At 67.3% G+C, this 55053-nt stretch carries 56 protein-coding genes (1 of these 56 only partly in view); 32 read left to right on the forward strand and 24 right to left on the reverse strand.

The window, feature by feature from the left end; all coding sequences use genetic code 11:
- A partial coding sequence (locus BN2503_RS08705) for a transposase (RefSeq protein WP_148639740.1) occupies positions 1-307 on the forward strand: 307 nt, incomplete at its 5' end.
- 29 nt (positions 308-336) lie between these two features.
- Here the strand turns inward: BN2503_RS08705 and BN2503_RS08710 are convergent.
- From BN2503_RS08710 to BN2503_RS08740, 7 genes are all read right to left on the reverse strand, one after another.
- Positions 337-606: a PepSY domain-containing protein gene (locus BN2503_RS08710; RefSeq protein ID WP_054256327.1), complete on the reverse strand. Its 270-nt coding sequence runs from the start codon at positions 604-606 to the stop codon at positions 337-339.
- A 95-nt stretch (positions 607-701) separates the two neighbouring features.
- Positions 702-1385: a Fe2+-dependent dioxygenase gene (locus BN2503_RS08715; RefSeq protein WP_054256266.1), complete on the reverse strand. Its 684-nt coding sequence runs from the start codon at positions 1383-1385 to the stop codon at positions 702-704.
- A gap of 16 nt (positions 1386-1401) precedes the next feature.
- Positions 1402-2511 (reverse strand): alpha-hydroxy acid oxidase, encoded by a 1110-nt coding sequence (locus tag BN2503_RS08720; protein WP_054256267.1) that lies wholly within the window; start codon positions 2509-2511, stop codon positions 1402-1404.
- A gap of 51 nt (positions 2512-2562) precedes the next feature.
- On the reverse strand, positions 2563-4878 hold the full coding sequence (locus tag BN2503_RS08725) for a TonB-dependent receptor (RefSeq protein ID WP_054256268.1): 2316 nt from the start codon (positions 4876-4878) through the stop codon (positions 2563-2565).
- A gap of 408 nt (positions 4879-5286) precedes the next feature.
- The gene (locus BN2503_RS08730) at positions 5287-6213 is read right to left on the reverse strand and encodes an MBL fold metallo-hydrolase (protein WP_054256269.1); all 927 of its coding nucleotides are present in this window, start codon (positions 6211-6213) and stop codon (positions 5287-5289) included.
- A gap of 103 nt (positions 6214-6316) precedes the next feature.
- The gene (locus BN2503_RS08735; protein WP_054256270.1) at positions 6317-7996 is read right to left on the reverse strand and encodes an AMP-binding protein; all 1680 of its coding nucleotides are present in this window, start codon (positions 7994-7996) and stop codon (positions 6317-6319) included.
- 63 nt (positions 7997-8059) lie between these two features.
- Entirely contained in the window at positions 8060-8794 is a 735-nt protein-coding gene (locus BN2503_RS08740; RefSeq protein WP_054256271.1) for an FFLEELY motif protein, read from the reverse strand.
- 107 nt (positions 8795-8901) lie between these two features.
- Between BN2503_RS08740 and BN2503_RS08745 the strand changes: the two genes are divergently transcribed.
- Positions 8902-9810, forward strand: a complete 909-nt coding sequence (locus BN2503_RS08745; protein ID WP_054256272.1) for an esterase/lipase family protein — start codon at positions 8902-8904, stop codon at positions 9808-9810.
- Positions 9811-9931: 121 nt separating this feature from the next.
- On the opposite strand, the gene phhA is transcribed toward BN2503_RS08745, so the two are convergent.
- The 4 genes from phhA to BN2503_RS08765 all read right to left on the reverse strand — a co-directional run bounded on the left by phhA (position 9932) and on the right by BN2503_RS08765 (position 13907).
- Entirely contained in the window at positions 9932-10756 is an 825-nt protein-coding gene (phhA, locus tag BN2503_RS08750; protein WP_054256273.1) for a phenylalanine 4-monooxygenase, read from the reverse strand.
- A 16-nt stretch (positions 10757-10772) separates the two neighbouring features.
- Positions 10773-11900, reverse strand: a complete 1128-nt coding sequence (gene hppD / locus BN2503_RS08755; protein WP_054256274.1) for a 4-hydroxyphenylpyruvate dioxygenase — start codon at positions 11898-11900, stop codon at positions 10773-10775.
- Between the two features lie 142 nt (positions 11901-12042).
- Positions 12043-12978 carry a lipase secretion chaperone gene (locus BN2503_RS08760; protein ID WP_233495035.1) on the reverse strand — a complete coding sequence of 312 codons (936 nt, stop codon included), beginning with the start codon at positions 12976-12978 and terminating at the stop codon, positions 12043-12045.
- On the reverse strand, positions 12975-13907 hold the full coding sequence (locus BN2503_RS08765) for an esterase/lipase family protein (RefSeq protein WP_054256275.1): 933 nt from the start codon (positions 13905-13907) through the stop codon (positions 12975-12977). The genes BN2503_RS08760 and BN2503_RS08765 overlap by 4 nt, the downstream gene beginning before the upstream one ends.
- A gap of 141 nt (positions 13908-14048) precedes the next feature.
- On the opposite strand from BN2503_RS08765, the gene BN2503_RS08770 reads away from it, so the two are divergent.
- From BN2503_RS08770 to BN2503_RS08855, 18 genes are all read left to right on the forward strand, one after another.
- Entirely contained in the window at positions 14049-14522 is a 474-nt protein-coding gene (locus BN2503_RS08770) for an Lrp/AsnC family transcriptional regulator (RefSeq protein WP_054256276.1), read from the forward strand.
- A gap of 147 nt (positions 14523-14669) precedes the next feature.
- On the forward strand, positions 14670-15404 hold the full coding sequence (locus tag BN2503_RS08775) for a GNAT family N-acetyltransferase (protein WP_054256329.1): 735 nt from the start codon (positions 14670-14672) through the stop codon (positions 15402-15404).
- 90 nt (positions 15405-15494) lie between these two features.
- The gene (locus tag BN2503_RS08780) at positions 15495-16379 is read left to right on the forward strand and encodes a CorC family transporter (protein ID WP_054256277.1); all 885 of its coding nucleotides are present in this window, start codon (positions 15495-15497) and stop codon (positions 16377-16379) included.
- Positions 16379-17926 (forward strand): apolipoprotein N-acyltransferase, encoded by a 1548-nt coding sequence (gene lnt, locus BN2503_RS08785; RefSeq protein ID WP_054256278.1) that lies wholly within the window; start codon positions 16379-16381, stop codon positions 17924-17926. The genes BN2503_RS08780 and lnt overlap by 1 nt, the downstream gene beginning before the upstream one ends.
- A 171-nt stretch (positions 17927-18097) precedes the next feature.
- Positions 18098-18622, forward strand: a complete 525-nt coding sequence (gene fabA, locus BN2503_RS08790; protein WP_054256279.1) for a bifunctional 3-hydroxydecanoyl-ACP dehydratase/trans-2-decenoyl-ACP isomerase — start codon at positions 18098-18100, stop codon at positions 18620-18622.
- Positions 18619-19842 (forward strand): beta-ketoacyl-ACP synthase I, encoded by a 1224-nt coding sequence (gene fabB / locus BN2503_RS08795; RefSeq protein ID WP_054256280.1) that lies wholly within the window; start codon positions 18619-18621, stop codon positions 19840-19842. Before fabA ends, fabB begins: the two co-directional genes overlap by 4 nt.
- A gap of 113 nt (positions 19843-19955) precedes the next feature.
- On the forward strand, positions 19956-20894 hold the full coding sequence (gene glyQ / locus BN2503_RS08800; protein WP_054256281.1) for a glycine--tRNA ligase subunit alpha: 939 nt from the start codon (positions 19956-19958) through the stop codon (positions 20892-20894).
- 17 nt (positions 20895-20911) lie between these two features.
- Positions 20912-23074, forward strand: a complete 2163-nt coding sequence (gene glyS, locus BN2503_RS08805; RefSeq protein ID WP_054256282.1) for a glycine--tRNA ligase subunit beta — start codon at positions 20912-20914, stop codon at positions 23072-23074.
- Positions 23075-23093: 19 nt separating this feature from the next.
- Positions 23094-23663, forward strand: coding sequence for a D-glycero-beta-D-manno-heptose 1,7-bisphosphate 7-phosphatase (gene gmhB, locus BN2503_RS08810; protein WP_054256283.1), 570 nt, complete (start codon positions 23094-23096; stop codon positions 23661-23663).
- Between the two features lie 67 nt (positions 23664-23730).
- Positions 23731-24483 carry a lysophospholipid acyltransferase family protein gene (locus BN2503_RS08815; RefSeq protein ID WP_054256330.1) on the forward strand — a complete coding sequence of 251 codons (753 nt, stop codon included), beginning with the start codon at positions 23731-23733 and terminating at the stop codon, positions 24481-24483.
- Between the two features lie 173 nt (positions 24484-24656).
- A complete protein-coding gene (locus BN2503_RS08820) occupies positions 24657-25520 on the forward strand; it encodes a M48 family metallopeptidase (RefSeq protein ID WP_074930118.1) in 864 nt (287 codons plus the stop codon).
- A gap of 61 nt (positions 25521-25581) precedes the next feature.
- Positions 25582-26013 carry a rhodanese-like domain-containing protein gene (locus tag BN2503_RS08825; protein ID WP_054256284.1) on the forward strand — a complete coding sequence of 144 codons (432 nt, stop codon included), beginning with the start codon at positions 25582-25584 and terminating at the stop codon, positions 26011-26013.
- A 544-nt stretch (positions 26014-26557) separates the two neighbouring features.
- On the forward strand, positions 26558-27280 hold the full coding sequence (locus tag BN2503_RS08830; protein WP_054256331.1) for an energy-coupling factor ABC transporter ATP-binding protein: 723 nt from the start codon (positions 26558-26560) through the stop codon (positions 27278-27280).
- Positions 27281-27283: 3 nt separating this feature from the next.
- The gene (locus BN2503_RS08835; RefSeq protein ID WP_054256285.1) at positions 27284-27874 is read left to right on the forward strand and encodes an energy-coupling factor transporter transmembrane component T; all 591 of its coding nucleotides are present in this window, start codon (positions 27284-27286) and stop codon (positions 27872-27874) included.
- Between the two features lie 38 nt (positions 27875-27912).
- Positions 27913-28494: a biotin transporter BioY gene (locus BN2503_RS08840; protein WP_054256286.1), complete on the forward strand. Its 582-nt coding sequence runs from the start codon at positions 27913-27915 to the stop codon at positions 28492-28494.
- Positions 28491-29912, forward strand: a complete 1422-nt coding sequence (locus BN2503_RS08845; RefSeq protein WP_054256287.1) for an AMP-binding protein — start codon at positions 28491-28493, stop codon at positions 29910-29912. Before BN2503_RS08840 ends, BN2503_RS08845 begins: the two co-directional genes overlap by 4 nt.
- Positions 29903-31081: a thiolase family protein gene (locus BN2503_RS08850; protein ID WP_054256288.1), complete on the forward strand. Its 1179-nt coding sequence runs from the start codon at positions 29903-29905 to the stop codon at positions 31079-31081. Before BN2503_RS08845 ends, BN2503_RS08850 begins: the two co-directional genes overlap by 10 nt.
- On the forward strand, positions 31074-31748 hold the full coding sequence (locus BN2503_RS08855; RefSeq protein ID WP_082366536.1) for a nitroreductase: 675 nt from the start codon (positions 31074-31076) through the stop codon (positions 31746-31748). Before BN2503_RS08850 ends, BN2503_RS08855 begins: the two co-directional genes overlap by 8 nt.
- Positions 31749-31774: 26 nt before the next feature.
- Here BN2503_RS08855 and BN2503_RS08860 read toward each other — a convergent pair whose 3' ends face one another.
- Positions 31775-32869: a class I SAM-dependent methyltransferase gene (locus BN2503_RS08860; protein WP_054256290.1), complete on the reverse strand. Its 1095-nt coding sequence runs from the start codon at positions 32867-32869 to the stop codon at positions 31775-31777.
- 33 nt (positions 32870-32902) lie between these two features.
- Between BN2503_RS08860 and BN2503_RS08865 the strand changes: the two genes are divergently transcribed.
- The 3 genes from BN2503_RS08865 to BN2503_RS08875 are packed head-to-tail and all read left to right on the forward strand — an operon-like array spanning position 32903 to position 35878.
- Entirely contained in the window at positions 32903-33691 is a 789-nt protein-coding gene (locus BN2503_RS08865; RefSeq protein ID WP_054256291.1) for an SDR family oxidoreductase, read from the forward strand.
- A 7-nt stretch (positions 33692-33698) separates the two neighbouring features.
- Positions 33699-34070, forward strand: a complete 372-nt coding sequence (locus BN2503_RS08870; RefSeq protein WP_054256292.1) for a dihydroneopterin aldolase — start codon at positions 33699-33701, stop codon at positions 34068-34070.
- On the forward strand, positions 34064-35878 hold the full coding sequence (locus tag BN2503_RS08875) for an LTA synthase family protein (protein WP_139235352.1): 1815 nt from the start codon (positions 34064-34066) through the stop codon (positions 35876-35878). The genes BN2503_RS08870 and BN2503_RS08875 overlap by 7 nt, the downstream gene beginning before the upstream one ends.
- Positions 35879-36052: 174 nt before the next feature.
- On the opposite strand, the gene BN2503_RS08880 is transcribed toward BN2503_RS08875, so the two are convergent.
- The 8 genes from BN2503_RS08880 to ruvA form a co-directional block, all read right to left on the reverse strand.
- Positions 36053-37225 (reverse strand): DSD1 family PLP-dependent enzyme, encoded by a 1173-nt coding sequence (locus tag BN2503_RS08880; protein ID WP_054256294.1) that lies wholly within the window; start codon positions 37223-37225, stop codon positions 36053-36055.
- Positions 37209-37850 (reverse strand): histidine phosphatase family protein, encoded by a 642-nt coding sequence (locus tag BN2503_RS08885; RefSeq protein ID WP_054256295.1) that lies wholly within the window; start codon positions 37848-37850, stop codon positions 37209-37211. The genes BN2503_RS08880 and BN2503_RS08885 overlap by 17 nt, the downstream gene beginning before the upstream one ends.
- A gap of 12 nt (positions 37851-37862) precedes the next feature.
- Positions 37863-38459, reverse strand: coding sequence for a DUF4136 domain-containing protein (locus BN2503_RS08890; protein WP_054256296.1), 597 nt, complete (start codon positions 38457-38459; stop codon positions 37863-37865).
- A gap of 72 nt (positions 38460-38531) precedes the next feature.
- Entirely contained in the window at positions 38532-39485 is a 954-nt protein-coding gene (gene ttcA, locus BN2503_RS08895) for a tRNA 2-thiocytidine(32) synthetase TtcA (protein WP_054256297.1), read from the reverse strand.
- 226 nt (positions 39486-39711) lie between these two features.
- Positions 39712-40761, reverse strand: coding sequence for a Holliday junction branch migration DNA helicase RuvB (ruvB, locus tag BN2503_RS08900; protein WP_054256298.1), 1050 nt, complete (start codon positions 40759-40761; stop codon positions 39712-39714).
- Complete coding sequence (locus BN2503_RS08905; protein WP_074930111.1) at positions 40758-41396, reverse strand: DUF4276 family protein; 639 nt, start codon at positions 41394-41396, stop codon at positions 40758-40760. The genes ruvB and BN2503_RS08905 overlap by 4 nt, the downstream gene beginning before the upstream one ends.
- Positions 41393-42616, reverse strand: coding sequence for an AAA family ATPase (locus BN2503_RS19325; protein WP_074930109.1), 1224 nt, complete (start codon positions 42614-42616; stop codon positions 41393-41395). The genes BN2503_RS08905 and BN2503_RS19325 overlap by 4 nt, the downstream gene beginning before the upstream one ends.
- 14 nt (positions 42617-42630) lie before the next feature.
- Positions 42631-43203 (reverse strand): Holliday junction branch migration protein RuvA, encoded by a 573-nt coding sequence (gene ruvA, locus BN2503_RS08915; protein WP_054256301.1) that lies wholly within the window; start codon positions 43201-43203, stop codon positions 42631-42633.
- Between the two features lie 49 nt (positions 43204-43252).
- On the opposite strand from ruvA, the gene BN2503_RS08920 reads away from it, so the two are divergent.
- The 3 genes from BN2503_RS08920 to BN2503_RS08930 all read left to right on the forward strand — a co-directional run bounded on the left by BN2503_RS08920 (position 43253) and on the right by BN2503_RS08930 (position 45538).
- Positions 43253-44203, forward strand: a complete 951-nt coding sequence (locus BN2503_RS08920; protein ID WP_054256302.1) for a PhoH family protein — start codon at positions 43253-43255, stop codon at positions 44201-44203.
- 55 nt (positions 44204-44258) lie between these two features.
- A complete protein-coding gene (gene ybeY / locus BN2503_RS08925) occupies positions 44259-44711 on the forward strand; it encodes an rRNA maturation RNase YbeY (RefSeq protein ID WP_054256303.1) in 453 nt (150 codons plus the stop codon).
- A 77-nt stretch (positions 44712-44788) separates the two neighbouring features.
- A complete protein-coding gene (locus BN2503_RS08930) occupies positions 44789-45538 on the forward strand; it encodes a sulfite exporter TauE/SafE family protein (RefSeq protein ID WP_054256304.1) in 750 nt (249 codons plus the stop codon).
- A 223-nt stretch (positions 45539-45761) separates the two neighbouring features.
- Here the strand turns inward: BN2503_RS08930 and lysM are convergent, their stop codons facing one another.
- Positions 45762-46250, reverse strand: coding sequence for a peptidoglycan-binding protein LysM (gene lysM, locus BN2503_RS08935; protein ID WP_054256305.1), 489 nt, complete (start codon positions 46248-46250; stop codon positions 45762-45764).
- Between the two features lie 145 nt (positions 46251-46395).
- Between lysM and BN2503_RS08940 the strand changes: the two genes are divergently transcribed.
- Positions 46396-47193: a type III pantothenate kinase gene (locus BN2503_RS08940; RefSeq protein ID WP_054256306.1), complete on the forward strand. Its 798-nt coding sequence runs from the start codon at positions 46396-46398 to the stop codon at positions 47191-47193.
- A gap of 24 nt (positions 47194-47217) precedes the next feature.
- On the opposite strand, the gene BN2503_RS08945 is transcribed toward BN2503_RS08940, so the two are convergent.
- From BN2503_RS08945 to BN2503_RS08955, 3 genes are all read right to left on the reverse strand, one after another.
- Positions 47218-47994, reverse strand: coding sequence for a tetratricopeptide repeat protein (locus BN2503_RS08945; protein WP_054256307.1), 777 nt, complete (start codon positions 47992-47994; stop codon positions 47218-47220).
- A gap of 36 nt (positions 47995-48030) precedes the next feature.
- Entirely contained in the window at positions 48031-48699 is a 669-nt protein-coding gene (locus tag BN2503_RS08950) for a TetR/AcrR family transcriptional regulator (protein ID WP_054256308.1), read from the reverse strand.
- A 163-nt stretch (positions 48700-48862) separates the two neighbouring features.
- Positions 48863-49543, reverse strand: coding sequence for a phasin family protein (locus BN2503_RS08955; protein WP_082366537.1), 681 nt, complete (start codon positions 49541-49543; stop codon positions 48863-48865).
- Positions 49544-49774: 231 nt separating this feature from the next.
- On the opposite strand from BN2503_RS08955, the gene BN2503_RS08960 reads away from it, so the two are divergent.
- The 5 genes from BN2503_RS08960 to rfbC form a co-directional block, all read left to right on the forward strand.
- Positions 49775-51763, forward strand: coding sequence for an SDR family oxidoreductase (locus BN2503_RS08960; RefSeq protein WP_054256309.1), 1989 nt, complete (start codon positions 49775-49777; stop codon positions 51761-51763).
- A 64-nt stretch (positions 51764-51827) separates the two neighbouring features.
- The gene (rfbB, locus tag BN2503_RS08965) at positions 51828-52889 is read left to right on the forward strand and encodes a dTDP-glucose 4,6-dehydratase (RefSeq protein ID WP_054256310.1); all 1062 of its coding nucleotides are present in this window, start codon (positions 51828-51830) and stop codon (positions 52887-52889) included.
- On the forward strand, positions 52886-53776 hold the full coding sequence (gene rfbD / locus BN2503_RS08970) for a dTDP-4-dehydrorhamnose reductase (RefSeq protein WP_054256311.1): 891 nt from the start codon (positions 52886-52888) through the stop codon (positions 53774-53776). Before rfbB ends, rfbD begins: the two co-directional genes overlap by 4 nt.
- A 12-nt stretch (positions 53777-53788) precedes the next feature.
- Positions 53789-54676, forward strand: coding sequence for a glucose-1-phosphate thymidylyltransferase RfbA (gene rfbA, locus BN2503_RS08975; protein ID WP_054256312.1), 888 nt, complete (start codon positions 53789-53791; stop codon positions 54674-54676).
- A protein-coding gene (rfbC, locus tag BN2503_RS08980) for a dTDP-4-dehydrorhamnose 3,5-epimerase (RefSeq protein WP_054256313.1) crosses the window boundary here: on the forward strand, positions 54676-55053 show its 5' portion. Its footprint extends 168 nt past the window's final position; only the first 378 of its 546 coding nucleotides appear in the window; the start codon lies at positions 54676-54678; its stop codon lies off the right edge, out of view. Before rfbA ends, rfbC begins: the two co-directional genes overlap by 1 nt.

Here is a 55053-nt window from a genome sequence, read left to right on the forward strand (position 1 = left end):
GGGCAGACTCAACCGCCGCGAGATCGCCGCCCTGGCGGGCGTGGCGCCCGTGGCCAATGACTCGGGTAACAGGAAGGGGCGACGCAGGGTGCAGGGTGGGCGCTTTGAGATACGGCGTGTGCTGTACATGGCCACGCTGACTGCAGCGCGCTACAACCCGGTCATCCGGGCGTTCTACGAGCGTTTGAGGGCTGCGGGCAAACTGCCCAAGGTCGCCTTGGTGGCATGCATGCGCAAGCTGCTGACCACGCTCAACGCAATGGTCAGAACCGGCAAACCTTGGGACCCGTCGCTTCATCGTGCTTGACTTTGAAGACGGTTACTCAGGGGGGTGTCTCATTCCTCCACGCGCTCAAAGGTCTTGGGGTCGAAGAAGGCCTCGACGCGCTTGCCGTCCGGGGTCTTGGCGTAGACCTCGTAGCAGGTGTCGGTGCGCTCCATGCGGCGCACCTTCCAGCCTTCCTCGGTGAGCTTCTTCTCCAGCTCGGTGTGCGGGCGCCATTCTGATTTGGGGTGGGGCTTGCACTCCACGTTGCCGTGGGCGAAAGCGGTGCCCGCGCTGGTGGCCAGGGCGAGGGCGGCGATGCGGAGGGTCCAGGGTGTCATGGGGGTGTTTTCTTTCTGTGATGCAGGGGAGCACGCACTGCGCGCAGTGCGTGAAACGGGCGCGCCCAGGCGCGGGCCGCTGCGCAGGGGGGCGTTCATGGCTTGGCCCAGCGGCGCAGGAGGTTGTGATACACGCCGGTGAGTTGCAGCAGCCGCATGTCGTCGGGTGCGACCAGCGGCGTCATTTGCTGGATCGACTGGTCCAGGTCGAACAGCAGCGTGCGCTCGCCTTCGTCCTGCACCAGGCTTTCGATCCAGAAGAACGAGGCCACGCGCGCCCCGCGCGTCACTGGCGTGACGCGGTGCAGGCTGGTTGAGGGGTACAGCACCATGTCGCCCGCGCCGAGCTTGACGGCCTGCACGCCGAACGGGCCTTCCACCTCCAGCTCGCCGCCGTCGTACTCCTCGGGCTCGGCCAGGAACAGCGTGGCCGAGAGGTCGGTGCGCATCTGCTGGCTGCTGCCGGGCAGGAACATGAGCGCGCTGTCCACGTGCGCGCCGTAGGTGCCGCCGTCGGCATAGCGGTTGAACTTCGGCGGGTAGATGGTGCGCGGCAGCGCGGCCGAGATGAACAGCGGTGTGGCCGCCAGGCGGCGCAGGATGTGCTGGCCCAGGCGCACGGCGAGCGCGCTGCCGTCGGCCACCTGCTGGTTGCGTTTGACGCTCTTGGCCAGCGTGCCGGCGGTGGCGGCGCCGTCGTTCCAGTCGCTGGCGTCCAGCTCCTGGCGGAATTGGCGGACTTCGTCCTTGGTCAGAACCTGGTCGATGGAGATCAGCATGGCGGTTTCTCGCAAGTCACTCTGGAGTCGTGGAAAGGGGGAGCAGTGCCTCGGGCGTGATGTCGGCCAGCCGCGCGCAGCCGGCCTGCGCCATGCAGGCGTGCAGCTCCTCGGTCAGCAGGGTCAGCATGTGGGCCACGCCGAGCGCCCCGGCTACGGCCAGTGCATAGACCTGCAGGCGGCCGATGAGCACGGCGTCGGCGCCCAGGGCCAGCGCCTTGAAGGCGTCCTGGCCGCTGCGCACGCCGCCATCGAGCAGCACGGGGTAGCCGGGGCCGACGGCGGCGCGCACAGCGGGCAGCCGCGCCAGGCTGGCGGGCGCGCCGTCCAGGCTGCGCCCACCGTGGTTGGAGACGATGACGCCGGCCACGCCTGCGGCGCGCAGTGCGGTGGCGTCGCCCGGGTGCAGCACGCCCTTGACCCAGACGGGCAGGCGGCTTTCCTGCAGCAGCCAGTGCAGGTCGTCCCAGGTGGGGGCGTGGCGCATGGCGCCCTGGAAAATGCGGCTCGCCCCGTCTGCCAGCGGCTGCGCGGGCAGCGGCGGGTAGCCGGTGAGGTTGGCGGCCACGCAGTCGGCGGGCATGCTGAACCCGGCCTGCAGCGCGCTGCGGCTGGCCAGCTGGATGCTGGCGTCCAGTGTCAGCACGATGGCGCGGTAGCCTGCCTGCTCGGCGCGGCGCAGCAGGTCGCGCGAATGGGCGCGCTCGGGCTGCAGGTAGAGCTGGAACCAGCGCGCCGGGCCGGCGGCGCAGGCGATGGCTTCGAGCGTGCACGACGACAGCGTGCTCGCCACCATGCAGGTGCCGGTGGCCTGGGCCGCGCGCGCGGTGGCGGCTTCGGCCCCGGCGTGGGCCAGGCGCTGGTAGGCCACGGGGGCCAGCAGAAAAGGGTGGGGCAGCGCGAGGCCGCCCAGGGTGAGTTGCGTGTGGCCTTGGCGCACGTCGCGCAGCAGGCGCGGCAGCGGCGCCCAGTGGCCGAAGGCGGCGCGGTTGGCGGCCACGGTGGTGTCCCAGCCGCAGCCACCCGCCACGTAGGCGTGGTGGCTCGCGTCCATGGCCTGGGGCGCCAGCAACTCGTAGTCGATGGCGTTGTGGATACCGGGGGGGATGCGGTCGGCTGGATTCATCAAAAATAATAGCTGCCAGCGCTTACCAGGTAAGCGCTGGAGGCCATTTTTTTACAGGTCAAGGTTCAGCGTCAGGCGCACGGCGCGGGCGTCACCCTTGTAGAGGAAGGCGCCTGAGCGGTACACGGCGGTGTAGTAGTCCTTGTTGGTCACGTTCAGCACGTTCAGGCGCAGGTCGGCCGTCTTGTTGATGCGGTAGGTGGCAAACAGGTCGTACACGCTGTAGCTGGGTACGGGCTGTGCGCAGTAGCCTTGGGCGTTGTAGCCCGCGCCGGTGTCGGGCTGGCCGCCGCACTTGCCGCTCTCGTAGCGGGCCACAGCGCCCAGGCCGAAGTCGCGCGTGAACTGGTACTTGCCCTGGATGGTGACGGCGCGGTCGGCGAAGTTGGACAGCGGGTTGCCGACGTTGGCTGCATTCACCGAATCCAGCACCTTGGACTTCATGAAGGCCACGCCTGCCTGCACTTGCAGCGCGCGTGTCACGTTGCCCGCCAGGCCGAATTCGATGCCCTGCACGCGGTTCTTGCCGGTGTTGAACATGCCGGCGGAGTCATAGCCGGTGCCGCTGGGCGCGGCTTCCATCACGTCCTTCTTGGTGGTGCGGAAGGCGGCGGCGGTGAACAGCAGCTTGTCGTCCAGCAGGTTCCATTTGGTGCCGATCTCGAAGTTCTGCGACAGCTCGGGCTTGGCGTTGGCGTTGCCCTTGGTGTCCACGACCAGGCCGCCGTAGCCGGCGCTGGTGCCCACGTCGGACTCGCCGCCGTTGATGTCCTGCGCGCTGCTGTAGCTGGCGTAGACCATGCCCATGGGGTTGATCTTGTAGCTCACGCCCAGGTGGCCGTTGAGCAGCGTGTCCTTGTAGCCGTAGTCGGCGGTCTGCGCGCCGGTGGCGGCGTTGTAGGTGGACAGGCTCAGGTCGGTGCGGTCGGCGCGCAGGCCGCCGAACACGGTCCATTTGTCGGTCAGGTCCACGGTGTCCATGATCGACAGCGCCAGCGCCTTCACATGCCAGTCGCGGCCCATGGCGTTGCGGTCGTAGGTGCGGCCCGACAGGCCGCCCAGGTTGGGCAGCGGCACGCCGTTGGCGTCGGTGATGCAGAAGCCGTTGTTGGCGGTGGCTGTGGCGTTGGTGATGCAGTTGGGCTTGCCGTTGGTGGTGACCTTGTAGTTGCCCGACTTGACGCGGTGGTCGGTGTACTCGAAGCCGAAGATGAACTCGTGCTTGAGGCCGCCGAGCTGCGCATCCCAGCGCAGGTTGTCCTGGTGGGCGAAGTACTTCACGTCCTGCCAGCCGGTGTGGCCGCCGTCGATGGCACCGCGCTGCGCGGTGGCGTTGAACGAGGCGCCGGTGGTGGCGTAGCCGTTGTCGGAGGTGCCGTAGCGCGTCAGGCTGGTGAACTTGAGGTTGGGCGCCAGGCGGTAGGCAATGCGCGCCGAGACCGTGTCCACGTCGGACTGCACGAAGTCGTTGTCCTGCGCGTACACGGGCACACCCTTGGCCGGGATACGGTTGGGCGGCGTGCCGACGAGGTAGGCGCCCAGGTCAGGGCGCGTGTCCTTGGCGCGCAGGCCGTAGTAGTCCAGCGTGACCGACAGGTCCTTGTTCACTTCCCACAGGCCCGACAGCGCCAGGCCCTTGCGGCTGCGCGCGGAGGGGCTGCGCTCGGGCACGTCCTCGCCCGCATGCAGCGCGTTGGCGCGCAGCGCGAAGCTCTCGCCGAAGCCCTTGTTCGCGTCCATGGTCACGCGGTGGTGGCCGTCGGTGCCAATGCCGGCGGAAACGCGCGTGAAGTCATAGTCCAGCGTGGCCTGCTTGGTGACGGCATTGATCGCGCCGCCCGCCGAGCCGCGGCCCGCGAAGCTGGAGCTGGGGCCCTTGGTGATTTCGATCTGCTCGATGGCGAAGCTCTCGCGCGTGGTCATGCCGGTGTCGCGCAGGCCGTCCACGAACACGTCGGAGCGCGCTTCCTGGCCACGGATGATGTAGCGGTCGCCGAAGGCATTGCCGTTTTCGCCCGTGCCCAGGGTGATGCCGGGCTGTGCCGCCAGGATCTGCTTCAGATCGGTCAGGCCCGAATCATCGATGGCCGCCTTGGTCACCACCGAGATGGTTTGCGGCGTTTCCGCCAGCGGGCGGGTATGGCGCGCGTCGGCCGAGGTTTTGGCCTTGTAGGGCGCGCCGACTTCGGCGTTCGGGTTCGGGTCGATGGCCTGCTCCTGCACCGTAACGGTGGGCAGGGTGGTGACGGGCGTGGCGCTCTGGGCCATGGCGCCCAGGGGCAGCAGGACGGCGGAGGACAGCCCGGCGGCGGCCATGCCGTTGACCAGGCGCAGGCTCTTGGGCTTCTTCGTGCAAGCAGGGTTCATGGTGTGAAGGTGCTGAAGGTTGGAGTGCAATGAAAACCAGGGATACAGGGCGGTGTATCTTAATACAAACGAAACTGGTTCTCATTAGCTATATTTTTCAAGGCGACATTTAGGGGGATGAAAGCAGGCCCGCTCAGTGCATGCCGCATCGAAGGGCGTTGCCTGGGCTTTGGTTGCTTCGCAGGGGCGCGTTGTCTCGGGCCGTTCACACGCCCCTGAGCCAGGCTGGGGTGGCGCCAGGCATGAGACCCTTGGGGCAGGAAATGACGGTCAATACGTTGACCGGGGAGGGCGCGTTGGCATGGGTATGCGACGCCATGGCACTGACGCACAAAAAGATGCAGCAGGCGCCATCAACGGCCTCGATGGTGTTTTGCGCGCGGTGGCGCGAAGCGAGGCCTGCGGAGGTCAGGCGTTGCGCAGCATGTCGCCTTCGCGGGTGGCGGCACCTGAGCGCACCAGATCCTGTGCCAGCGCGTCGAGCCAGTCGGTGAGCGCCTGGTCGCTGAAATGGCGGGCATGCAGGGTGCCGAAATAGGGCGTAGCCGTGGCCCAGGCGCGCAGGTCGGCACGGGCGATCTGCTGCCATTCGAGCAGCTTGTACTTGAGCAGCACCTTGGCGGCGTACAGCGCGTGCTTGGTGGGGTTGCGCACGAAGCCCTCCAGCCGCTGGCGCGCGCCGGCGAGCGCGCGCGGCGCGTCGTGGAACACCGGGCCGTGGCCGGGGATCACGGTGCGCGGCGCGAGCCGCTCGATCAGGTCGAGCGTGGCCGCCACGTCGGCGAAGGCTTGCTCGCCCTCCAGCTCGGGGAAGACCACGCCAAAGCCGTTCTCCCACAGCGCGTCGGCGGACAGCAGGATGCGCGCCTGCGGCTCGAACAGCACCACCGAGTGCGGGTCGTGCCCCGGCGCGGCGTGCACCTGCCAGGGCTTGTCGCCCAGCAGCACGCAGGAGCCCGGCTCCAGCAGCGCTTCGGCGCGGAATGGCGGGCAGTGCTGGCCAGTGGGGGTGTAGCTCAGCGCGTAGGCGTCCCAGGCACGCACGTGGGGTGCCTGGCCCGGCGGGATGGCGGTGTGCACGCCGGGCCACGCCGCCTGCAGCGCGGCGTTGCCGCCGCAGTGGTCGCTGTGCAGGTGGGTGTTGAGCACGCGGTCCAGCGGCCGCCCGCCCAGGCAGGCGGCCACCAGCGCCACGGTCTGTTCCGCATGGCTGTGGTAGCCGGTGTCTACCAGAGCGCTGTCGTGCCGGCCGATGAAGAGGATGTTGTTGGCGGACAGCCAGCCGCGCTCCAGTACGGTGATTTCAGGCGGTAGCCCATGCGGGGAGAGCGTCATCAGCTATCAAAAAAATAGTAATCGCGGTGGTTCGTGGCGCGGCGCGGCGCCCACGGCCCATGAAACCGGCGCGGCCCCGGCCCGCGGACGCCGCGCGGAAGGGTCAGCTGCGCAGCTCGCGCCGCAGGATTTTGCCGACGTTGGTCTTGGGTAGCTCCTCGCGGAATTCTATGTACTTGGGCCGCTTGTAGCCGGTCAGGTTGTCGTGGCAGTAGCGCACCAGTGCATCCTCGGTCAGCGAGGCGTCGCTCTTGATGACGAAGATCTTGATGGCCTCGCCCGACTTCTCGTCCGCCACGCCCACGGCCGCGCACTCCAGCACCCCGGGGCACAGCGAGATGACCTGCTCCAGCTCGTTCGGGAAGACGTTGAAGCCCGAAACGATGATCATGTCCTTCTTGCGGTCGATGATGCGCGTGTAGCCGGCCTCGTCCATGATGCCGATGTCGCCGGTGCGCATGAAGCCGTCGGCCGTGAAGGCTTTTTCCGTCTCTTCGGGCTGGTTGTAGTAGCCGCGCATGACATTGGGGCCCTTGATGCAGATCTCGCCGCTCTGGCCCGTGGGCAGGCTGGCACCCGCGTCGTCCTTGATGGCGATCTCGATGCCCGGCAGCGGCAGGCCGATGGTGCCCGTGAAGCTGGTGTTGCTCACCGGGTTGTTGGTGCCGATGGCGCAGGTCTCGCTCATGCCCCAGCCCTCGATCATGGTGCTGCCGGTGACCTGTTGCCATTGGCGCGCCGTGCCCTCGGAGGCGGCCATGCCGCCGGCCTGCGAGACGCACAGGTGCGAAAAATCGAGCTTGCGGAACTGCGCGTTCTGCAGCAGCGCGTTGAACAGCGTGTTCACTGCGGGCAGCATGTGGAAGGGGCGCTTTTTCAGCACGTCGACGAATTTCGGGATGTCGCGCGGGTTGGGAATCAGCGTCAGGCTCGATCCCTGGCGGATGGCCAGCAGGCACAGCGTGAGCGCGAAGATGTGGTACAGCGGCAGCGCCGCGATGCTGTTGGCCTTGCTCAGGTCGCCGATCTTGGCCAGCGCGGGGGTGAACCACGCCTCGGCCTGCAACGTGGCGGCGATGATGTTGCGGTGCGTCAGCACGGCCCCCTTGGACAGACCGGTGGTGCCGCCGGTGTACTGCAGGAAGGCAATGGAGTCGTGGGTGGCCTGGCTCGGCTGGAGCCTGCGCGCGCGGCCCAGCGCCAGGGCCTTCTTGAAGGGCGTGACCTGGCGGCCGCCGGTCAGCGGCAGGGCGTACGGCGGCACCATCTTCGCCAGGTGGCGCACGGCGAAGGTGATCCAGCGGCCATACCAGGCGCCCAGCATGTCGCCCAGGGAGGCGATGCAGACATGCTGGATGGGCGTGTGCTCGATGACTTCGGCCAGGGTGTGGGCGAAGTTCTCCAGGATCACGATGGCGGTGGCGCCCGAGTCCTTGAGCTGGTGCTCCAGCTCGCGCGCCGTGTACAGCGGGTTCACGTTCACGCAGGTGAAGCCCGCGCGCAGCACGCCGGCCATGGTCACGCCGAACTGCGGCACGTTGGGCAGCATGATGGCCACGCGCGCGTCCGGCGCCAGGCCCAGGCTCTGCAGCCACGCGCCCAGGGCGGCACTGTGGCGGTCTAGCTCCCCGTAGGTCATCCAGCGGTCCATGCAGACCGAGAAGGGGCTGGCGGCATGCTGGCGGAACGATTCCTCCAGCAGGTGCGGCACCGAGCGGTACTGGTCGGGGTCGATATCGTGCGGTACGCCGGGGGGGTAGCTTTTGAGCCAGGTTTTTTCCATGCAAGAACCTCGAAATGCGCCAGGGACGTTGGCAGGCATTGTGGGTGCGGCCCCAGGCCAGGGCTATCGGGCTTGTCCTAGGGTCTGGCGCAAGGCGGTCTCGCAGGTGACAGGCGTGGCGTCGAACAGCTGCGCCAGCAGGGCGCCCTCGCGCTGGGCGATGGTGTCGAGAAAGTGCGCCACCGCGCCGCGCGTGCGCGCCAGGGTGCCGAAGGTGTCGAAGCCAGCCTCCAGAAAGCGCTGCAACTCGCTCAGCCCGGCGGCCTGGGCCGGGCCGCGCATCATGCGCAGCATGGTGCGCAGGCCGGGCTTGGCGGTCAGCCGCGCCAGGTCCTGCCCCATGGCCAGCACGCTGGCGAGCTGCGCCTGGCGCGCCTGCGGCTGGCCGACCTGGCGCCAGGCGGCCACGTAGCGCGCAGCGGGGTCGCCGGGCAGGTCGTTCCAGGCGGCGCCCATGGCATGGTCGAGCTGCTCGGTCTGCGCATGCAACTGCGCCAGCGCCACGGCCATGTCTACCACCGGGCGGGGGAACAGCGTCTGCAGCGTCCCGGCGATGCGCCCGAACTGCGCGTCGCGCGCCTGGTAGTCGGCGCTGCCGTACAGCTCGGCCAGGAAGAAGCGCGCCGCCGGCGCGTACAGCGTGCAGGCCAGCAGGTCCGCATAGGTGCCGCGAAAGCGCGCCGATTGCAGCGCCTTGACGGCGTGTACCGCCGCGCCCCAGGCGGGCGTGTCGGTGCGCTGCTGGCGCAGGGCCGTTACCTCGGCGATGCAGTGGCGGATGGTTTGGGCAGCGTCCATGGTATTTTTGGCCGGATTGGCACGGTGCAGAGAAATATAAGACAAATTGCCTTCTATGGCCCATGCAGCAAGCGCGGGCAGCTATCAAAAAGAGAGTTCTCCCTACTATGAACGCCCGCTGGCAGCAAGCCCTCTCGCTCACGCTCCTGTGCGCCGCAGCCGCCTGGCTGGCCTGGCAGTGGCCCCACTCGCCCGCTGTGGCACTGGCGGGGCTGGCCGCGCTGGCGCTGTGGAGCCTGGCATGGCTGGGGCTGCAGTTCGCGCTGATGTGGCATATCAACCGCGGCGACCCCGCGCCGCGCGCGGGCCGCTGGCAGTGTTTGCGTGCCTGGTGGGCCGAGGCGGGCGTGGCGACGCTGTTGTTCGGTTGGCGCCAGCCGTTCCGCCACGCGGCCTGTCCGGACTGGCTACCGGCCCCGCCGGCTGGGGGCGCGCCGGGCCGGGGCGTGGTGCTGGTGCATGGCTTCATGTGCAACCGGGGGATCTGGAACCCCTGGATGCGCCGGCTGCGCGCGCGCGGCCATGCCCATGTGGCGGTGACGCTGGAGCCGGTGCTGGGCTCCATCGACGGGTATGCAGCGCAGATCGACGACGCCGTGCGCCGCGTCACGGCCGCCACGGGGCGCGCTCCGGTGCTGCTGTGCCACAGCATGGGGGGGCTGGCCGCGCGTGCCTGGCTACGCGCCGTGCCGGGTGCCGATGCGCGCGTGCACCGCGTCATCACCCTGGGAACACCCCATGGGGGCACCTGGGCGGCGCGCTGGAGCCAGGCCTGCAATGGCCAGCAAATGCGCCTGGACAGCGACTGGCTGCGCCAGCTTGCGCAGGCCGAGCCGGCGCAGCGGCGTGCGCTGTTCACCTGCTGGTACTCCAACTGCGACAACATCGTCTTTCCCGCCAGCACGGCGGCGCTGCCAGGGGCTGACAACCGCTTCATTGCGGGCGTGGCCCATTTGCAGATGGTTGAAGCGCCCGCAGTGGTGCAGGCCTGCCTGGCCGATATCGCACGCGACTGATACGGATTTGCCTTCAACCGTCTAACGTCGTTGGGTCGCCTTGCCGTGCTACAGCACTGTCTGCGGCTTCCCGCCTAGTTATACGGTTGAATGCAAACCCGTATGAGGCGCCTATGGCGCTTCAATGCGCATCGGCGGCGAATTCCGGCAGTTTGCGCAGGCAGGCGTAGAGCGGCGTGAAGTCGGGCGCGGTGAGCGCGAACAGCTGCTCGAAGCTCTCGGTCACGAAGTAGGTCTGTTGGTAGCTGTCGATCTTGTAGCGCGTGCGCATGGTGCGCTCGATTTGCAGCGGCAGGCGCTGCGGTTCGGGGCTGCGCACGGCGTAGGCCAATTCGCCCGCCGAGCTGAGGATGCCGGCGCCGTAGGCGCGCAGCGCGCCGTGCTCGCGGATCAGCCCGAACTCGATGGTGTACCAGTACAGGCGCGCGAGCATCTCGCAGGCGCCGAGCTGGTGCGCCTTGAGGCCGCCCTGGCCGTAGCGCTGCACATAGTCGGCGAACACCGGGTTGAACAGCAGCGGCACATGGCCGAACAGGTCGTGGAAGATGTCGGGCTCCACGATGTAGTCGAACTCCGCCGGCGTGCGGATCCAGTCCGTCACCGGGAACTTGCGGTTCGCCAGCAGGGTGAAGAACGGGGCTTCGGGGATCAGGCCGGGCACGGCCACGAGCTGCCAGCGCGTGGCGCGGTACAGGCGCTCGCTGACTTCCTCCAGGCGCGGGATGCGTTCTTTGGCACCGAGCAGCGGCAGCGCGTCGATGAAGTGCTGGCTGGCCAGACCGGGCAGCTGGGCCGACTGGCGTTCGTACAGCCGGTGGTAGAGGGCGTGGTCTTGTGCGGTGTAAGCGGCGTAATCCTGCGTGCAGGTGTAGTCGTCGGCCGCGCGGCCGTAGTCGCCGCGCGGCGGCCTTGTGCTGGCGCCATAGACGGCGGGGTTGACTGCCATGGCTGGGCTCCCAGGCTCAGAGCACGCCGCGGCGCATCTGGTCGAGCTCGATGCTCTCGAACAGGGCCTTGAAATTGCCGTTGCCGAAGCCGTCGTCGCCCTTGCGCTGGATGAACTCGAAGAAGATGGGCCCGAGCTGGTTCTCGCTGAAGATCTGCAGCAGGATGGCGCCCTGCTTGCCGTCGATCAGGATCTTGCGCTGGTGCAGCGCCTGCACGTCCTCGCCATGGCCGGGGATGCGCTTGTCGATCAGCTCGTAGTAGGTGTCGATGGTGTCGAGCAGGCGCACGCCGCTGGCCTTCAGGCCGTCCACCGTGGCGTAGAGGTCGTTCGAGCCCAGGGCGATGTGCTGGATGCCCTCGCCCTTGTACATGTCCAGGTACTCCTGGATTTGGCCGGGCTTGTCCTTGCCCTCCTCGTTGATGGGGATGCGGATCTTGCCGCAGGGGCTGGTCATGGCTTTGCTCTTGACGCCCGTGACCTGGCCTTCGATGTCGAAATAGCGGACCTCGCGGAAATTGAACAGGCGCTCGTAGAAGTCGGCCCACTCGGCCATGCGGCCGCGGTGCACGTTGTGCGTGAGGTGGTCGATATAGGTCAGTCCGTGGCCCCGGGGCGCGAGCATGTCCTCGGTGCCGATGCCCGGCAGCGGCACGAAGTCCACATCGAAGAAGCCAATGTTGCCGATGTCCCCAGGCTGTGCGCCGTTCTTGCCGCGCCAGCGGTCCACCAGGTAGATCAGGCTGTCGCCAATGCCCTTGATGGCGGGAATGTTCAGCTCGCCCGGGCCGGCCTGGCCGGCATAGCCCCAGGCGCCGAGGTTCAGTGCGCGCTCGTAGGCGGCCTTGGCGTCGTGTACGCGCAAGGCGATGGCGCACACGCTCGGCCCGTGCAGGCGCGCGAAGCGCTGGGCGAACGAGTCGGGCTCGGCATTGATGATGAAGTTGATCTCGCCCTGGCGGTACAGCAGCACGTTCTTGTGGCGGTGCCGCGCTACGGCCTTGAAGCCCATGCGCTCGAACGCCTGGCCCATGGCCTGGGGGTCGGGGGCCGCGTACTCGATGAACTCGAAGCCGTCGGTGCCCATGGGGTTGTCCCAGGCGGCGGTGGCGTGCGTGGCGGCGGCGGGCAGGGCGGCGTTCATGGTGTCTCCGTGTGGTTTGGGTTCTGCCGCCCACTGTAAGGATGACGGAGATCAGCATTTGCGCGAAATGTGCCGCAGATGCGCAATGTTTTGCAGGAATCTTGCGGAATGTCAGTGCGATTCGCTTTCCGTGGCGTGTGTTTTATCGCGCCGCCTGGCCCTGCTGCGCCCGCAGGGCCAGCGCCGCGTCGATGCGCAGCTGCTCTTGCGGGGTGAACAGCTTGCCGCGCAGCTGCTGCAGACCGCCGTCGTCCAGGCCCTGGGCTTGCGCCTGCCGGTATTGCTCCAGGCGTGCGTGCCAGTCGCGCTCCTCGTGGTCGAGCCGTGCCATACGTTCGGCGGCTTCGGTGCCATACAGGGCGCTGCGCTGCGCCAGGCGCGTGGCGTCGTCGATGCCCTGTGCATCGAAAGCGGCGGTTTGCCGCGCCGCATCCATGTGGGCAATGGCGGCAGCGCGGTCCGCGCGCGCCGTGGGCGGGAGCAGGGCCTCGGCCTCGGCCAGGGCCTGCTGCCGCTGCGCTGTCGATAGGTGGGGTTGACGCTCAATGTCCATGCGGGCCAGCGTGTACTGGTCCAGTTGCAGCTGTGCGCCGAACAGCGCGTCGTACTCCTCGGCGCTGAAGTGTTGCAACTGCAGCGTGCGCAACTGCGCCATGGCAGCGCGCAGGGCGTCGGGGTCCAGCGGGTCGGACGGGGGCTTGAGCTGGCCCAGCGCCACGCGGTAGTCCACGTAGCGGCGGGCCAGCGCCAGGGCGCTGTGCGCAAGCGCGGGTGGAAAGTGCTGGGCCACCAGTGCGGCCAGCGTTTCCTTGAGGGCTTGCGGGTCGCTGGTGGGGCCCGCGGCGTGCAGCAGCGCCTCCAGGGCGTCGCGCAGGCCAGGGGTTAGCAGGGCCTGCGGGCTGGACTCGCCCGCGCCAACTGTGGCGGCCACGGGCCCCGAGCCAGCCGCCCGGGGCAGCGTCGCAGGCATGGTGCCGGGCGGTGCCTGGACTGGGCTGCTGTCCGCCAGCCACCACCACAGGGCCCCGGCGCCGGCCAGCATGCCGACGCCGGCCCATGCCCAGGCCCGGTGTGTCACAGCCCCAGGCCTTTGAGGCGCGTGGCGTGCTCGCGGTACAGCGTTACCGGGTCGGTGGCAAACCAGTCACGCAGGCCCAGCAGCTGGTTGACCTCGTCCAGGTGGTTTTGCGAGTAGTCGCCCAGGCTCTTGCCCAAGCGCGAGGAGCAGGCCGAGACCAGCCCGTCGTTGGCCTCCCCGAACACCAGCCCCAGCAGTGCCAGCGGCGCGTCGCTCAGGTCGAGCAGGTTGGTGGCGGTGCGTGTGCCGGTCCACGAGTAGTAGCGCACGCCGTTCACCAGTTCCGCCCCGCTGCCGCAGCCGCTGCTGGGCACGCCGGCGCCAAAGCGCTGGTTGAAACGGGCCGCGCCTGCGGTGGTCAGGGAGTCGAGCGCCGCCGTGGGCATCTGCGGCAGGCTGGTGCCACCCGAAGCGACGTTGATGAGGCTGACCAGCGCCTTGGCGGCGGTGTTGGCCGCGGCCTCGCTCACGCTGCCTGCAGGGGCGACCCCGCGCATGATGTCGGCCACGCGCGAGCCCCGGTTGACGCCGCCCACCGAGGTTACCGAGGCCACGAGCTGGGGCGCCACGCCCGCGACGTAGCGGGCCGTAGGGCCGCCGTGCGAATGGCCGATCAGGTTCACCTTGGCCGCCCCGGACAACGCCAGGATGGTCTTCACTTGCGCCAGCAGTTGTTCGCCGCGCACTTCGGTACTGTTGGCGGCCGATACCTGGGCCACGTAGACCTTCGCGCCGTCGCGGCGCAGCGCATCGGGAATGCCGTAAAAGTAGTCGACACCCAGCGCCGAGTCGAAGCCGAACAGGCCGTGCACCAGCACGATGGGGTAGCGCGTCTGTGTTGCGGTGCCCGCGTGCGCGGCCTGCCAAAGAGCCAGCGCGGCGCAGGCAGCGATGAAGCCGCGCAGCGCGCGGCATAGCAAAGCGGTCATGAATGTCTCCTGGTGGTTATTTTTGAAAAACGAACGACCGTGCGTTTTTCGGGGAATCATTCTTGGGCCAACGACTGCGCCCCAGTCCTGGGATTTACCCGGTGCGCAACGGCGCCGTCTTGGTTGCGCTAGAGTCGGCCGATGACCGCACTGGACAAACTGGATCGCGCCATCCTGCGATGCCTGCAGGACAACGGACGCGAGACCTACGACGTCATCGGGGCGCAGGTGGGCCTCTCGCCCAGCGCCGTGCTGCGGCGGGTGCGGCGGCTCGAAGAGGACGGCGTCATCGCCCGCTATGTGGCCCTGGTGCCGCCTGAGGCCGTGGGGCTGGGGCTGACGGCCTACCTCAACGTGCGGCTGGAAAAACACACCGAGAGCCACAAGCGCAACCCCATGGACCTGTTCCGAGCCAGCGTGCAGACCTGGCCCGAAGTGGTTGAGTGCGCGGCCCTGACGGGCGAGATGGACTACCTGCTGCGCGTGGTCGTGGCGGACATGGCGCATTACAGCCGCTTCATCATGGACACGCTGCTCAAACACCCCAGCGTGCAGGATTGCAAGACCAGCTTCGTGCTCGACCGGGTCAAGACGACCACGGCCATCCCCGTGTAAACCCTCTGGTGGCGAGCCCTGGGCTGGGCAACGCTGCAGCTTCGCTCCACCACGGCGGTGCCGCACCGTGAATGGCCTTACGTTTTTTGTTGCGTTGCAACAATTAGCTGGATGACTCTAGGGGAAAACCCTATAGTCACGCCCATGATGATCGCTACCAAAGACTGGATCAAAGCCTCTTACGACGCAGGACGCCACTGGATGCAGCCGCTGACCAAAGACGGCCGCGCGCACCAGGAGCACGCTTCGTTCGTGCCCCTGATGGTGCCCATCCGTTCGCTGGGCGCACACCATCGCCAGCGCATCGAAGACCATCTGCTGGCGCTTGAGCCGTCTGACCGCTATCTGCGCTTCGGCTATGCCGCCAATGACGACCAGGTGCGCCGCTATGCGCAGCAGCTCGACTTCGAGCGCGACGAAATCTTCGGCATCTTCAACCGCCGCCTGGAACTGGTGGCCATGGCCCATGTCGCGTACGCCGACCAGCCGGGCCACCAGCATTGCGCGGAGTTCGGCGTCTCGGTGCTTAGCCGGGCGCGCGGGCGTGGTTACGGCGCGCGTTTGTTCGACCGTGCCGTTATGCATGCGCGCAACCAGGGGGTGAGCATGCTGTTCATCCATGCGCTGTCGGAAAACACCGCCATGCTGAAGATCGCGCGCAACGCCGGCGCCACGGTGGAGCGCGACGGCAGCGAATCCGAGGCCTACTTGCAGCTGCCGCCGCCCAACCTGGATTCGCGCATGGCGCAGATCGTTGAGCAGCAGTTCGCCGAGATGGACTACTCGCTCAAGAAGCAGGCCAAGCAGTTCTGGGACTTTCTGGCGCAGTTGCAGGAAATCCGCCAGGGCGTGCGTGAAGGCCGCCACAAGGCTGCTGAGTAACCCGCGGCGGCGGGCCGCCGCCGCGCTGTCATGGCAATCCGCTATCCTTGGCGGCTTGTTCCACTACAGCATGTCCTGCACGCCGAGACTGTGTCTGACCCCTCTCCTGCGCGAACGCCTGAAAAGGAAGACAAACGCTCGTTTTTCCAGAAGGTTGCCGAGTTCATCCATCCCGGTCCCGATTCACGCGCCGAGCTCATCGAGACCCTGGCCGAAGCCGAGAACAACGAAATCATCGGCGCTGACTCGCGCGTCATGCTGGAGCGCGTGATCCGCATGGCCGACATGACCGCCGGTGACGTGATGGTGGCGGCTCCGCGCATGGACATTGTCAACATCGACGCCCCGCTGGAGGAAATCCTGCACCTGGCGATCAGCACCGCGCACTCGCGCTTTCCGGTGTACCAGGGCGAGCGCGAGAACATCATTGGCACGCTGATGGCCAAGGATCTGCTCAAGCTGCAGCGCTCGCCCGATCTCAGTCTCCGCACGCTGCTGCGTCCCGCCGTGTTCGTGCCCGAGAGCAAGGGCCTGAACGACCTGCTGCGCGAGTTTCGCGGCACGCGCAACCACCAGGCCATTGTCATCGACGAGTTCGGCCGCGTCGCCGGGCTCATCACCATCGAGGACGTGATCGAGCAAATCGTGGGCGAGATTGAGGATGAATTCGATATCGCAGAGGACGAGGGCGACATCTTCGGCCTGGCCGACCACACCTACCGCGTGTCGGGCGATACGCCGGTGGAGCGCGTGGCCGAGGCGTTCGACGTCAGCATCCGCAGCAGCGACCCCGAAGAAGAATTCGACACCATCGGTGGCCTGATCGCCCACGAGATCGGCCATGTGCCCAAGCGCGGCGAGCAGACCGACCTGGCAGGGCTGCGCTTCGTCGTGCTGCACACCAAGGGCGGTGCGGTGCGTTGGTTCAAGGTGGCGCCCGTGCCCGCTGGCGAAGCCGCGGACCGCGCGCGCTGATGCGGCGCGGCGCGGCCAGTGGCGCCGCAGCCCCTGCGGTCGCCCTGGTCGTGGCGGGTGGCGCGCAGGCGCTGTCGCTGGCCTGGCCGGGATCGGGGCAGCCGCTGTGGTGGCTTCAGATCGTGTCGCTGGCGGGCTTTGCCTGGCTGCTGCGCCGTGCGCCAGGGGCGCTGGCGGCGGCGCTGCGCGGCTGGCTCTTTGCCACGGCCTGGCTGGTGGGCACGTTCTGGTGGCTGTTCATTTCCATGCACACCTACGGCGGACTGGCGGCGCCGCTGGCAGCGCTGGCGGTGCTGGGGCTGGCGGCGTTCCTTGGCGCGTACTACGCCATTGCTTCGTGGTGTTTTTGGGCTCTAAGGCCCAAGGGGCGAGCGCTGCAAGCTATTGTCTTTGCAGCACTTTGGCTGCTGGCCGAATTGGCGCGGGGCGTGCTGTGGACCGGCTTTCCCTGGGGCGCGGGGGGCTACGCACACACCGACGGGCCGCTGGCCGCGCTGGCGCGCTGGGTCGGCGTGTATGGCGTGGGTGCCTTGGCGGCGGCGCTGGCCATGGCGCTGGCCCAGGTGCGGCCAGCCGATGTGCTGCGCGCGCGCGCTTGGCTCAGTGTGGGCGCGCTGGCGCTGGTGCTCTGGGGGGCGGCGGACGTGCGGGAGCGCGCCCTGGCGCAGGAGCCCGCATCGCCCCCCCTGGGCGTGGCGCTGCTGCAGGGCAACATTCCGCAGGATGAGAAGTTTCAGCCCGGCTCGGGCGTGCCCCTGGCGCTGCGCTGGTATGGGCAGGAGCTGCGCGCCGCGCAGGCCCAGCTCGTGGTTGCACCCGAGACCGCCATTCCGCTGCTGCCGCAGCAGCTGGAGCCGGGCTACCTGGAACAGTTGCGCTCGCGCTACAGTGCCCTGGATGGCACCCAGGCCGCCCTGGTGGGCATTCCGCTGGGCAGTTTCACGCAGGGCTACACCAATTCTGTGCTGGGCTGGGTGCCCGGCGCCATTGAGCCCTACCGGTACGACAAGCACCACCTGGTGCCCTTCGGCGAGTTCATCCCGCCGCTGTTCAAGTGGTTCACCGAAATGATGGACATTCCCCTGGGCGACTTCCGCCGGGGCGGCCTCGGGCAGGCTCCCATGGCGTGGGCGGGGGAGCGCATCGCGCCCAACATCTGCTACGAGGATTTGTTCGGCGAGGAACTGGGGGCGCGTTTTGCCGATCCGCAGCAGGCGCCGACCATGTTCGTCAACCTGAGCAATATTGGCTGGTTTGGCGACAGCATCGCCATTGACCAGCATCTGGCCATCAGCCGCATGCGCGCGCTGGAATTCGAGCGCCCCATGGTGCGCGCCACCAACACCGGGGCCACGGCCCTCATTGACCACCGTGGCCAGGTCACGCAGCGGCTGCCTGCCCACACCCGGGGCGTGCTGCTGGGCGAGGTGCAGGGGCGCACGGGTCTGACGCCCTTCGCCGTCTGGGTGGCACGCGCTGGCCTGGCACCGTTGTGGGGGCTGGGATTGGCCGTGGTGGCGCTGGCTTGGCGACGCCGCCGCCGTTGATCCATCGCAGCGCCGAGCGCATTCGGGGGATTTTGTGGCGTGTGCGCCACGTCTTGCTTCGATAATAGGGACTTGCGTCCTGGCGCCGTGCCGCGGTTCCTGCGGCACACTATCCGGTTTTTGGTATTGGTATCGCGGCGGCGCGGCCGCCCCTTCGGAGCACAACTGACAATGGCTGAATCCTTTTCCTACGAACAACTGATCGCTTCGGGCGAGGGCCGGTTGTTCACCCCGGACAGCGGGCGCCTGCCGCTGCCCCCCATGCTGATGTTCGACCGCATCACGCACATCGACAGCGATGGCGGTGCGCATGGGCTCGGAAGGATCGTGGCCGAACTCGACGTCAAGCCCGATCTGTGGTTCTTCGCTTGCCATTTCCAGGGCGATCCGGTCATGCCGGGCTGCCTGGGGCTGGACGCCATGTGGCAGCTCATCGGCTTCTATCTCACCTGGCTGCGCCTGCCAGGCCGTGGCCGTGCTTTGGGTGCTGGTGAGGTCAAATTCACGGGCGAGGTGGGCCCGGACGTCAAGCTCGTGACCTACGAGATTGATATCAAGCGCGTCATCAAGCGCAAACTCAACATGGCCATCGGCGATGCGCGCCTGCTGGCCGATGGCAAGGAAATCTACGTCGCCAACGACTTGCGCGTGGGCCTGTTCCTGCGCGAGGGCGACCCGGCTAAGGAAGCGGCATGACCAAGAAGCGCGTAGTCATCACGGGTGCAGGCATCGTGTCCTGCATTGGCAACGATCTGGCGACCGTCGAGGCGGCGCTGCGCGAGAGCCGCAGCGGCATCAAGGCGGTGGAGAAATTCGCCGAGTTGGGGCTGCGCAGCCAGGTCGGTGGCGCGCCCGAGATCGACATTGAGGCGCGCATCGACCGCAAGCAGCTGCGCTTCATGGGCGACGCGGCGGCCTACGCACAGATTGCACTGGAGGACGCCATTGCCCAGGCTGGGCTGACGCCAGAGCAGGTCAGCAACCCGCGCACCGGCCTGATCATGGGTTCGGGCGGCGGCTCGCCAGCCAACCAGATCGAGGCGGCGGACACGCTGCGCGAAAAGGGCATCCGCCGCGTCGGGCCGTACCAGGTCACGCGCTGCATGAGTTCCACCGTGTCGGCCTGCCTGGCGACCAACTTCAAGGTCAAGGGCATCAACTATTCCATCACGTCCGCCTGCTCTACCTCGGCGCACTGCATTGGCGCGGCGGCGCAGCAGATCGCCTGGGGCATGCAGGACGTGATGTTCGCCGGCGGCGGCGAGGAGCTGTCCTGGGGCATGTCGCTGCTGTTCGACGGCATGGGCGCCATGTCGAGCAAGTACAACGCCACGCCCGAGAAAGCCTCGCGCGCCTACGACGCGAACCGCGATGGCTTCGTCATCGCCGGCGGTGGCGGGGCCGTGGTGCTGGAAAGTCTGGAGCACGCCCAGGCGCGCGGCGCCACCATCCTGGCCGAGGTCGTGGGCTTTGGTGCCACCAGTGACGGCGAGGACATGGTCGCGCCTTCGGGTGATGGCGCCATTGCTTGCATGAAGCAGGCCATGGAGGGCCTGGATGCGCCTATCGACTACATCAACACCCATGGCACCTCCACGCCCGTGGGCGACATGCAGGAAGTGCGCGCCATGCAGGCAGTGTTCGGCGACGCCGTGCCGCCGTTCTCCAGCACCAAGTCGCTGACCGGCCACTCGCTGGGCGCCACGGGCGTGCAGGAGGCGATTTACTGTCTCATCATGCTGAACAAGGGCTTCATTGCCGGTTCGGCCAACGTGGAGACGCCCGATCCCTTGCTCGGTGGCATGCCGCTGGTGACGCAGACGCGCGATGCGCAACTCACCCACGTACTGTCTAACAGCTTTGGCTTTGGTGGCACCAACGCCAGCCTGGTCCTGCGGCGCTGGCAGGGCGCCTGAGCGGCAGCCAGCCAACACAGCGGGGGCCTCTGGCCCCCGTTCGCTTTTCAATGGCGCCCTAAAATGCCGGATTCGCGCGCGCACCGCCGCCCGCCCCCCTCGAACCCTCTGCCATGCTCACATTTCAACAAATCATTCTTCGACTGCAGTCCTACTGGGCCGACCAGGGCTGTGCCCTGTTGCAGCCCTACGACATGGAGGTCGGGGCGGGCACCTCGCACACCGCCACCTTCCTGCGCGCCCTGGGGCCCGAGCCCTGGAAGGCTGCCTACGTGCAGCCCAGCCGCCGCCCCAAGGACGGCCGCTACGGCGAGAACCCCAACCGCCTGCAGCACTACTACCAGTACCAGGTGGTGCTCAAGCCCGCGCCGGCCAACATCCTGGAGCTGTACCTGGGTTCGCTCGAAGCCCTGGGGTTCGATCTGAAGAAGAACGATATCCGCTTCGTTGAGGACGACTGGGAGAACCCCACGCTGGGCGCCTGGGGCCTGGGCTGGGAGGTGTGGCTCAACGGCATGGAGGTGACGCAGTTCACCTACTTCCAGCAGGTCGGCGGTATCGACTGCAAGCCCGCCACGGGCGAAATCACCTACGGCCTGGAGCGCCTGGCCATGTACCTGCAGGGCGTGGACAACGTCTACAACCTGACCTGGACCGACGGTCTGACCTACGGCGACGTGTACCACCAGAACGAGGTCGAGCAGTCCACCTACAACTTCGAGCATTCCGACGCCGAGTTCCTTTTCACCGCCTTCGGCGCGCATGAGAAGCAGGCGCAGCACCTGATGGCCGAGCAGCTCGCGCTGCCTGCGTATGAACAGGTGCTCAAGGCTGCGCACACCTTCAACCTGCTTGATGCACGCGGCGCCATTTCGGTGACGGAGCGTGCGGCCTACATCGGCCGCATCCGCAACCTGGCGCGCGCTGTGGCCAAGGCCTACCTGGACAGCCGCGCGCGTCTGGGTTTCCCCATGGCGCCGAAGGCGCACGCCGACGAAGTGCTGGCCGAGCTGGCCAAAGCGGCGGAACAACAGAACAAGAAGGCTGCCTGAGCAGGAAAGAGAACACCATGACCGCACCATCCAACCTGCTCGTAGAACTGTTCGTCGAGGAGCTGCCCCCGAAGGCCTTGCAGAAGCTGGGCGACGCCTTTGCCCAGGTGCTGCTGGAGCAACTCACGGCCCAGGGGCTGGCGACTGGCGCTTCCCAGTGCACCGCCTATGCCTCGCCGCGCCGCCTGGCCGCGCACATCACGGCCGTGCTGCCCCAGGCGGCCGACAAAGCGGTATCGCAAAAGCTCATGCCCGTGTCCGTGGGCCTGGGCGCAGATGGCCAGCCCACGCCCGCGTTGCTGAAAAAGCTCACCGCCCTGGGGGCTGACGCCTCTGCCGCCGCCGCGCTCAAGCGCGTGCACGACGGCAAGGCCGAGGTGCTGTACTTCGAGAGCACGGCCAAGGGCGCGTTGCTGGCCGAGGGCCTGCAGAAAGCGCTGGACGAGGCCGTGGCCAAGCTGCCCATTCCCAAGGTCATGCGCTACCAGCTGCAGGACGGTTGGAGTAGTGTGAACTTCGTGCGCCCGGCCCATGGCCTGGTGGCGCTGCACGGCGCCAGCGTGGTGCCGGTGGCCGTGCTGGGTTTGCAGTCCGGCCGCGCCACGCAGGGCCACCGTTTTGAGGCCGCCGCGTCCCCCGTGGCGCTGCGCGATGCCGACAGCTACGCCGCGCAGCTGCGCGACGAGGGCGCCGTGATTGCCAGCTTCGCCGAGCGCCGTGCCGAGATCGTGCGCCAGCTCCAGGCGGCCGCTGACAAAGTCGGCGGTGGCGTGCGACCGATCGAGGACGCCGCGCTGCTCGATGAAGTGACGGCCCTGGTCGAGCGCCCCAACGTGCTGGTGTGCCAGTTCGAGCAGGAATTCCTCGCCGTGCCGCAGGAGTGCCTGATCCTCACCATGAAGGCCAACCAGAAGTACTTCCCGCTGCTCGACGCCGAAGGCAAGCTCACGCACCAGTTCCTGGTGGTGAGCAACATCAGCCCGCAGGACCCGAGCGCCGTCATCCAGGGCAACGAACGCGTGGTGCGCCCGCGCCTGGCCGACGCCAAGTTCTTCTTCGACCAGGACCGCAAGAAGACCCTGGTCAGCCGCGTGGAGCAGCTCGCCAAGGTCGTGTACCACAACCAGCTCGGCACCCAGGGCGAGCGCGTGGAGCGCGTGCGCGCCATCGCCAAGGCCATTGGCGCGCAGCTGTTCGAGGCGCTCGCCGCGCAGCACCGCATCGACGGCACGCAGGACGCCGAGGTGGTGCAGGACTACCTGATGACCTGCGTGGACAACGCCGCGCTGCTGGCCAAGACCGACCTGGTCACCGACATGGTGGGCGAGTTCCCCGAGCTGCAAGGCATCATGGGCGGCTACTACGCCGTCAACGACGGGCTGCCCGACGACGTGGCCCACGCCATCGAGGACCACTACAAGCCGCGCTTCGCGGGCGACGCTCTGCCGCGCAACAACGTCGGTCTGGTGGTGGCGCTGGCCGACAAGCTGGAAACGCTGGTGGGCATGTTCGGCATCGGCAACCTGCCCACGGGCGACCGCGACCCGTTTGCGCTGCGCCGCCATGCCCTGGGCGTGATCCGCATGCTGGCCGAGCGTGACCTGCCGCTGGACCTCTCGGCCCTGCTGGCCGCTGCCACGCCGGCTTTCGGCGGCAAGATCGAGGACGCCACGGCGCAGCTCGCCGACTTCATCTACGACCGCCTCGCCGGCAGCCTGCGCGAGCAGGGCTACAGCGCCCAGGAGGTTGATGCCGTGCTCGCCCTGCGCCCGCAGCGTCTGGCGCTGGTTCCCAAACAGCTGGCCGCGGTACGTGCCTTCGCCGCGCTGCCCGAGGCCCCGGCCCTGGCCGCCGCCAACAAGCGCGTGACCAACATCCTCAAGAAGGCGGGCGAAGTCGATGCGCACGTGAACCCGGAGCTGCTGCAGGAGCAGGCCGAGAAGGATTTGTACGTTGCGCTGCAGCGCTTCGTGCCCGAGGCCAACGCGCAGTTCCTGGCGGGCGACTACACCGGCAGCCTGCAAACCCTGGCCGTGCTGCGCGCGCCCGTGGATGCCTTCTTTGACGACGTGATGGTCAACGCCGAGCAGCTCGACCTGCGCCTGAACCGCCAGGGCCTGCTCAAGACACTGCACGACGCCATGAACCGCGTGGCCGACCTGTCCCGCCTTGCCGCGTGACACCCGCAGGGGCCCGGCCATGAAAATCATCATCCTGGACCGCGACGGCACCCTCAACCAGCTGGGCGAGGAATACATCACCACGCCCGCCGAGTGGCAGGCAGAGCGCGGTGCGCTGGAGGCCGTGGCGCGGCTCAACCGGGCCGGCTGGCACGTGGTGGTGGCCACCAACCAGCCCGGCCTGGGGCGCGGCCTGCTCGACGTGCTGGCGCTCAACGCCATCCACGCCAAGATGCTGCGCCAGCTCGCCGCCCAGGGCGGGCGCATCGACGCCGTGTTCTACTGCCCCCACGTGCCCGACGATGGCTGCCACTGTCGCAAGCCCGCACCGGGCCTGCTCACGCAGATCGCCGAGCGCTACGGCGTGGAGCCGCGCGACCTGCGCGTGGCCGGCAGCACCGCCGAGCACCTGCAGGCGGGCGCGGCCATCGGGGCGCAACTGCACCTGGTATGCACCGGCCAGTCGGCCAGCCACGTGCCCGGCCAGCCGCTGCCGCCCGGCGTGCCCGAGGGTACCCTGGCGCACGCCGACCTGCAGGCCTTCGCCGACCACCTGCTGGCGCCCGCACCGCCGGCCCCCGGGGCTTGATCGCTATTGAAATGAGAGCTTCTGGCGCTTGCTGGACAAGCGCTGGAGGCCAAAAACGCTCCAAACCATGTCCTTGATCCGCTCCCTCCTCCACCTGCTCTGGATGGCCATCACTGTCGTGCCCTACACGCTGGCCATCCTGCTGGCCTCGCTGCTGGGCTGGCGCGGCCCGAAGCTGTACCGCATCGCCCGTGCCTGGCTGGCACTGAGCGTGGACAGCGCGCGCGTCATCATGGGCATCCGCACGCGCGTCACCGGCATGGAGCACCTGCCCCGCGGCGAGCGTGACGGCGTGGTGCTGCTGGTCAAGCACCAGTCCACCTTCGAGACCTTCCTGATGCCGGCGATCATGCCGCACCCGCTGGCCTACGTGTTCAAGAAGGAGCTGCTGCACATCCCGTTTTTCGGCTGGTCCATCGGCCGGCTGGACATGATCCACATCGACCGTGCGCAGCGCGCGCGCGCCTTTGTGCGTGTGATTCAGCAGGGCAAGAAGCTGCTCTCCGAGGGCGTGTGGGTCATCATGTTCCCCGAGGGCACGCGCATGCCGCGCGGCGAAAAGGGCACCTACCAGAGCAGCGGCGTGCGCCTGGCGATCGAGGCGGGTGTGCCCGTGGTGCCGGTGGCCGTCACCTCGGCCAAATGCTGGCCGCGCAAGGCCCTCATCAAGACGCCGGGCGTGGTGGATGTGTCGATTGGCCGCCCCATCGACTGCACCGGGCGCAAGTCCGACGAAGTGATGCGCGAGGTGGAGGCCTGGATCGAGGCGGAAATGCGCCGCCTCGACCCGGAAGCCTATGGCAGCAGTACAACCCCCTGAGCCGCTGCGCGGCTTCCCCCTTCTCTCTACGCGCTGCGCGCTACGGGAAGGGGGACGCAGCCCTCGCTGCGGGGCGGCCCTTGCTCGGCTGCCCGCGCCTGGGCCGCTACCCGTGCCTGGGCTGCGCCGATTTCATGCGCTACGGGTGGCGCGCCGCGCCATGGATCGCTGACATGCCCGCCTGGCTGCAGCAGGTGTTCGACTGGCTGGACGCGCCCCAGCCCGCCGCGTCCGCCCCCACGCCTGCGCCGCGCAGCCGCCGCATTGCGCCCACGGCCCCCCCTGGCGCGGGCGTTTTCAGCCACCCCGAGGCCAGCCGCGAGGTGCTGCTGGGCGGCGTGCGCGTGGCCTACCGGCTGCAGCGTGCGCGGCGGCGCACCATCGGCTTCACCGTGGGGCCGGACGGCTTGGCGGTGCGCGCGCCTGGCTGGGTCACGCTCGCGGCGGTGGATGCCGCGCTGCAGGAGAAGGCCGCGTGGATTCTGCGCAAGCTCGGCGAGGCCAGCGCGCGCCAGCGCCGCCAGGCCGATGCGCGCATCGTCTGGGCCGACGGCGCCACGCTGCCGTACCTGGGCGAGGCCCTGACCCTGCGCCTGGACCCCTCGCAGCAGCGCCGGGGCATGCTGGCAGCGCCGGACGGCGGCCGCCCGGTCCTGTACCTGGGGCTGGCGCATGCCGCCCAGGGCGCACAGATCCGCGACGCCGCGCAGGCCTGGTTCAAGCACCAGGCGCGCGCGCACTTCACGGCGCGGCTTGCGCATTTCGCACCGTTGCTGGGCGTGCAATGGCGCAGTCTGCGCCTGTCGAGCGCGCAAACGCGCTGGGGCAGCGCGCGCGCCGACGGCTCCATCGCCCTCAACTGGCGCCTGCTGCACTACCGCCCGGCCATCATCGACTACGTGGTGGCGCACGAGCTCTCGCACCTGCGCGTGATGGACCACAGCCCGCGCTTCTGGGACACCGTGGCCGAGGTCGTGCCCGACTACGGCCGCCTGCGCCAGCAGTTGCGCGAGCAGCCCGCGCCGCCGTGGGAGTAGCGCGGGCGCGGCGCCGGATTCGGTCAGAATGCGGCGTTCGCCACCTCCACAACGCGTTGCCATGACCACCGATTCCGCTTCTTCCGCTGCCACGCCGTCCCCCGCCGAGGGCTATGCGGGCGACGTCTCACCGCAGTTGGCCTGGCAGTGGGTGCAAGCGGGCGAGGCCGTGCTCATCGACGTGCGTACCGACGCCGAGCGTGCCTGGGTCGGGTACGTTCCCGGTGCCGCCGCCGTGGCCTGGAAACAGTGGCCCGGCATGGTGCAGAACCCGGATTTCGACGCGCAGCTGCGTGCCGCCGTGCCTGCTGGCATGAAGGCCGTGCTGCTGTGCCGCAGCGGCGTGCGCTCGGTCGCCGCCGCGCGGCGCGCAACCGAGCTGGGCATTACCGCCTACAACATCCTCGAAGGCTTTGAGGGCGACGCCGACGGCCTGGCGCAGCGCGGCAGGCTCGGGGGCTGGCGGTTCCATGGCCTGCCGTGGCGCCAGTGATGCTCCTTCAAAGATAGCGGCTAGCGCACGCTGTGCAACAGCTTTAGTGCCAAAGTAATCTGAAGTCGTTGCTAGGAAAGCGCGAGGTGCTATTACTTTTGTGTGCCCGCATGGCACGGCCGGCGCGTGCGGCGCAAGCGCTGCACCGCAAACCGACAGACACCGACCTGGCCTCCTTTCTCCGCACCTGCGGCAGCGCGGTGCGGGGGAGCGCAAGGGTGTCTTGGCTGTGGCCATCGGCGTCCATCTCCCGCCGGCTTTCGCTGTGAATTGCAGGCATTTGCCCTCTTTTGCCTGTGTGATGGCGGCAAATAGAGGTGGGCATTCTTGGTTGTTGGCTACTTCGGGGAAAGTGTGGGTAACTTCGGTCTTTTTTGGTTGAATTTGCGCTCTTTTGCGTGCATTGTTTTGTAATCCGCTTTTTTGCCAAGGGCTTGGCACAAAGACGGCGCGCCTTCCTAGAATCCGCCCAGCCCAGCTGCCGTGCGGTGTCCGGGCGTGAGGAACCAACGTGAAGCAAGAAGTAAGTGCCGCCGTCCCGTCCGTGCCATCACCGTCCCCGCAGGGGTGGCGGCTGGCGCAGGTCGGCCTGCGCCGCGGCGCCACCCAGGTGTTCGACCGGCTGGAGTTGCAACTGGATGAGCCGCGCATCGGCCTGATCGGGCGCAATGGCGCGGGCAAGACCAGCCTGCTGCGCATGCTCGCGGGGCTGGAGCCGCCCCAGCACGGGCAGGTCTCCTGGCAGGGGCAGGCAGTGCACGCGCCCAGCCGCCAGGTGGGGCTGATGTTCCAGAACCCCGACGACCAGATCATCTTTCCCACCGTGGAGGAGGAGCTGGCCCTGTCCTGGCAGAGCGCGCATGGCACCGACCGCCGCGCCGCCAAGGCGGGCGTGCGGCAGTTCCTGCAGGCACGCGGCCTGGCCGACTGGGCGCCGCGTGCCGTGGCCGCGTTGAGCCAGGGCCAGCGCCAGTGGGTGTGCTGGCTGGCCATGCTGCTGGCCGAGCCGCGTGTGCTGCTCCTGGACGAGCCCTACGCCAGCTTGGATCTGCCCGGCCAGATGCGCCTGGCCGCCGACATGGCCGCCAGCCCGCAGCAAATCATCGTCTCCACCCACGTGCTGGAGCATGTGCGCGCCTACCCGCGCGTGCTGTGGCTGGAGCAGGGCCAGGTGCGCGCCGATGGCCCCGGCGCAGCCGTCTGCACTGCCTACGAAGCCTGGGCGCGTGCCCAGGGGCTGACGCACACACCGGCTGTGGAGGCGTGACCCATGGGCAGTCTGTACAGCGAATACACCACCTGGCTGCACGGCTGGCGCGCGGGCGCCAAGCTGCTGGCGCTGGCGTTGCTGGGCACGCTGCTGTTCGCGCTGCGCCAGCCCTGGATGCTGGCAGCCGCTGCCGTGCTGTGCGCCGCCCTGTATGCCAGCCTGGGCGCTGCCACGCGCGCGGCGCGGCGGTTGATGGTGTCGGTGCTGGTGGGCGCCGCGCTGGTGGCCGTTTTCCACGCTGCCATGGGCCACTGGGCGCTGGCCGCCACCAGCGCGCTGCGGCTGGCTTGCGCCGCCAGCCTGGGCGTGGCCCTGACGGTGACCACGCGCAGCGGCGACCTGGTGGATGTGCTGGAGTGGCTGCTGGCGCCGCTGCGCCCGCTTGGCGTGCAGCCGGCGCGCCTGTCGCTGCAGCTGGCGCTGATGCTGCGCTTCACCGAGCATTTCTTCGTGCAGTGGCAGAAACTGGACGACGCCCACCGCCTGCGCACCGGGCGCGCCGGAGGGCTGCGCCTGATTGCCCCGCTCACGGTGCAGATGCTGCAGACCGCGCGCCGCGTGGGCGACGCGCTGTTCGTGCGCCTGGGGTAGCCCCGTTTTTCCATGAATTTTGACAAGGACGTTTTGCCATGAACCCCAGCCTGAACCGCCACGGTGCCCAATCCCTGTCCATGGTGGCCCTGTTTGCCGCACTGATGGCGGTCATGGGACTGATTCCGAAGATCGACCTGCCATTCGGCGTGCCCATCACCCTGCAATCGCTGGGCGTGATGCTCGCAGGCTGCCTGCTGGGCGCGCGGCGCGGCCTCCAGGCCATGGCGCTGTTCCTGCTGGCGGTGGCCGCCGGGCTGCCGTTGCTCTCGGGCGGGCGGGGCGGCCTGGGCGTGTTCATGGCGCCGTCGGCAGGCTATCTGGTGGGCTATGCCTTCGCCGCGGGCGTGACCGGCGCGCTCATGGCACGTCTGCCCGCCGGCACGCCCTTGCGCGCCGCTGTCAGCGCTTTCGCGGCCTCGGTGCTGGGCGGGCTGGTGTTCCTCCACGCCCTGGGCATTGCCGGGCTGGTGGCGCTGGCCCAGATGCCGCTGCGCCAGGCGTTCATGGTGGATCTGGCCTTCGTGCCCGGGGACCTGGTCAAGTGCGTGCTGTGCGCGCTGGTGGTACACACCGTTGCCAAAGCGCTGCCGGACTGGCGCATGGGTGGCCGCGCATGAGCGCACCGCCCCCGTTTCAGCAGGTGCACGCGCCGCTGGCCCACTGGGCGGCGCAGCGGCCCGGCGCCATCGCCCTGGCCCATGAAACGGGCCACTTGACGTTTGCCGAGCTGCATGCCCGCGTGCAGCAACGCGCCCAGGCCCTGCAGGCCGCGCAGGCGCCGGCCACCGTGCTGCTGTCCGGCGCGCTGGGCGTGGTGGAGACGCTGGTGGAGTTCCTGGGCGTGCTGGCGTCCGGGCGCTGCGCTGCCATCGGCGACCCGGCCTGGCCCGCGCCCATCGCCACGTCGGTGCAGGCGGCCATCGGCGCCTTGCCGCCGCTGGCGCCCACGGCGCCCGGGCTGGCACCGTTCTACATCGGCTTTACCTCTGGCAGCACCGGCATGCCCAAAGGGTTTCGGCGCCACCACCAATCGTGGGTGGAGAGTTTTCGCGTCAGCCAGCACGACTTCGGCACGGCCATGGCCGGCCGCATCGTGGCGCCCGGCAGCATGACGCATTCGCTGTTCCTGTTCGGCGCCATGCTGGGGCTGTGGACCGGCGCGGGTAGCGTGGTGCAGGCGCATTTTTCCGCCGAACGCACGCTGCACGACCTGGCCAGCGCGCCTGACTCCGTGCTGGTGGCCGTGCCCAGCCAGCTGCTGCTGATGCTGCAACTGGCGCAGCGCCGCCACTGCGCTGCCGTGCCCCAGGTGCGGCTGGTGCTCATCAGCGGCGCGCGCTGGATGCGCGAGCACACGCCTGCGCTGCGCCGGCTGTTTCCGCAGGCGCGCATCGTGGAGTTTTACGGCGCCTCCGAGGCCAGCTACGTGGCCTGGATGGACGCCAGCGAAGACGCGCCGCCCCAGGCCGTGGGCCGTCCGTTCAGCAACGTGGCACTGCGCATTGGCGACCACCCGCATACCCCCGTGCCCCAGGGGGAGACCGGCCGCATCTGGATGCGCAGCCCCATGCTGTTCATGGACTACGTGCACGCCATCGACGGCTCCGCCGCCGTACAGGAGGACGGCTGGCTGAGCGTGCGCGACATGGGTTGGCTTGACGCCCAGGGCCTGCTGCACCTGTGCGGCCGCGAAAGCCGCATGCTGGTCACCCAGGGCAAGAACCTGTTCCCCGAGGAGGTGGAGGCGCGCCTGCTGGCCCACCCGGCTATCGCCCAGGCCAGTGTGCTGGGCCTGCCCGACCGGCTGCGCGGCCTGCGCGTGCACGCCGTGCTGGCCGTGGCCCCGGGCCAGACCCTGCCCGACGGGCTGGCGCTGGCCCACTGGTGCCGTGCCACGCTGGAGGCCTACAAGGCACCGCGCCAGTGGTGGTGCTGGCACGGCCCCTGGCCGCAAACGCGCAGCGGCAAGACCGACCACGCCGCCCTGGCCCAGGCGCTGCAGGCCGCCGACGAAAGACTGCGGCCATGGCGTTGAACGCCGGCTGGCCCATCATCGGCTGGGCCCGCACCCCGGTGGCCCCCGTGGGCGGTGCGCTGCGCCACTGCCAGCCGCATGACCTGGGCGCGCCGCTGGTGCGGCACCTGCTGGCGCAGGCCGGCCTGCCCGCCGACGCGGTGGATGCCGTGGTGCTGGGCAACGCCCTGGGCGCGGGCGGCAACCCGGCGCGCCTGCTGGCGCTGGCCGCGGGCCTGCCCGAACGCACCCAGGCACTGACCGTGGACACGCAATGCTGCGCCGGGATGGACGCCGTCACCCAGGCCTGCGGCCTGCTGGCGCTGGGCCAGGCCCAGGTGGTACTGGCTGGCGGCGCCGAAGCCTGGAGCCGCGCCCCCATCCGCATGCACCGCCCCGGCGGCACGGAGGCGCCTCAGCCCTACGAGCAACCGGCCTTCACCCCCTGGCCCACGCGCGACCCCGACATGCTCGACGCCGCTGCCGACACTGCCGCGCACCAGGCGCTGGCCCGCAGCGCGCAGGACGCCTACGCCCTGCACAGCCATGCCCAGGCCTGCCGCTTGCGCACGGCCCCGCCGCCGGAAATCGTGCCCGTGGCCGGGCTGGCGCACGACGCCTACCCGCGCGCGTTAACGCCCGCCCGCGCCGCGCGCATGCCTGCCGTGCGCCAGCGCGCCAGCGCCCAGGGGCTGGACTGCAGCCTCTCGCCCCTGGCCATTGCCCCCAAGGCCGATGGCGCGGCCCTGCTGCTGCTGGCCCACCCAGCCGCCTGCCGCCGCTGGGGCCTGCGTCCGCGCGCAGCCTGGCGCGACGCCTGCACCCTGGGCGGTGCGCCCGAGGCGCCCATGCTCTGCGCCCAGCAGGCCGCGCTGGCGCTGTTGCGGCGCCACGCCCTGGCGCCTGCTGCGCTGGGGGCGGTGGAGCTGCACGACGCCTTTGCCGCCCAGGGGCTGGCTTTCGCCGCAGCCCTGGGCCTGCCCTGGCAGGCCCTGAACGCCGAAGGCAGCGGGCTGGCGCGCGGGCACCCCATTGGCGCCTCGGGCGCCATTGCCCTGGTGCGCGCGCTGGCCCGCCGCGCCGCAGTGGCGGCTACGCAGCCTCAGGCCCTGGCGCTGGCCTGCGTGGCGGGTGCCGGGGGGCTGGGCAGCGCCACCTTGTTGGGCGCCTGGAATGATCCCAATGACTGACACCTACCAACAGCTGGCGCGCACGCGCCACTCCGTGCGCGCCTTCCTGCCGACGCCAGTGCCCCTGTCTGTGCTGGAAGAGTTGCTGCAAACGGCCCGGCTGGCGCCCAGCGGCGCCAACCTGCAGCCCGGGCATTTCTGGCTGGTGCAGGGCGCGGTGCGCCAGGCCCTGACCGATGCCCTGTGCCACGCCTACGCCAGCGGCCAGCCCGAGGAGGAGGACTACGCCTACTTCCCGCGCCCCATGCCGATGCAGCTGCGCAAACGCCAGGTGGCGGCGGCCCAGGCGCTGTATGGCTGCCTGGGTGTGGAGCGCGGCGACGCCGCCGCGCGTGCCCGTCACTTCGCGCACAACTACCGTTTCTTCGATGCACCGGCAGCGCTGGTGGTGACGCTGCAGCAAGACTTCGGCAGCGGTGGTTTCATGGACCTGGGCATGGCGCTGCACGGCCTGATGTTGGCCGCACACGCGCACGGCCTGGGTGCCTGTGCCATCGGCGCGCTGGCCTCGTACCCCGGCGTGGTGCGCCAGGCCCTGGGCCTGCCTGCCGACCACCTGGTGGTTTGCGGCATGGCCCTGGGGTATGAGGACATGGCTGCGCCGGTCAATGCCACGCGCACGCAGCGTGCTGCACTGAAGGAGTATTTCTCCGTGCTGGGCACGTAGCCCGCGCGCACGGCGGCCCGGAGGGGTTAAAGCCCGTGAAGCCGGTCGCCGTGGGTGAAGCCGACGGGTTGCCACGGTGCGCCTTTGGCCAGTAGCAGCACCTTGAACAATTCACCCATTTCGTGTTCCATCATCAATTTGCTGGCCATCACCCGTGGGGCAAGCGCCAGCTGCTCCATTTTTTGAAGCAAACCGCAGTTCACCAGGAAGTGTGCCTGCGAGGTGTAGCCCAGTACGTCGAAGCCTGCGTCCTGCCCGGCGATGGCCATGGCGGTGAAGTTGACGTGGGCGGTGATGTCCTTCTCGCCCACGTCGGCCAGCGGGTCCGCGTCGGCGCGGTGCGCGCGGTGGCACATCACCGTGCCCATGGCGCGCTGCGGGTGGTAGTACTCGCGCTCGCCAAAGCCGTAGTCGATCAGCAGCGCGGCGCCGCGCACCAGGCGCTCGCCCAGGGTGTGGATAAAGGCCTCGCCCTGCGCGTGCAGTTCGGTCAGGTAGTCGTGCGCGCCTTCTACCTCCACGGGTGGGCGCAGCGGGGTCGGGCGGTCTTCCCAGACGAAGGCGCCGTCGGCCCAGGCCACGCCACGCTCGTGCCACACGCCGTCCTTGCGTGCCAGCAGTTGCACGGGCATGGCGTCGAGCAGTTCGTTGCCCACGACCACGCCCTCGAAGGCATCGGGCAGGCGGTCAAGCCAGCGCACCTTGCTGCCCCACGGCGCCAGGCGCGCCTGCTGGCGCGCACGCAGGTCGCCTGAGAGGTCGATGATGGTGTAGCGCTCCACCGCATCGGGCAGCGCACCCAATAGTTGCGCTGCCAGCGCGCCGGTGCCGGCGCCAAACTCCCACACCTCGCGCGTGCCGGTCTGCTCCAGCGCCTCGGCCACCTGCACAGCCAGCATCTCGCCGAAGAGTGGCGACAGCTCGGGCGCCGTGACGAAGTCGCTGCCGCCTTCGGGCATGGCACCGATCTTGGGCAGGCCGCCGCTGTAGTAGCCCAGGCCCGGCTGGTACAGGGCCATTTGCATGAAGCGGTCAAAGCCGACCCAGCCGCCAGCCTCGGCGATAGCCTTGGCGATCAGGGGTGGCAGGGGGCTCGGTAGAATTTCAGATTCGCTGGTCATCAGGGCTGCGATTGTCCCTGAACCCTTGCCCCCATGCCCTCTGCCGCACCCCGTCCCCGTACTGTTTTGGTTACCGGCGCCGCCAAGCGCCTGGGCCGCACCATCGCGCTGGAGCTCGCTGCAGCGGGGTGGCAGGTGGCCGTGCACTACCGAGGCTCAAGCCATGATGCTCTTGAAACTGTAGCTGCTTGCGCAAGCCTGTCGGGCGTTAGCGGGCATTTTGATGCGGATTTTGCCGACGAAGATGCCGTGCGTGCCTTGCTGCCGCGCGTGGTGGCGCATTTCGGCAGCGTGGACGCCGTCGTCAACAGCGCCGCGCTGTTCGAGCACGACGATGCCGCCAGCTTCAGCTACGGCCTGCTGGAGCGCCACCTGCGCAGCAATGCCGGTGCCCCGGTGCTTTTGGCCCAGGCACTGCACCAGCACCTGGCCGAGCGTGCGCAGGCCGGCGAGGCCGATGCCCACGGTGCGGTGGTGAACCTGCTGGACCAGAAGTTGTGGAACCAGAACCCCGACTTCCTGAGCTACACCCTCTCCAAGGCTGCCCTGGAAGCCGCCGGCACCATGCTGGCGCTGGCCCTGGCACCGCGTGTGCGCGTGGTGGGCGTGGCGCCGGGCCTGACGCTGACCAGCCACCTGCTCACGCCCGAGCGCTTCGCCCAGTTGCACACCCTGAGCCCGCTGGGGCGCTCGTCCTCGCCCGAGGACGTGGCCGGCGCGGTGCGCTTCGCGCTGGAAAACCGCTCGCTGACCGGCACGACACTGCTGGTCGATGGCGGCCAGCACCTGCAGCGCTTCGCGCGCGACTTTTCGATGATGTGACCCCACCATGACCCATGCCGCAGGCACGCAAACCCTCACTCTGACGGGGCTGCGCTTCGATGCCAACCTGGGCATCCTGGCGCATGAAAAGGCTGCGCCCCAGCCCATCCAAGTCGATGCTGAGCTGAACCTTGGCCCCCAGCCCCTGGCGCCGCGCGACGACGACATCCGGCATGTGCTGGACTACCGCAAGGTGCGCCAGATCATCATCGACGAATGCCGCGCCGAACACGTGAACCTGCTGGAGAGCCTCATCGGCAAGCTGGCCAGCCGCCTCATGCAGCTGCCCGGCGTGCTGGGCGTGCGCGTGAAGATCGCCAAGCTGGAAATCTTCGACGACTGCGAAGTGGCGATCCGCGTTGAGACGGGGCTGTGGTGACGCTCCCGGCGCGGCTCCGCCTGGGGCCGACGGCGCTGTTGGTGCTCTCGTTCGCCGCTTGCATGGGCCTGCGCTGGCAGCTCACGGTGGCCCAACTCGCGCAGGCCACTGCATGCACCCGCGATTGCCTGGTGTGGGGCGCCATCGCTTACGACGCCGGCGTGCTGGGTGTCTTGCTGGCCCTGGTGGGGCTGGCCAGGGCCAGCCCGCCCTGGCTGCGCTGGCTGCTGACCGTGTGTGCGGTGGCGGTGTTGTGGCTGTATGCCGTCGATATGGCGGTGTACGACTTGTTCAGTTTTCGGCTGCGCATTGCCGACCTGCTCAAATACGCGGGCGATTTTTCATCGAATGCCACGGTTGCCCTGCCGTACCTGGCAAGGGGCCGAGGGGTGCTGCTGGTGGCGCTCACGCTGTTGACCAGCGTATTTCTGGTGTATGCGGCGAAACGCGCATTGACCTCAAAACAAAGAAAACGTGCACTCGTTTACCTGTCTGCCTTGCCCATCCTGTGGGTATTCCGGTATCTGCCGCAGGGGGCGGAATACGTCCACCAGGATGGTTACCAGGATTACTTGAGTAGCAATCTCCAGAGCGGAACCGACGCACCCTTCTCTGCAGCCCTGCGAACGCGCCTGCAAAACGCCCCTGCGCCTGCGCAGACCTGCACCCCCAGCGCGAGAAAGGCTCGTCCGGTGATCTTGCTGGTGGTCGAATCCCTGTCGCTGCACCACAGCCAGAAATTCGCCGGCTTGAAGGACTACACCCCGGCGCTGGACAGGATTGCCTCGGAGTACAGTTACCTCGAATCGTTTTACGCCAATGGATTCACCACCGATGGTGGCCTGATCGCCTTGTTGACCGGGCATGTGCCATTCCCACAAGTCAACCGCTACCAGTCCACGAACACCTTTGCGGGCTATGACAAGGCGCAACAGGATTTCTTCGCCGCATTGGCCCGGCAGCAGGTTCCAGCGCTTTATTTCACTTCGGCGGATCTGAATTTTCTCGGCACCCGGGGCTGGCTGAAAAACCTGGGCTTCAGCTACATCGAAGGCCCCGAGCACCCGGCCTATGCCGGCCTGCCACGAGGCTCTTTCGATGATCCGGGCGACGCCGCGCTCTACCGGCGTCTGTTGCAATGGCTTGACCGGGAGCGTCCTGCCGGGCCGTTTTTTGCCGTGGTGCAAACCATCACTACCCACCCGCCCTTCACCATTCCAGGCAGCACGCAACACGGCGAAGAAGCTGCATTGCGCTATGCCGACGCGGCCTTGGGCGAGTTTGTGGCCCAACTTCAGGCGCGCCATTTTTTCGATGACGGGCTGTTGTTCATCACTGGTGACCACCGCAGCATGACGCTGCTGGACGCCCAGGAAAAGGCCCGTCTGGGCCCCGCGGCACCAGCGCGCGTGCCTGCCGTCGTGGTCAGTGCAGAGCACCGGGGGCAGCCGCCCGTGGCAGGGCAGTGGCAGCAGGCCGATGCCATCCCCTCTTTTCTCGCCACCATGGGGTTGTCTTCGTGTACCTCCGCTTTCCAAGGCCGCTTCCTGGAGCAGCCCGTGCAGGCGCGGTTCATCTTCCACCCCCTGGGCACACAGCGTGGCCAGGTGTTGGTGAAGATCAAGGATCAGGAAAGCCCGTTCTTCGCGCGTCTGGCGGGTGACGATACCGCTTGGATCACCGCGCCCAGCGATACCCAGGATGCCCAGGCTGCGCTGCAGGAAATTAACCGCCAACGCGCGCTGCTGCCCGATCTTGAGGCAAACGCCGCCCGCGAGCTTTTACGGTTTCACCAGTGGATTCCTTAACACCTGCTGCAGCACCCGACTACGGCTGCTAGCACGACGTAATGCGCCGCATGCCTGGACTTGATCGTCTGCTGGCGTCTCCCCGCCGTCAATGATCATTGCCAGGAACAGGCGCTCGCCCAGGGCTGGAAGCTATTGGCAGCGCCCTATAGCTTCCGGCCCTGCCGTCGTGACCTACGTCACCGCCCCCCGCGCATCGACGCGGATGATGCGCTCCACGACACCATGCGCCAGTCCGCCGCGCACGCCGATCAGGTGGTCGTGCAGGTTCACCGTGGGGTCGCAGTGGCCTGGCACCAGCCATAGCATGCGCCCGAGCGCAGGCAGGCGGGCCTTGGGGCCCTCGGGGTAGAGGATGCCGTGTTCATCCCCTCCGTTGGCGAAGCGCAGCGCCCGCTCGGGGGGCAGGCCATGCACCAGCGGTAGGCCAGAGTCGATGGCGTGGCTCTTGTGTCCGGCATCGCACACCACATGCGTGGCGCGGGCTGAGATTACCTGCGTCTTGACGAACAGCGCGTGCTCGAATGCGGGCTGGGCGCTTTCGCGTTCGTTGCGTGCGTAGTCCGCGTCCATGAACAGGAATGAGCCGGCCTGCAGCTCGCCATACACGCCGCTGGCGGCCTCGTGCACCAGGGTGCCGGTGCCTGCGCCGGTGATCAGGCCCACGGGCAGCCCGGCGGCCTCGATGAGCGTGCGCGTGTGCGCGGCGGCGGCCACGGCGGCCGCGATGGCGCTGCGCCGCTCGCCGACGCCACGCAGGTGCTGGGCGCCGCCGTGGTAGGCATGCAGACCGGCGAAGCGCAAGCGGTGGCGGCGCGCGATCGATTGCGCCAGTGCCACGGCCTCCGTGCCCGGGGGGACACCGCAGCGGCCCTGGCCCACGTCGATCTCGACGAACACGTCGATGCCTGCGTCGCTGCCCGCTTTGTCCATGGCCTCGGCCAGCCGTGCGATGCCTTCTTCGCTGTCCACTGCCAGTGCCAGGCGTCCGCCACGGGCGGCAAGCCCTGCGGCCAGGCGCGCGGTACGTAGCAGCTTGTTGGCGGCCAGGATTTCGTTGCTGATGAACAGGTCGTTGACGCCCCCGGCAGCCAGTGCCTCGGCCTCGGAGAGTTTTTGTACGCAGGCGCCACAGGCCCCGGCCTTTTGCAGCAGCAGGGCAATCTCGGCGCTTTTGTGCAGCTTGGCATGCGGGCGCCAGCGCACACCGTGCTTGCGCGCGAAGTCGGCCATGCGCTGGATGTTGCGCTCCATGGCGTCCAAATCGACAACGAGCGCGGGGGTGTCGATCAGGTCTACGCGCAGCCCGGCTGCGGCCGATCCCCAGGCGTCAGGCAGTGGTTTCATCGCGTGTGGCGTGTTCGAGGTGCTGCGTATCGGCCCAGCCGACCAGGGACAGGCCGTGCCCGTGGGTCCACAGCAGGCGGTTGATGGCGGCATTGCCGAGCTGCCAGGTGCGCGGCGCCTGGATGTCCTGGCGCGTGGCGGCGCGGTACAGCACGTCGAGCACGCCGCCGTGCGCCACCAGCAGCACCAGGCCGCCGGGGTGCCGGGCGGCCAGGCGGTGCGTGGTGCCGATCACGCGCTCGCGCAGCGCGCGCAGTGACTCGCCGCCTTCCGGCGCGTAGTCGGGGTCGCGCTGGCGCCAGCGGCGCGCCTGCTCGGGCTGCTCGGCTTCGACCTCGGCGAAGGTACGGCCCTGGAACAGGCCAAAGGCGCGCTCGCGCAGGCCCGGCTCATCGGCCAGGCGGGCACCGGTGGCATCGGCCACGGCCTGGGCGGTGGTGCGGGCGCGCAGCAGGTCGCTGGTGTAGATGGCGCTGATGGCCTCGCCCGCCAGCGCGCCGGCGAGCTGGCGCGCCTGCCACAGGCCGGTGGCGTTGAGCGGGATGTCCAGGTGGCCCTGGATGCGTGTGTCCACGTTCCAGGCGGTTTCGCCGTGGCGCACGACGATCAGGCGGGTAGCGTCCATTTGGCGGTTTCTTCAGCGTGCGGGGATTTCGGTGCGGATCTGGCGTGCGCCCGCAGGCGGCTGCGGAAACCCGGTGAGCGCAGCGTCAAACAACACACCAAAAATCAGCGCATCGTTACTCCACACCTCCTCGTAGGAGGCGGAAGTCTCGTAAACGATCTTCTGCGTTTGCGCGTCGCGCATCACGATGCTGACGGCGCGGTACTGCAGGGTGGGCGGGCGGTCCATCATCCAGCCGCCACCCATGGCCCAGCCGCGGTGGCCCCAGCCCCACGCCCAGGGACGGCCGTACGGCCCGTAGGGCCAGTACTCAGGGCTGGTGTAGCGCGCCTGCGCGCCAATCTGCACGATCAGGCCTGCGGTCTGGTCGTCGCGCTGCAGTCCTACCTTTTGCAGCGACTCTTGGGCCTGCGCCTCGATGGCCGAGAAGCTGGCGGCTTCGGCCTTCTGCGACGGCAGCAGCTCCAGCCGGTAGGTGGGTGGCGTGGGCAGGGCCGTGAGCGTGGAGTAGCTCTGTACGGCGCTGTCCACCGCGCGGGTGGATGCGCAGCCAGCCAGCAGCGCAGCGGCCAGGGCCAGAAAGAGGGTGTACAGCCAGCGCGAAATCATGGGGGACTCTCCTGAGAGGATGGAACGAAATGGCTGGCAGGCGCAGGCAGTGGCAGGCCGCGGGAAGAAGCTTCAGGCCAACTGCACCACCTGCACGCCCGGCAGGGTGGGCGTGCTGGGAAACTCCTCGTGGTCGAACGCCGTGTCGCCGTCTTCGCTGGCGACGCCCGTCGCCTTGAGATGGCGGAAATCGTGCAGGCTTGGATCGAGCAGGTGGGTGCGCACCACGTTCTGCATGGCGCGGAACATGTTGTCGATGCGCCCAGGGTACTTCTTGTCCCAGTCGCGCAGCATGTCGCCCACCACTTGGCGCTGCAGGTTTTCCTGGCTGCCGCACAGGTTGCACGGGATGATCGGGAAGTTCTGGTATTGGGCCCAACGTGCGGTGTCCTTTTCCGGCACATAGGCCAGCGGGCGGATCACCACATGCTTGCCGTTGTCGCTGGCGAGCTTGGGCGGCATGGCCTTCATGCGTCCACCAAAGAACATGTTGAGCATCAGCGTTTGCACGATGTCGTCGCGGTGGTGGCCCAGGGCGATCTTGGTGGCCCCCAGCTCTTCGGCCACACGGTAGAGGATGCCGCGGCGCAGGCGCGAGCACAGGCCGCAGGTGGTCTTGCCCTCGGGGACCACGCGCTTGACGATGCTGTAGGTGTCCTGGTTTTCAATGTGAAAGGGCACCCCTGTGGTCTTCAGGTACTCCGGCAGGATGTGCTCGGGAAAGCCCGGCTGCTTCTGGTCGAGGTTCACGGCCACCAGCTCGAAGCGCACGGGGGCGCGCTTTTGCAGGCGAATCAGGATGTCCAGCAGGGTGTAGCTGTCCTTGCCGCCGGACATGCAGACCATGACCTTGTCGCCGTCCTCGATCATGTTGTAGTCCACGATGGCGCGGCCCACTTCGCGGCACAGGCGTTTTTCCAGCTTGTGCGCCTCGCGTTCGATCTTGGGCTTGCCGGGCTGCTTGGCCTCGGTCTCGGCGGGGGCGCCTTCTTCGGCGGTCCAGGGGGATTCTGTTACAGCATTCATAGGTGCGAAGTTCGTCGCAAGGGCAGAGGCGGCTGGCACGGCGCAGAGGCCGCCAAGGGGTGGGATTTTCCCTGCAAACCCGTGGCATGGGAAATTTCAGGCCTTTTGGAACGCGTTCAGGGTCTTCTCTGGGTGCCCATTGCCCCGCAAAGGTGGCAGGTGCAAGGCGCAGCCGATGGTGATTGCATGGCCGTGCCCGGGCACCAGCCCAGGCCGCAAACGGTTTCTAGAACAGCCCGCCCCCCTGCGGCGGCGCCACGCCCAGGTGGCGGAAGGCTGCCAGGGTGGCGATGCGCCCGCGCGGGGTGCGTTGCAAGAAGCCTTGCTGGATCAGGTAGGGCTCAATCACGTCTTCAATGGTGCCGGGCTCCTCGCCGATGCTCGCGGCGATGTTGTCCAGCCCCACTGGTCCGCCGTCAAAGCGGTGGATCACGGCCTCGAGCAGCTTGCGGTCCATCACGTCGAAGCCTTGCGGATCGACGTCGAGCAACGCCAGCGCGCGCTGGGCAATGTCGAGGGTGATGCGACCGTCGCCCTTCACGTCGGCGTAGTCGCGTACGCGGCGCAGCAGGCGGTTGGCGATGCGCGGTGTACCGCGCGAGCGGCGCGCGATCTCGGCGCTGCCCTCGGGGTCAATGGGCGCCTGCATCAGCGCGCTGCTGCGTGTGACGATGCGCGAAAGCTCCTCGGGCGTGTAGAACTCCAGCCGTGCCACGATGCCGAAACGGTCGCGCAGCGGGTTGGTGAGCATGCCCGCGCGCGTCGTTGCGCCCACCAGGGTGAAGGGTTGCAGGTCGAGCTTGATGCTGCGCGCGGCCGGGCCTTCGCCGATCATGATGTCGATCTGGTAGTCCTCCAGCGCGGGGTAGAGGATCTCTTCCACCACGGGCGAGAGGCGGTGGATCTCGTCGATGAACAGCACATCGTTGCGCTCCAGGTTGGTTAGCAGCGCAGCCAGGTCCTTGGGCTTTTCCAGCACCGGGCCGCTGGTCTGGCGCAGTTGCACGCCCAGCTCGGCCGCGATGATGTGGGACAGCGTGGTTTTGCCCAGCCCGGGCGGGCCAAACAGCAGCACGTGGTCCAGCGCCTCCGAGCGCTTCTTGGCGGCGCCAATGAAGATTTCAAGCTGCTCGCGGGCCTTGGCTTGGCCTACGTATTCGTCGAGCTGTTTGGGGCGCAGCGCACGTTCCAGCGCTTCTTCTTGGGGGGACGTGGGGGCGGCAGATACCACGCGCTTCGGGGGCGCGGGGGCAAAGTCGTCGGTGTGGATGCTCATGTGGCTACGGTGTGCAGGTAGTCCCGCATCCTCTCTATCAGAGTATTGAGGCTGGGTGATGGCGTGGTGTCGAAATTCATGTGCGGCGCAATCGCTTTGGCCCATGCAAGCTTGCGAGTGCCCGTGACCGTTCGCACGTCCTCGCCAAGGGCTTCCGCTAAGCGCTCCCATGCGCCAATCACTGCATCCGGTGCAATACCTTGGATTTTTCTCAGGCGCACATGTGCAAAGCCCATTCGTACAGCGTGTGGATCAGCCAGGAACCAGCTTTCAGTCTCCTCAACCGCCAAACAAAAAATGACCCTTGGAGGGCGTTGAGGTAACTGCTCCAGCATGGCGCACAGTTGCATTAAAAATATCGCCTCATCGTCATTGTCTGCGTCGATGAGCACCAACACCATGGCATTGGAAGGGAGCCACGCCATGCTTCGCAGTTTCGCAGGGAGTTGGTCCAAAAGACCTCGGTGTCTAGGGTCGGGCCGTGCCAGTGGGTTATCCGGTAAACGCCCACGTCCTTGGTGCGGATGGATGCGAAATTGCACGTCTTTTTCCAAACCAAAGTGCCGTGCTAAAAGCTCGTGCATCACGGGCACATCCGAAGCTCCCTCAGTTAATACCTCGATATACGGAGTCACGGATTCCCCACGCCAAAATGGTTACTAAACCACAAGCTACCGGTGGGGATACCCTCGTTGAACAAGGCTTGTACGCCTGGAATATCTGCTGCCCGCAACGCTTGGGTGTACCCGTCTCGTCCCTTGTTCAGTACCCATACTTCTTGAGGTGCGAGTGCATCGACGAAATAAGGCGAGTGGGTCGTGACAAGAACCTGAGGCCCACGGTGGCGGCTCGCGAAGGCTTGTAGTTCCTGCGCAAGAACTGCTAGCAATTGGTGGTGTAAGCCGTTTTCAGGTTCTTCAATCCCAATCAATGGTGCAGGTTCTGGGTCTTCCATTAGCAGAAGGTATGCCAACAGTTTTAGTGAACCATCTGACATATCCTGCTGGTAAAAGGGCTTGTCGTAGCCCTGCGCGGTGAATTCCAGTAGCAAACGGCCATCAGGAGCTTTTCTATGGCAAATACCTTGAACTCCAGGCAATTTCTGGGCGATTAAATCCAGTGCGGCCTTAAAGCCTCGTGGATTTTCCCGTTCGATAAATTGCAGGTATTTGGCCAAGTTGTCACCCCTGCGGTTAAGGTGAGGATCCGCACCCGCCATGGGTTGTACCCGAGCTAATTCAGGGACAAAGTACGACAGATACCAACCGGCAAGAAAAGAGCGAAATTGTCCAATGCGCGGATGATCCTTGAGCGTTCCCAAAGTGGCGATGCCCAGAACTTGCCTATCACTCATTCGGATTTCTGTTTTTCGTACGCCCTCATTGATCTCACTTTCCTCCCCGGACCATGCATAGCCCTCACCATCACGAAGCTCTAGAAAGCTGTAAGGGCGCCCATTGCTCTGCCCTTTTCGACGTTGGCGCAAACGCTCGTACACGACACACACCCTGCCTCTGGTGTCTTGGTCAATGTGCAGGCTGTAACTGATGGGCCTGTCCTTGAGAGTCTGTCTAAACCTCACTTCAAAGCGGATGGGCTCTTGGACGCCCTGGGTGCGCAGCCGTTCAAAGCCTCCGCGTTGTGGTTTGTCACAAGCTGCTTCTACTCCATCGTTCAGACAGTCACCAAGAAAACCCAACGCATCGAGCAGCGTAGATTTTCCGACCCCATTGGCACCAATTACAGCCATTAATCGCGGGAGCGCATCGCTGCTTTGTTTTTCGAATGTTTTACCCAGCGTCACATCCTTCAGGCTGCGGTAATTTTGAATCTGAATTCCTTCTAAAACAGCCATCTACTGTCTCCTAATCACTTGGCCAGCGCTTTGAGCGCCAGCTTGATGCCTTCGCTCACGCCCACATCGGGGGGGAGTGCCTTGAGGGCGGCGGCGGCTTCTTTGTCGCTGTAGCCCAGGGCCAGCAGCGCCTGCAGGATGTCGGCCTGGCTGTCGTTGGCCACGTGGGCACGCGCACCCATGTCGGCGCCCAGCTTGCCCTTGAGCTCCAGCAGCAGGCGCTCGGCGGTTTTCTTGCCGATGCCGGGCACTTTCACCAGGCGGCCGCTTTCCTGCAGCGACACGGCCTGCGCCAGGTCCTGCACACCCAGGCCTGAGAGGATGGACAGCGCCGTGCGCGGCCCCACGCCGCTGATCTTGATGAGCTCGCGGAAAGTCTGGCGCTCGGGCGCGGTGCCGAAACCGTAGAGCAGCTGCCCATCTTCGCGCACGATGAACTGGGTGAGCAGCGCCACCTTTTCGCCCACGGCGGGCAGGTTGTAGAAGGTGCTCATGGGCACCAGCACCTCGTAGCCCACGCCGTGGCAGTCCACCAATACCTCGGGAGGGTTCTTTTCCAGCAGCGTGCCGGTCAATTTGCCTATCATGCGAATCCTTTGCCGCACCTTCGGGCGGCGACCCACGGAATTATCAAGCGTGATCCTGCGCCACACCTTCACCCCGCATAACAACCTGCGTCTGTCCCACCTGTGCGGCCCGGCCGACGCGCACCTGCGCACCATTGAACTGGCGCTGCAGGTCAAGATCGCCCACCGGCACGAACAGTTCAAGGTGGACGGCCCCAAGGCCGCCGCCCAGCAGGCCATGGAGCTGCTGCAGGCGCTGTATGAAATGGCCGACCGCCCGATCAAGGACGACATGCTGCAGCTCATGCTGGCGGGCGACAGCGCCATGGTGGAGGCGGGGGACGGCGCCCAGGTGCTGCACACGCGCCGCGCCGACCTGCGCGCGCGCACGCCGCGCCAGAGCGTGTACCTGGACAACATCGCCACGCACGACATCACTTTCGGCATCGGCCCGGCGGGCACGGGCAAGACGTATCTGGCCGTGGCCTGTGCCGTCGATGCGCTGGAGCGCAGCCAGGTGCAGCGCATCGTGCTCACGCGCCCGGCCGTGGAGGCGGGCGAGCGCCTGGGCTTTCTGCCTGGCGACCTGACGCAGAAGGTGGACCCGTACCTGCGCCCGCTCTACGACGCGCTGTACGAGCTGATGGGTTTTGACAAGGTACAAAAAGCCTTTGAGCGCAACGCGCTGGAAATCGCGCCGCTGGCCTTCATGCGCGGGCGCACGCTGAACAACGCCTTTGTCATCCTCGACGAGGCGCAGAACACCACGCCCGAGCAGATGAAGATGTTCCTCACGCGCATCGGCTTCGGCGCCAAGGCCGTGGTCACGGGCGACGTGAGCCAGATTGACCTGCCCAAGGGCGCCATGAGCGGCTTGGTGGACGCCGAGCGCGTGCTGCAGCGCGTGCAGGGCATCGCGATCTCGCGCTTCACCAGCGCCGACGTGGTGCGCCACCCGCTGGTGGCGCGCATCGTCGATGCCTACGATGCACCACGCAGCCGGCGGGCTACGGCGGCCTGATTTTCTCCTGATTTGATAGCTGCCAGCGCTTGTCTGGCAAGCGCTGGAGGCCAAAATGGCTCTAAACCAACTCACCCTGTCCCTGCAATTCGCGCGCGATGCTGCCGCACACCGCGCCACCCTGCCGCGCCACAAGGTGGCGCGCTGGATACGCCATGCGCTGGCAGTGGATGCGGAAATCACGGTGCGCATCGTTGGCGCCGAGGAAGGCCAGCGCCTCAACCGTGAATACCGCCACAAGGACTACGCCACCAACGTGCTCACCTTCGACTACCAGCAGGAGCCCCTTGCCGTGGCCGACCTGGTGTTGTGTGCCCCCGTGGTCGAGCGCGAGGCGCGCGAGCAGAACAAGACCCTGGAGGAGCACTACGCCCACCTGCTGGTGCACGGTGCGCTGCACGCCCAGGGCTGGGACCATGAGACCAGCGCCGAAGATGCCGACGAGATGGAGGCCTACGAAACCGCCATCATGGAAGAACTGGGCTTTGCCGACCCGTATGCCAAGTAGGCCAAGTAGGCCAAGTAAAACACCGTAACCCGGCAGGCAACCAATACGGCGGTGCGGCACGCCTAAGATCGCCTCCGATGTTCGATACCGCTTTGCTCCTTGCCGCCGCCTTTGTCGCTGGCGCGCTCAATGCCGTCGCCGGGGGCGGCAGCTTTCTCACCCTGCCCGCGCTGGTCTTTACCGGCGTGCCGCCCGTGGCGGCCAATGCCACCGGAACCGTGGCGCTGCTGCCCGGCTACATGGCGGGCGCCTGGGGCTTTCGCGAGGACATGGTGCCGCCGCCCGGCCTGTCGATGCGCGCCGTGGTGGCGCTCTCGCTCGTCGGCGGCTCCGCAGGCGCGGCGCTGCTGCTGTTGACGCCCGATGCCACCTTCAAGAAGGTCGTTCCCTGGCTGCTGCTGGCGGCCACGGCCCTGTTCGCTTTCGGGCCCAAGCTGCGCCAGTGGGCCGGGGCCAGCCACCATGGCGCGCCGTCGCCGCTGCGTGCCGCGCTGGGCATGCTGGCGGTGGCGGCCTACGGGGGCTATTTCAACGGCGGCCTGGGCATCCTGCTGCTGGCGCTGTTCGGTCTGCTGGGGCAGACCCAGCTCAACGCCATGAATGGCATGAAGAACCTGGTCTCGGCCCTGCTCACGGCGATTGCCGTGGCCATTTATGCCGCGGGCGGTATCGTGCAATGGCCGCAGGCGCTGATGATGATGCTGGCTGCCACGGCGGGCGGCTACGGCGGTGCGCGCGTAGCGCGCCGGCTGCCCGCGCCGGTGCTGCGCTGGGGCATCGTGGCCACGGGGCTGGTGATGGCGGCGGTGTTCTTCTGGCGGCAGTAGCCGCAGCGGGCGCAGCCATGCGCCTTGCCGCTGCCTCGGTCGCCGTTGCGGGGCCGCAGGCACCAGGCAAAGGTCATGAACACGTTGGACGCGAACGCTTCGACGTTTGCCGAGGCGTGGCTGCCATGTCCTCGGCTTGCCACACGCCGTAAATTGCTCATAAAAAAATAGCTGCTAGCGCTTGATGGACAAGCGCTAGCAGCCTTTTTGGCTTGCAATCTGGTTACTTGGCCAGCGGCGGGATGCGCAACTTCTGGCCGGGGTAGATTTTGTCGGGGTGCGTCAGCATGGGCTTGTTGGCCTCGAAGATCACCGGGTACTTGTTGGCGTCGCCGTAGAACTTCTTGGCGATGGCCGAGAGCGTGTCGCCGCGCACAACGTCGTGGTACTGCGCCTCGGGCTCGGGGTTGGTCACGGCCATCTGGTTGTCCACGCTTTGCACGCTGGCCACGTTGCCGCAGCACAGGGTTACTTTCTCCTTCACGGCCTGCGTGGGCGCCTGGCCTTGCACGGTGACTTTGCCCTGGCTGCCGTCGAAGGCCACTTTCACATCGCTCACGCCCAGGTTCTGCGCGCCGATGTAGGTGGCGATGGCCTGCGCCGCCTTGGCATTGAGCTCGTCCGCGGAGGGCGCTGCGGGCGTGGCGGCGTGGGCTTCCTTGCCGCTGAACAGCTTTTCACCGGCTTCCTTGATGAAACTGAAAAGACCCATGGTTCAACTCCTGTCGGTGGTGGTTGCGTAAGCGTGAAGCGCCCACTGTACCTCCGCTGTGCTGCGCGTGGCCATGGTGCGCGACGATTGTTCACTATCGCCTCGGCGGCAGGCGTCAGCGCAAAACTCGTGATAATCGCGCCCTATGACTTTTCTGGCCATCGACGTGGGCAACACCCGCCTCAAATGGGCGTTGTACGACGCGCCGCGCCCGGGTGCGGCACTGCTCGCGCATGGTGCCGAGTTCCTGGAGCACATTGAGCGTTTGGCCGAGCATGCCTGGGGGGCCTTGCCGGCGCCTTCGCGCATCCTGGGCTGCGTGGTGGCGGGTGATGCCGTGAAGCGCCGTGTGCGCGAGCAGGTGGAGCAGATGCCGCAGTGGGACGTGACGCCGCAGTGGGTGGTGTCCTCGGTGCAGGAGGCCGGTCTGGTGAACGGCTACGACCATCCGCTGCGCCTGGGGGCCGACCGTTGGGTGGCCATGATCGGTGCGCGCCACCGCCTGCTGGCGCGTGGCGAGCGGCGGCCGCTGATCGTGGTCATGGTGGGCACGGCGGTGACCGTGGAGGCCATCGACGCTGAAGGGCGCTTCTTGGGCGGCCTGATCCTGCCGGGCCACGGCATCATGCTGCGCGCGCTCGAATCGGGCACGGCTGGCCTGCACGTGCCCACGGGCGAGGTGCGGCTTTTTCCCACCAACACCAGCGACGCACTGACCAGCGGCGGCACCTACGCCATCGCTGGGGCCGTGGAGCGCATGTTCCAGCACCTGGCGCAGCACTGCGGCCAGGAGCCGGCGTGCCTGATGACCGGCGGCGCCGGCTGGAAGATGGCACCAAGCATGACGCGGCCCTTCGAGCTGGTGGACCACCTGATTTTCGACGGGCTGCTGGAAATCGCGGCCTACCGCGCGGCGGCAGCGGCGCGCCAGGCGGCGGCCTGATCCTGGGGCGGCCCGCCCCGAGGGTCAATCGTCGGCCAGTTCGGCGCGTGCCAGTGCCACGTCCAGGTGCTCCATGGCGTCCGCCGGCTCGCACGCGGCTGCTTGTTCGTAGAGCTTGGTGGCTTCTTTCATTTTCTTGTCGCCTTCGAGCATGACCAGGGCATTGGCGTACTCGATCATGGCGATGGCCGAGCCCGGGTTGAGCTGGAGCGCCTGCTGGAATAGCTTCAGCCCCGTGTCTTTCTTGGCCCCGTAGGTCATGCCGCCAATCAGCGCGCCCACCTTGTCGATCACTTCGGCATGGAAGGCGCCCAGGGCGATATGGGCGTCTGCGTGCGCGGGGGCCAGGGCGATGGCTTTTTCCAGCGACGCCTTGATTTTGCTACCCAGGCCCTGCGCCAGCGCCTTGGCGACGCTGATGCCCTGGCTGTAGCGTCCCAGTGCGTAGGCGTGCCAGTACCAGGCGTTGGCGTTGCCGGGCTCGGCCTGGGCTTGCGCTTCGGCGCGTTCGGCCACCTGCAGGAACAGGTCGAGCCGGTTCTTCTCCTTCGGCTCCAGGTAGGTGGCGTAGATGGCCTGGGCCTTGTTGGCGGCCGTGATGCCAGCGCCGCCCACGGCCAGGCCGGCTTCGGTGGCGCGCTGGAACTCGCCGGCATGGAACAGTGCCCAGGCTTCGAGGACTTTCTTGTCGCTGGGGCAGGGTTCGGCATCGCCCGCATGCAGGCGCGCCCATTGCTTCTTGGCGCTGGCGGCGGTGACGGGGTAGTCGCTGGCATGGGGGAAGGCGGTCCAGGCGGCCATGGTGGTTGTCTCCTTATGGTTTTGTCGTTGAGGGTGTCAGGGTGTCGCGGTCGGTGTCTGGTAGGCGCTGGCGAGCGTGAGCAGGTGGGCACGCTGGCTGGCCTCGAGGTAGGGCATCAGCAGGTTCAGCACGTGGTGCGCGCCGCGCAGCAGCGCGGCCTGGGCGCTCTCAGGCTCGAGCGCGCGGCGCGGGTCGCGCACGTACTCGAAGCTCAGCCAGTAAGTCAGCACCACGACCATGCTGGTGGCCGTGGGTTCCAGTTCGCGCGAGTCGATCTGCAGGGCCCCAGCGCGCTGCATGCCGTCGAGCAGCGTGCGCATCGCGCGGGTCTTGTGCTTGAGCACGGCCTGGAAATGTGTTTCCAGGCGCCGGTTCTTGGACAGCAGGTCGTTGAGGTCGCGGTACAGGAAGCGGTATTGCCAGATCAGCTCGAACAGGGTGTGCATGAAGAACCAGGCGTCTTCCACGTTGCGCACGCCGGTGCTGGCGCCCAGGAGCTCGTCCAGGCTGGCGTTGTAGCGGTCGAACAGCGCGTTGATCAGCTCATCCTTGGCCGGGTAGTGGTAGTACAGGTTGCCGGGGCTGATGCGCAATTCGGCCGATATCAGCGTGGTCGAGACGTTGGGTTCGCCAAACCGGTTAAACAGGTCCAGCGTGGTTTCCAGAATGCGTTCGGCGGTGCGGCGCGGCGCTTTTTTCACCATGGATGCGGATCCTCATGCTCGTTCTTGCGGGCTACTCTAACCGACGATGCCGCGCGCTGGCATGGGGGTTGCGCAGGGTCGATGCAAAGAAAACGGCTGCCGCACCCAAGGCGCGACAGCCGCATGGGCAGGGCGTTGCCTGCCGGGGAAATGCGCAGCGCGATCAGGCGCTGGCCGGGGTGTCCGCAGGGGGCGCGGCGGCGGGTTCTGCACCGGCGTTGCGCGGCGCTACCTGGGGAAAGGGCGGGCGCTTGGCGGCGGGCTTCTTGGCCACGGGCTTGCTCGCGGCCTCCTCGGCGGCAGCCTTGGGGGCCGCCTTTTTCGGCGCGGCCTTGGCTGCAGGCTTGGCCGCAGCTTGCTTTGGCGCAGAGGCGGCCTTGGCGGTTGCGGGCTTCTTCGCGGCGGGTTTCTTGGCGGCGGGCTTGGCTGCCGCCGGCGCCTTGCCCACGCTCTGGGTCAGGGCGTCGATGCGGGCGTTCAGCGCTTCCAGGTCACGCGACGTGGGTACGCCCAGGCGGGAGAGCGCCTTGGCTACGCGATCCTCGAAGATGGATTCGAGCTTGTCCCACTGCCCAGCGGCGCGCGAGCCAATGTCATTGGCCATGTGGGTCACGCGACTGGTGGCCTCGGTGATCTTCTCTTCGGCTACGGTCTGGGTCTTGCGCTGCATCGACATGCCTTCCTTCACCAAGGTCTCGAATACCTTCGAGCCTTCCTCCTGGGCCTTGGCAAAGGCGCCCAGACCGGCAAGCCAGATCTGCTGCGCCGAGTCCTTGATGGCGCGCGGCAATTCGGCGCTTTTCTTTTTCTTTTCGTTGCTGAGTTTCTGCAGCTTCTTGACCATGGGAAACCTCCGGGGCAATAGGGATTGCGGTTGCCAGGATTTTGTGTTCTGGCGCGTGAGGGCAACTTTACGCCTGCAAGGCGCATGCGTGTAGGTGCCTGTTCCTAAAAACATAGAGCTCCACGCCTACTTGCCGTCCCGCAGCACCCGCTAGCATCGCCCCGGGTTTGTGCTGAATCGGGCGCTATGGGCGCTGGGCAAGAATCGCTGAGTCTAAAGGAGCTATTTTCTATGCGGTATTTCGTCACGGGGGCAACGGGTTTCATCGGCAAGCGGCTGGTCAAGAAGCTGCTGGAGCGCAAGGGCACGGTGGTTCATTTCCTGATCCGGCCCGAGAGTGCCGACAAGGTGGCGGCGCTGCGCAGCTACTGGGGCGTGGGCGCGTCCCGCGCCATTCCCGTGCATGGCGACCTGACGGCGAAGAAGCTCGGCGTGAGCGCGGCCGACGTCAAGGCGCTCAAGGGGCAGATCGACCATTTCTTCCACCTGGCGGCCGTGTACGACCTCGCGGCCGACGTCGAGACCCAGGTGGCCGTCAACATCGACGGCACGCGCAATACCGTCGACCTGGCGCGCGCCATCGACGCAGGGCACTTCCACCATGTGTCCTCCATCGCGGCGGCGGGGCTGTACGAAGGCGTGTTCCGCGAGGACATGTTCGATGAGGCCGAGGGGCTGGACCATCCGTACTTCCAGACCAAGCACGAGAGCGAGAAGATCGTGCGCCAGGAGGGCAAGCTGGCCTGGACGGTGTACCGCCCCGCCATGGTGGTGGGCGACAGCCAGACGGGCGAGATGGACAAGATCGACGGCCCGTACTACTTCTTCAAGGTGATCCAGCGCCTGCGCCAGATCCTGCCGCCGTGGATGCCGTCGGTCGGCCTGGAGGGCGGGCGCGTGAACATCGTGCCGGTCGATTTCGTGGTCGATGCGCTGGCCGCCATCAGCCACCAGGAAGGCATTGCCAAGCGCTGCTTCCACCTGGTCGATCCGGTGGGCTACCGCGTGGGCGATGTGCTCGACATCTTCTCGCGCGCCGCGCACGCGCCGCGCATGAACCTGTTCATCAATGCCGCGCTGCTGGGCTTCATTCCCCGGGGCGTGCGCAAGGGGCTGATGGCGCTGTCGCCCATGCGCCGCGTGCGCAATGCCGTCATGAAGGACCTGGGCCTGCCCGAGGACATCCTCACCTTCATCAACTACCCCACGCGTTTCGATTGCCGCGAGGCCCAGGCCGCGCTCAAGGGCACGGGCGTGCAGTGCCCCAACCTGCGCGACTACGCCTGGCGCCTGTGGGACTACTGGGAGCGCCACCTCGACCCCGAGCTGCACATCGACCGCTCGCTCAAGGGCACGGTGGCGGGCAAGGTGGTGCTGATCACGGGCGGCTCGTCCGGCATCGGCCTGGCGGCGGCGCACAAGTTTGCCGAGGCGGGCGCCACCACCATCATCTGCGGGCGCGACCAGGACAAGCTCGACGCTGCCTGCCAGGAGGCCAAGGACAAGGGCCACGCCTTCGTCACCTACGCGGTGGACATCGCCGACATGCAGGACTGCGACCGCTTCGTGCAGCAGCTCATCGCCGACCATGGCGGCGTGGACTTTCTCGTCAACAACGCGGGCCGCTCGATCCGCCGTGCCATCGAAAGCAGCTACGACCGCTTCCACGACTACGAGCGCACCATGCAGCTCAACTACTTCGGCAGCCTGCGCGTGACCATGGGCCTGCTGCCCAAGATGGTGGAAAAGCGCAAGGGCCATGTGGTCAACATCAGCTCCATCGGCGTGCTGACGAACGCGCCGCGCTTCTCCGCCTACGTGGCGAGCAAGGCGGCGCTGGATTCATGGACGCGCTGCGCCGCCAGTGAGTTCGCCGACCAGGGCGTCACCTTCACCACCATCAACATGCCGCTGGTGCGCACGCCCATGATCGCGCCGACCAAGATCTACGACAACGTGCCCACGCTCAGCCCCGACGAGGCGGCCGACCTGATCGCCCAGGCCTGCATCTTCAAGCCCGTGCGCATCGCCACCAAGCTGGGCATCACCGGCCAGGTGCTGCATGCGCTGCTGCCGCGCGTGGCGCAGATCACGATGAACACGAGCTTCCGCATGTTCCCCGACTCCGAGGCCGCGCAGGGCGAAAAGAAGGGCGGCAAGCCCCAGCTCGCCGCCGAGGCCGAGGCGCTCAAGCAGATGATGCGGGGCATCCACTTCTGAGCCGGGGGCGTGCGCGGGGGAGGGTGGGATAATCGTCCCCTTTCTTCCCAGCCTCCCGCATTCCATGATTCTCGTCACTGGCGGCGCCGGCTTCATTGGCGCCAACTTCGTGCTCGACTGGCTGGCCAGCCAGGGCGAAGCGGTCGTGAACCTCGACAAGCTGACCTACGCGGGCAACCTGCACAACCTCGACAGCCTGCGCAGTGATGCGCGCCACGTTTTTGTGCAGGGTGACATTGGCGACCGCGCGCTGCTGGACCGCCTGCTAGCCGAGCACCGCCCGCGCGCGATTGTCAACTTTGCGGCCGAGTCCCATGTGGACCGCTCCATCCACGGTCCCGAGGATTTCATCCAGACCAACGTGGTTGGAACTTTCAGGCTTTTGGAGGCCGCAAGGCAATACTGGCAAGCGCTGCCAGCTACTGAAAAAGGAGCGTTCCGTTTCCTGCACGTGAGCACCGACGAGGTCTATGGCACGCTCGCACCGACGGATCCGGCCTTCACCGAAGACCACCGGGTCGAGCCCAACAGCCCCTACTCGGCCAGCAAGGCCGCCAGTGACCACCTTGTGCGTGCTTGGCACCACACCTACGGCCTGCCGGTGCTCACCACCAACTGCAGCAACAACTATGGTCCGCTGCACTTCCCCGAGAAGCTCATTCCGCTGATGATTGTCAACGCGCTGGCGGGCAAAAGCCTGCCCATTTATGGCGACGGCATGCAGATCCGCGACTGGCTCTATGTGCGCGACCATTGCAGTGCCATCCGCCGCGTGCTGGAGGCCGGCCGCCTGGGCGAGACCTACAACATCGGTGGCTGGAACGAGAAACCCAACATCGAAATCGTCAACACGGTTTGTGCTCTGCTGGATGAGCTGCGCCCGCGTGCCGACGGCCAGAGCTACGCCACGCAGATCACCTACGTGACCGACCGCCCTGGCCATGACCGGCGCTACGCCATCGATGCGCGCAAGATTGAGCGCGAGCTGGGCTGGAAGCCTGCTGAAACCTTTGACACGGGCATTCGCAAGACCGTGCAGTGGTACCTTGATAACCCCGAATGGGTGCAACAGGTGCAGACCGGGGCCTACCGCGACTGGGTCGCCAAACAATACGCTGGCGCATGAACATCCTGCTTCTTGGCAAGAACGGCCAGGTCGGCTGGGAGCTGCAACGCAGCTTGGCCGTGCTCGGCACCGTCACGGCCCTCGACTTCGACAGCGCTGACCATTGCGGCGATTTCAGCAACCCCGCAGGTATTGCCAGCACCGTGCGCGCGCTGCGCCCTGACGTGATCGTCAACGCCGCCGCCCACACCGCCGTGGACAAGGCAGAGGGCGAACCGGAGGTGGCGCGCCTGCTCAACGCCACCACCCCTGGCGTGCTGGCCGAAGAAGCCGCGCGCCTGGGTGCCTGGCTGGTGCACTACAGCACCGACTATGTGTTTGACGGCAGCGGTGAGCGCCCCTGGGTCGAGGACGACGCGCCTGCGCCGCTGTCCGTCTATGGCGCCACCAAGCTGGAGGGCGAGAAACGCATCCAGCAATCGGGCTGCCAGCACCTCATTCTGCGTACCAGCTGGGTCTATGCCGCGCGCGGCGGCAACTTCGCCAAGACCATGTTGCGCTTAGGCAGCGAGCGCGAGCGTCTTACCGTCATCGACGACCAGTGGGGTGCGCCCACCGGGGCCGACTTGCTGGCCGACGTCACGGCCCATGCCATCCGCCACCTTGCGCAGCATCCCGAAGATGGCGGCCTGTACCACTGCGTGGCAAGCGGTGAGACGAACTGGCATTCCTATGCAAAATACGTTCTAGACCAAGTCAGTCAAGCGCAAGCAGCTATCAAAATTAAAGCAACAGAAATCGCTCCCGTGCCGACCAGCGCGTTTCCCACGCCGGCGCGCCGCCCGCACAACTCGCGCCTGAACACCCGCAAGCTGCAAGCCACCTTCGGCCTTGTGCTGCCGCACTGGCAGCAGGGCGTGGCGCGGATGCTCACTGAAATCCTCTGAACTGTCCGACCCATGACACAGCAACGCAAAGGCATCATCCTCGCTGGTGGCTCTGGCACCCGGCTGCACCCGGCCACCCTGGCCATCAGCAAGCAACTGCTGCCGGTATACGACAAGCCCATGATTTACTACCCGCTCAGCACCCTGATGCTGGCGGGTATCCGCGACATCCTGGTCATCAGCACGCCGCAGGACACGCCGCGCTTCGCGCAGCTGCTGGGCGACGGCAGCCAGTGGGGGCTGAACCTGCAATATGCCGTGCAGCCCAGCCCCGACGGCCTGGCCCAGGCCTTCCTGATTGGTGAAGACTTCCTGGCTGGCTGTCCGAGTGCATTGGTGCTGGGCGACAACATCTTCTACGGCCACGATTTCCATGAATTGCTGGGCAATGCCATGCAACGCGAACAAGGCGCCAGCGTCTTCGCGTACCACGTGCATGATCCCGAGCGCTATGGTGTGGCCGAGTTCGATGCCCAGGGTAAAGTGCTGAGCCTCGAAGAAAAACCCAAGGCGCCCAAATCCAGCTACGCGGTCACCGGCCTGTATTTCTACGACAACCAGGTCGTAGAGCTGGCCAAGCGCCTCCAACCATCGGCGCGCGGCGAATTGGAAATCACCGACCTGAACCGCCTGTATCTGGAGCAGGACCAGCTCAGCGTAGAGATCATGGGCCGAGGCTATGCCTGGCTAGACACTGGCACGCACGAAAGCCTGCTCGAGGCGGGGCAATTTATCGCCACGCTGGAGAGCCGCCAGGGCCTGAAGATTGCCTGCCCCGAGGAGATCGCCTGGCGCCAGCGCCGGATCGACGCCGCACAGCTGGAGCGCCTGGCCAAGCCGCTGTCTAAGAACGGCTACGGCCAGTACCTGCTGCGCCTGCTGAAAGAGAAGGTGTATTGATGAAGGCAACCCGACTGGCGATCCCCGATGTCGTACTGATTGAGCCCAAGGTCTTTGGGGATGCGCGTGGCTTTTTCTTCGAGAGCTTCAACCAGAAAGCTTTCAACGAGGCCACTGGCACGAATCACGCCTTCGTACAGGACAACCACAGCCGCAGCAGCCAGGGCGTGCTGCGCGGGTTGCATTACCAAATCCAGCAACCCCAGGGCAAGCTGGTGCGCGTGGCGCGTGGCCGGGTATGGGACGTGGCGGTCGACATCCGCAAGAGTTCGCCGACCTTTGGCCAGTGGGTAGGCGCGGAGCTTTCCGAGGACAATCAGCACCAGCTCTGGGTGCCGCCGGGCTTTGCGCACGGGTTCGTGGTCTTGAGTGAGAGC

Source organism: Paenacidovorax caeni (genome assembly GCF_001298675.1).
Taxonomy (GTDB): domain Bacteria; phylum Pseudomonadota; class Gammaproteobacteria; order Burkholderiales; family Burkholderiaceae_C; genus Paenacidovorax; species Paenacidovorax caeni.

What these genes read in the sequence shown, in the direction of transcription:
- BN2503_RS08720 (WP_054256267.1), bottom strand. Translation starts at nt 2,511, where the DNA reads ATGAATCCAGCCGACCGCATCCCCCCCGGTATCCACAACGCCATCGAC.
- rfbA (WP_054256312.1), top strand. Translation starts at nt 53,789, where the DNA reads ATGACACAGCAACGCAAAGGCATCATCCTCGCTGGTGGCTCTGGCACC.
- BN2503_RS08950 (WP_054256308.1), bottom strand. Translation starts at nt 48,699, where the DNA reads ATGGTGAAAAAAGCGCCGCGCCGCACCGCCGAACGCATTCTGGAAACC.
- ttcA (WP_054256297.1), bottom strand. Translation starts at nt 39,485, where the DNA reads ATGAATGCTGTAACAGAATCCCCCTGGACCGCCGAAGAAGGCGCCCCC.
- BN2503_RS08745 (WP_054256272.1), top strand. Translation starts at nt 8,902, where the DNA reads ATGAACGCCCGCTGGCAGCAAGCCCTCTCGCTCACGCTCCTGTGCGCC.
- lnt (WP_054256278.1), top strand. Translation starts at nt 16,379, where the DNA reads ATGCGGCGCGGCGCGGCCAGTGGCGCCGCAGCCCCTGCGGTCGCCCTG.
- BN2503_RS08890 (WP_054256296.1), bottom strand. Translation starts at nt 38,459, where the DNA reads ATGATTTCGCGCTGGCTGTACACCCTCTTTCTGGCCCTGGCCGCTGCG.
- BN2503_RS08835 (WP_054256285.1), top strand. Translation starts at nt 27,284, where the DNA reads ATGGGCAGTCTGTACAGCGAATACACCACCTGGCTGCACGGCTGGCGC.
- BN2503_RS08715 (WP_054256266.1), bottom strand. Translation starts at nt 1,385, where the DNA reads ATGCTGATCTCCATCGACCAGGTTCTGACCAAGGACGAAGTCCGCCAA.
- ruvA (WP_054256301.1), bottom strand. Translation starts at nt 43,203, where the DNA reads ATGATAGGCAAATTGACCGGCACGCTGCTGGAAAAGAACCCTCCCGAG.
- BN2503_RS08840 (WP_054256286.1), top strand. Translation starts at nt 27,913, where the DNA reads ATGAACCCCAGCCTGAACCGCCACGGTGCCCAATCCCTGTCCATGGTG.
- BN2503_RS08945 (WP_054256307.1), bottom strand. Translation starts at nt 47,994, where the DNA reads ATGGCCGCCTGGACCGCCTTCCCCCATGCCAGCGACTACCCCGTCACC.
- BN2503_RS08885 (WP_054256295.1), bottom strand. Translation starts at nt 37,850, where the DNA reads ATGGACGCTACCCGCCTGATCGTCGTGCGCCACGGCGAAACCGCCTGG.
- BN2503_RS08960 (WP_054256309.1), top strand. Translation starts at nt 49,775, where the DNA reads ATGCGGTATTTCGTCACGGGGGCAACGGGTTTCATCGGCAAGCGGCTG.
- BN2503_RS08775 (WP_054256329.1), top strand. Translation starts at nt 14,670, where the DNA reads ATGATCGCTACCAAAGACTGGATCAAAGCCTCTTACGACGCAGGACGC.
- glyS (WP_054256282.1), top strand. Translation starts at nt 20,912, where the DNA reads ATGACCGCACCATCCAACCTGCTCGTAGAACTGTTCGTCGAGGAGCTG.
- BN2503_RS08955 (WP_082366537.1), bottom strand. Translation starts at nt 49,543, where the DNA reads ATGGTCAAGAAGCTGCAGAAACTCAGCAACGAAAAGAAAAAGAAAAGC.
- fabB (WP_054256280.1), top strand. Translation starts at nt 18,619, where the DNA reads ATGACCAAGAAGCGCGTAGTCATCACGGGTGCAGGCATCGTGTCCTGC.
- BN2503_RS08930 (WP_054256304.1), top strand. Translation starts at nt 44,789, where the DNA reads ATGTTCGATACCGCTTTGCTCCTTGCCGCCGCCTTTGTCGCTGGCGCG.
- BN2503_RS08845 (WP_054256287.1), top strand. Translation starts at nt 28,491, where the DNA reads ATGAGCGCACCGCCCCCGTTTCAGCAGGTGCACGCGCCGCTGGCCCAC.
- BN2503_RS08735 (WP_054256270.1), bottom strand. Translation starts at nt 7,996, where the DNA reads ATGGAAAAAACCTGGCTCAAAAGCTACCCCCCCGGCGTACCGCACGAT.
- BN2503_RS08855 (WP_082366536.1), top strand. Translation starts at nt 31,074, where the DNA reads ATGACTGACACCTACCAACAGCTGGCGCGCACGCGCCACTCCGTGCGC.
- BN2503_RS08820 (WP_074930118.1), top strand. Translation starts at nt 24,657, where the DNA reads ATGCCCGCCTGGCTGCAGCAGGTGTTCGACTGGCTGGACGCGCCCCAG.
- BN2503_RS08740 (WP_054256271.1), bottom strand. Translation starts at nt 8,794, where the DNA reads ATGGACGCTGCCCAAACCATCCGCCACTGCATCGCCGAGGTAACGGCC.
- ruvB (WP_054256298.1), bottom strand. Translation starts at nt 40,761, where the DNA reads ATGAGCATCCACACCGACGACTTTGCCCCCGCGCCCCCGAAGCGCGTG.
- rfbD (WP_054256311.1), top strand. Translation starts at nt 52,886, where the DNA reads ATGAACATCCTGCTTCTTGGCAAGAACGGCCAGGTCGGCTGGGAGCTG.
- phhA (WP_054256273.1), bottom strand. Translation starts at nt 10,756, where the DNA reads ATGGCAGTCAACCCCGCCGTCTATGGCGCCAGCACAAGGCCGCCGCGC.
- BN2503_RS08770 (WP_054256276.1), top strand. Translation starts at nt 14,049, where the DNA reads ATGACCGCACTGGACAAACTGGATCGCGCCATCCTGCGATGCCTGCAG.
- BN2503_RS19325 (WP_074930109.1), bottom strand. Translation starts at nt 42,616, where the DNA reads ATGGCTGTTTTAGAAGGAATTCAGATTCAAAATTACCGCAGCCTGAAG.
- BN2503_RS08940 (WP_054256306.1), top strand. Translation starts at nt 46,396, where the DNA reads ATGACTTTTCTGGCCATCGACGTGGGCAACACCCGCCTCAAATGGGCG.
- BN2503_RS08865 (WP_054256291.1), top strand. Translation starts at nt 32,903, where the DNA reads ATGCCCTCTGCCGCACCCCGTCCCCGTACTGTTTTGGTTACCGGCGCC.
- BN2503_RS08730 (WP_054256269.1), bottom strand. Translation starts at nt 6,213, where the DNA reads ATGACGCTCTCCCCGCATGGGCTACCGCCTGAAATCACCGTACTGGAG.
- BN2503_RS08880 (WP_054256294.1), bottom strand. Translation starts at nt 37,225, where the DNA reads ATGAAACCACTGCCTGACGCCTGGGGATCGGCCGCAGCCGGGCTGCGC.
- BN2503_RS08710 (WP_054256327.1), bottom strand. Translation starts at nt 606, where the DNA reads ATGACACCCTGGACCCTCCGCATCGCCGCCCTCGCCCTGGCCACCAGC.
- lysM (WP_054256305.1), bottom strand. Translation starts at nt 46,250, where the DNA reads ATGGGTCTTTTCAGTTTCATCAAGGAAGCCGGTGAAAAGCTGTTCAGC.
- BN2503_RS08765 (WP_054256275.1), bottom strand. Translation starts at nt 13,907, where the DNA reads ATGACCGCTTTGCTATGCCGCGCGCTGCGCGGCTTCATCGCTGCCTGC.
- BN2503_RS08725 (WP_054256268.1), bottom strand. Translation starts at nt 4,878, where the DNA reads ATGAACCCTGCTTGCACGAAGAAGCCCAAGAGCCTGCGCCTGGTCAAC.
- hppD (WP_054256274.1), bottom strand. Translation starts at nt 11,900, where the DNA reads ATGAACGCCGCCCTGCCCGCCGCCGCCACGCACGCCACCGCCGCCTGG.
- glyQ (WP_054256281.1), top strand. Translation starts at nt 19,956, where the DNA reads ATGCTCACATTTCAACAAATCATTCTTCGACTGCAGTCCTACTGGGCC.
- BN2503_RS08860 (WP_054256290.1), bottom strand. Translation starts at nt 32,869, where the DNA reads ATGACCAGCGAATCTGAAATTCTACCGAGCCCCCTGCCACCCCTGATC.
- BN2503_RS08850 (WP_054256288.1), top strand. Translation starts at nt 29,903, where the DNA reads ATGGCGTTGAACGCCGGCTGGCCCATCATCGGCTGGGCCCGCACCCCG.
- gmhB (WP_054256283.1), top strand. Translation starts at nt 23,094, where the DNA reads ATGAAAATCATCATCCTGGACCGCGACGGCACCCTCAACCAGCTGGGC.
- rfbB (WP_054256310.1), top strand. Translation starts at nt 51,828, where the DNA reads ATGATTCTCGTCACTGGCGGCGCCGGCTTCATTGGCGCCAACTTCGTG.
- ybeY (WP_054256303.1), top strand. Translation starts at nt 44,259, where the DNA reads ATGGCTCTAAACCAACTCACCCTGTCCCTGCAATTCGCGCGCGATGCT.
- fabA (WP_054256279.1), top strand. Translation starts at nt 18,098, where the DNA reads ATGGCTGAATCCTTTTCCTACGAACAACTGATCGCTTCGGGCGAGGGC.
- BN2503_RS08815 (WP_054256330.1), top strand. Translation starts at nt 23,731, where the DNA reads ATGTCCTTGATCCGCTCCCTCCTCCACCTGCTCTGGATGGCCATCACT.
- BN2503_RS08870 (WP_054256292.1), top strand. Translation starts at nt 33,699, where the DNA reads ATGACCCATGCCGCAGGCACGCAAACCCTCACTCTGACGGGGCTGCGC.
- BN2503_RS08825 (WP_054256284.1), top strand. Translation starts at nt 25,582, where the DNA reads ATGACCACCGATTCCGCTTCTTCCGCTGCCACGCCGTCCCCCGCCGAG.